At 31.6% G+C, this 50,143-nt stretch carries 49 protein-coding genes; 37 read left to right on the forward strand and 12 right to left on the reverse strand.

Annotation, left to right across the window (positions count from 1 at the left end):
• Window positions 1-106 precede the first annotated feature (106 nt).
• The 22 genes from QZZ11_RS02500 to QZZ11_RS02605 all read left to right on the forward strand — a co-directional run bounded on the left by QZZ11_RS02500 (window position 107) and on the right by QZZ11_RS02605 (window position 15,088).
• On the forward strand, window positions 107-841 hold the full coding sequence (locus tag QZZ11_RS02500) for a metal-dependent hydrolase (protein WP_292473284.1): 735 nt from the start codon (window positions 107-109) through the stop codon (window positions 839-841).
• A 390-nt stretch (window positions 842-1,231) separates the two neighbouring features.
• Window positions 1,232-1,543 (forward strand): Na+/H+ antiporter subunit E, encoded by a 312-nt coding sequence (locus tag QZZ11_RS02505; RefSeq protein ID WP_292473286.1) that lies wholly within the window; start codon window positions 1,232-1,234, stop codon window positions 1,541-1,543.
• Between the two features lie 15 nt (window positions 1,544-1,558).
• Complete coding sequence (locus tag QZZ11_RS02510; protein ID WP_292473289.1) at window positions 1,559-1,825, forward strand: hypothetical protein; 267 nt, start codon at window positions 1,559-1,561, stop codon at window positions 1,823-1,825.
• Window positions 1,825-2,136 carry a cation:proton antiporter gene (locus QZZ11_RS02515; RefSeq protein ID WP_292473291.1) on the forward strand — a complete coding sequence of 104 codons (312 nt, stop codon included), beginning with the start codon at window positions 1,825-1,827 and terminating at the stop codon, window positions 2,134-2,136. Before QZZ11_RS02510 ends, QZZ11_RS02515 begins: the two co-directional genes overlap by 1 nt.
• A gap of 2 nt (window positions 2,137-2,138) precedes the next feature.
• Window positions 2,139-2,426, forward strand: a complete 288-nt coding sequence (locus tag QZZ11_RS02520; RefSeq protein ID WP_292473293.1) for a DUF4040 domain-containing protein — start codon at window positions 2,139-2,141, stop codon at window positions 2,424-2,426.
• 5 nt (window positions 2,427-2,431) lie between these two features.
• Window positions 2,432-2,818, forward strand: a complete 387-nt coding sequence (locus QZZ11_RS02525; RefSeq protein ID WP_292473380.1) for a cation:proton antiporter subunit C — start codon at window positions 2,432-2,434, stop codon at window positions 2,816-2,818.
• A gap of 33 nt (window positions 2,819-2,851) precedes the next feature.
• Window positions 2,852-4,366: an energy conserving hydrogenase EhbF gene (ehbF, locus tag QZZ11_RS02530; RefSeq protein ID WP_292473295.1), complete on the forward strand. Its 1,515-nt coding sequence runs from the start codon at window positions 2,852-2,854 to the stop codon at window positions 4,364-4,366.
• Window positions 4,367-4,378: 12 nt separating this feature from the next.
• Window positions 4,379-4,711, forward strand: coding sequence for a hypothetical protein (locus QZZ11_RS02535; RefSeq protein ID WP_292473297.1), 333 nt, complete (start codon window positions 4,379-4,381; stop codon window positions 4,709-4,711).
• Window positions 4,712-4,999: an EhbH gene (locus tag QZZ11_RS02540; RefSeq protein WP_292473299.1), complete on the forward strand. Its 288-nt coding sequence runs from the start codon at window positions 4,712-4,714 to the stop codon at window positions 4,997-4,999. It abuts the gene before it with no gap.
• The gene (locus tag QZZ11_RS02545; protein ID WP_292473301.1) at window positions 4,992-5,477 is read left to right on the forward strand and encodes an MnhB domain-containing protein; all 486 of its coding nucleotides are present in this window, start codon (window positions 4,992-4,994) and stop codon (window positions 5,475-5,477) included. The genes QZZ11_RS02540 and QZZ11_RS02545 overlap by 8 nt, the downstream gene beginning before the upstream one ends.
• 11 nt (window positions 5,478-5,488) lie before the next feature.
• Complete coding sequence (locus tag QZZ11_RS02550) at window positions 5,489-5,803, forward strand: energy-converting hydrogenase B subunit J (protein ID WP_292473303.1); 315 nt, start codon at window positions 5,489-5,491, stop codon at window positions 5,801-5,803.
• A 15-nt stretch (window positions 5,804-5,818) separates the two neighbouring features.
• Window positions 5,819-7,177: a 4Fe-4S binding protein gene (locus QZZ11_RS02555; RefSeq protein WP_292473305.1), complete on the forward strand. Its 1,359-nt coding sequence runs from the start codon at window positions 5,819-5,821 to the stop codon at window positions 7,175-7,177.
• On the forward strand, window positions 7,174-7,719 hold the full coding sequence (locus QZZ11_RS02560; protein ID WP_292473307.1) for a 4Fe-4S dicluster domain-containing protein: 546 nt from the start codon (window positions 7,174-7,176) through the stop codon (window positions 7,717-7,719). The genes QZZ11_RS02555 and QZZ11_RS02560 overlap by 4 nt, the downstream gene beginning before the upstream one ends.
• A 10-nt stretch (window positions 7,720-7,729) precedes the next feature.
• Window positions 7,730-8,179, forward strand: a complete 450-nt coding sequence (locus tag QZZ11_RS02565; protein WP_292473309.1) for an NADH-quinone oxidoreductase subunit B family protein — start codon at window positions 7,730-7,732, stop codon at window positions 8,177-8,179.
• 23 nt (window positions 8,180-8,202) lie between these two features.
• Window positions 8,203-9,354 (forward strand): nickel-dependent hydrogenase large subunit, encoded by a 1,152-nt coding sequence (locus tag QZZ11_RS02570; protein WP_292473311.1) that lies wholly within the window; start codon window positions 8,203-8,205, stop codon window positions 9,352-9,354.
• A gap of 11 nt (window positions 9,355-9,365) precedes the next feature.
• Window positions 9,366-10,367: an NADH-quinone oxidoreductase subunit H gene (locus tag QZZ11_RS02575; RefSeq protein ID WP_292473313.1), complete on the forward strand. Its 1,002-nt coding sequence runs from the start codon at window positions 9,366-9,368 to the stop codon at window positions 10,365-10,367.
• 12 nt (window positions 10,368-10,379) lie between these two features.
• Entirely contained in the window at window positions 10,380-10,649 is a 270-nt protein-coding gene (gene ehbP, locus QZZ11_RS02580; protein WP_292473315.1) for an energy-converting hydrogenase B subunit EhbP, read from the forward strand.
• 244 nt (window positions 10,650-10,893) lie between these two features.
• Window positions 10,894-11,118, forward strand: coding sequence for a FeoA family protein (locus tag QZZ11_RS02585; RefSeq protein WP_292473317.1), 225 nt, complete (start codon window positions 10,894-10,896; stop codon window positions 11,116-11,118).
• Between the two features lie 120 nt (window positions 11,119-11,238).
• On the forward strand, window positions 11,239-13,257 hold the full coding sequence (feoB, locus tag QZZ11_RS02590; protein WP_292473319.1) for a ferrous iron transport protein B: 2,019 nt from the start codon (window positions 11,239-11,241) through the stop codon (window positions 13,255-13,257).
• Window positions 13,258-13,372: 115 nt separating this feature from the next.
• Window positions 13,373-13,570: a hypothetical protein gene (locus QZZ11_RS02595; RefSeq protein WP_292473321.1), complete on the forward strand. Its 198-nt coding sequence runs from the start codon at window positions 13,373-13,375 to the stop codon at window positions 13,568-13,570.
• A 50-nt stretch (window positions 13,571-13,620) separates the two neighbouring features.
• Window positions 13,621-13,836, forward strand: a complete 216-nt coding sequence (locus QZZ11_RS02600) for a hypothetical protein (RefSeq protein ID WP_292473323.1) — start codon at window positions 13,621-13,623, stop codon at window positions 13,834-13,836.
• 601 nt (window positions 13,837-14,437) lie between these two features.
• Window positions 14,438-15,088 (forward strand): DUF5612 domain-containing protein, encoded by a 651-nt coding sequence (locus QZZ11_RS02605; RefSeq protein ID WP_292473325.1) that lies wholly within the window; start codon window positions 14,438-14,440, stop codon window positions 15,086-15,088.
• Window positions 15,089-15,104: 16 nt separating this feature from the next.
• Here QZZ11_RS02605 and QZZ11_RS02610 read toward each other — a convergent pair whose 3' ends face one another.
• Entirely contained in the window at window positions 15,105-16,139 is a 1,035-nt protein-coding gene (locus tag QZZ11_RS02610) for a nucleotidyltransferase domain-containing protein (protein WP_292473326.1), read from the reverse strand.
• 93 nt (window positions 16,140-16,232) lie between these two features.
• On the opposite strand from QZZ11_RS02610, the gene QZZ11_RS02615 reads away from it, so the two are divergent.
• The 10 genes from QZZ11_RS02615 to coaBC all read left to right on the forward strand — a co-directional run bounded on the left by QZZ11_RS02615 (window position 16,233) and on the right by coaBC (window position 24,181).
• Window positions 16,233-16,799: a DUF366 family protein gene (locus QZZ11_RS02615; RefSeq protein WP_292473328.1), complete on the forward strand. Its 567-nt coding sequence runs from the start codon at window positions 16,233-16,235 to the stop codon at window positions 16,797-16,799.
• Window positions 16,800-16,810: 11 nt separating this feature from the next.
• Window positions 16,811-17,299, forward strand: a complete 489-nt coding sequence (locus QZZ11_RS02620) for a 6-pyruvoyl tetrahydropterin synthase family protein (protein ID WP_292473330.1) — start codon at window positions 16,811-16,813, stop codon at window positions 17,297-17,299.
• A 49-nt stretch (window positions 17,300-17,348) separates the two neighbouring features.
• Window positions 17,349-18,011 carry a 7-carboxy-7-deazaguanine synthase QueE gene (locus tag QZZ11_RS02625; protein ID WP_292473382.1) on the forward strand — a complete coding sequence of 221 codons (663 nt, stop codon included), beginning with the start codon at window positions 17,349-17,351 and terminating at the stop codon, window positions 18,009-18,011.
• Window positions 18,012-18,281: 270 nt separating this feature from the next.
• A complete protein-coding gene (locus tag QZZ11_RS02630; protein ID WP_292473332.1) occupies window positions 18,282-18,860 on the forward strand; it encodes a CBS domain-containing protein in 579 nt (192 codons plus the stop codon).
• A 49-nt stretch (window positions 18,861-18,909) separates the two neighbouring features.
• Complete coding sequence (locus tag QZZ11_RS02635) at window positions 18,910-19,842, forward strand: CBS domain-containing protein (protein ID WP_292473334.1); 933 nt, start codon at window positions 18,910-18,912, stop codon at window positions 19,840-19,842.
• A 109-nt stretch (window positions 19,843-19,951) separates the two neighbouring features.
• Window positions 19,952-20,776, forward strand: coding sequence for a CBS domain-containing protein (locus QZZ11_RS02640; protein WP_292473337.1), 825 nt, complete (start codon window positions 19,952-19,954; stop codon window positions 20,774-20,776).
• Between the two features lie 111 nt (window positions 20,777-20,887).
• Window positions 20,888-21,724 (forward strand): prephenate dehydratase, encoded by an 837-nt coding sequence (gene pheA / locus QZZ11_RS02645; RefSeq protein WP_292473339.1) that lies wholly within the window; start codon window positions 20,888-20,890, stop codon window positions 21,722-21,724.
• Window positions 21,711-22,400 (forward strand): hypothetical protein, encoded by a 690-nt coding sequence (locus tag QZZ11_RS02650; RefSeq protein WP_292473341.1) that lies wholly within the window; start codon window positions 21,711-21,713, stop codon window positions 22,398-22,400. The genes pheA and QZZ11_RS02650 overlap by 14 nt, the downstream gene beginning before the upstream one ends.
• Before the next feature lie 17 nt (window positions 22,401-22,417).
• Window positions 22,418-23,017, forward strand: a complete 600-nt coding sequence (locus QZZ11_RS02655; protein ID WP_292473343.1) for a PsbP-related protein — start codon at window positions 22,418-22,420, stop codon at window positions 23,015-23,017.
• A gap of 9 nt (window positions 23,018-23,026) precedes the next feature.
• Window positions 23,027-24,181, forward strand: a complete 1,155-nt coding sequence (coaBC, locus tag QZZ11_RS02660) for a bifunctional phosphopantothenoylcysteine decarboxylase/phosphopantothenate--cysteine ligase CoaBC (RefSeq protein ID WP_292473345.1) — start codon at window positions 23,027-23,029, stop codon at window positions 24,179-24,181.
• Between the two features lie 20 nt (window positions 24,182-24,201).
• On the opposite strand, the gene QZZ11_RS02665 is transcribed toward coaBC, so the two are convergent.
• Both QZZ11_RS02665 and QZZ11_RS02670 read right to left on the reverse strand, forming a co-directional pair.
• A complete protein-coding gene (locus QZZ11_RS02665) occupies window positions 24,202-24,867 on the reverse strand; it encodes a fibrillarin-like rRNA/tRNA 2'-O-methyltransferase (RefSeq protein ID WP_292473347.1) in 666 nt (221 codons plus the stop codon).
• An 11-nt stretch (window positions 24,868-24,878) separates the two neighbouring features.
• The gene (locus QZZ11_RS02670; protein ID WP_292473349.1) at window positions 24,879-26,102 is read right to left on the reverse strand and encodes an ATP-binding protein; all 1,224 of its coding nucleotides are present in this window, start codon (window positions 26,100-26,102) and stop codon (window positions 24,879-24,881) included.
• A gap of 106 nt (window positions 26,103-26,208) precedes the next feature.
• Between QZZ11_RS02670 and QZZ11_RS02675 the strand changes: the two genes are divergently transcribed.
• On the forward strand, window positions 26,209-27,126 hold the full coding sequence (locus QZZ11_RS02675; RefSeq protein ID WP_292473351.1) for a dihydroorotate dehydrogenase: 918 nt from the start codon (window positions 26,209-26,211) through the stop codon (window positions 27,124-27,126).
• A 12-nt stretch (window positions 27,127-27,138) separates the two neighbouring features.
• Window positions 27,139-27,951 carry a dihydroorotate dehydrogenase electron transfer subunit gene (locus QZZ11_RS02680; RefSeq protein WP_292473353.1) on the forward strand — a complete coding sequence of 271 codons (813 nt, stop codon included), beginning with the start codon at window positions 27,139-27,141 and terminating at the stop codon, window positions 27,949-27,951.
• Between the two features lie 71 nt (window positions 27,952-28,022).
• Here QZZ11_RS02680 and hjc read toward each other — a convergent pair whose 3' ends face one another.
• Both hjc and QZZ11_RS02690 read right to left on the reverse strand, forming a co-directional pair.
• The gene (gene hjc, locus QZZ11_RS02685) at window positions 28,023-28,433 is read right to left on the reverse strand and encodes a Holliday junction resolvase Hjc (RefSeq protein ID WP_292473355.1); all 411 of its coding nucleotides are present in this window, start codon (window positions 28,431-28,433) and stop codon (window positions 28,023-28,025) included.
• A 188-nt stretch (window positions 28,434-28,621) separates the two neighbouring features.
• Entirely contained in the window at window positions 28,622-29,020 is a 399-nt protein-coding gene (locus tag QZZ11_RS02690; protein ID WP_292473358.1) for a PaaI family thioesterase, read from the reverse strand.
• A gap of 278 nt (window positions 29,021-29,298) precedes the next feature.
• On the opposite strand from QZZ11_RS02690, the gene QZZ11_RS02695 reads away from it, so the two are divergent.
• A complete protein-coding gene (locus QZZ11_RS02695; RefSeq protein ID WP_292473360.1) occupies window positions 29,299-31,437 on the forward strand; it encodes a hypothetical protein in 2,139 nt (712 codons plus the stop codon).
• A 187-nt stretch (window positions 31,438-31,624) separates the two neighbouring features.
• Here QZZ11_RS02695 and gdhA read toward each other — a convergent pair whose 3' ends face one another.
• From gdhA to QZZ11_RS02715, 4 genes are all read right to left on the reverse strand, one after another.
• A complete protein-coding gene (gene gdhA / locus QZZ11_RS02700; protein WP_292473362.1) occupies window positions 31,625-32,959 on the reverse strand; it encodes an NADP-specific glutamate dehydrogenase in 1,335 nt (444 codons plus the stop codon).
• Window positions 32,960-33,323: 364 nt separating this feature from the next.
• On the reverse strand, window positions 33,324-34,439 hold the full coding sequence (locus tag QZZ11_RS02705) for an AAA family ATPase (RefSeq protein ID WP_292473364.1): 1,116 nt from the start codon (window positions 34,437-34,439) through the stop codon (window positions 33,324-33,326).
• A gap of 23 nt (window positions 34,440-34,462) precedes the next feature.
• On the reverse strand, window positions 34,463-34,672 hold the full coding sequence (locus QZZ11_RS02710) for a hypothetical protein (RefSeq protein ID WP_292473366.1): 210 nt from the start codon (window positions 34,670-34,672) through the stop codon (window positions 34,463-34,465).
• Between the two features lie 7 nt (window positions 34,673-34,679).
• On the reverse strand, window positions 34,680-35,582 hold the full coding sequence (locus QZZ11_RS02715) for an FAD-dependent oxidoreductase (protein WP_292473368.1): 903 nt from the start codon (window positions 35,580-35,582) through the stop codon (window positions 34,680-34,682).
• Between the two features lie 192 nt (window positions 35,583-35,774).
• On the opposite strand from QZZ11_RS02715, the gene QZZ11_RS02720 reads away from it, so the two are divergent.
• The gene (locus QZZ11_RS02720; protein ID WP_292473370.1) at window positions 35,775-37,199 is read left to right on the forward strand and encodes a Mur ligase family protein; all 1,425 of its coding nucleotides are present in this window, start codon (window positions 35,775-35,777) and stop codon (window positions 37,197-37,199) included.
• Window positions 37,200-37,261: 62 nt separating this feature from the next.
• Here the strand turns inward: QZZ11_RS02720 and gatE are convergent, their stop codons facing one another.
• The 3 genes from gatE to QZZ11_RS02735 form a co-directional block, all read right to left on the reverse strand.
• Window positions 37,262-39,157 carry a Glu-tRNA(Gln) amidotransferase subunit GatE gene (gene gatE / locus QZZ11_RS02725; protein WP_292473372.1) on the reverse strand — a complete coding sequence of 632 codons (1,896 nt, stop codon included), beginning with the start codon at window positions 39,155-39,157 and terminating at the stop codon, window positions 37,262-37,264.
• Window positions 39,158-39,169: 12 nt separating this feature from the next.
• Window positions 39,170-40,486, reverse strand: coding sequence for a Glu-tRNA(Gln) amidotransferase subunit GatD (gene gatD, locus QZZ11_RS02730; protein ID WP_292473374.1), 1,317 nt, complete (start codon window positions 40,484-40,486; stop codon window positions 39,170-39,172).
• A 258-nt stretch (window positions 40,487-40,744) separates the two neighbouring features.
• Complete coding sequence (locus tag QZZ11_RS02735; protein ID WP_292473376.1) at window positions 40,745-41,206, reverse strand: universal stress protein; 462 nt, start codon at window positions 41,204-41,206, stop codon at window positions 40,745-40,747.
• A gap of 892 nt (window positions 41,207-42,098) precedes the next feature.
• Between QZZ11_RS02735 and QZZ11_RS02740 the strand changes: the two genes are divergently transcribed.
• Window positions 42,099-50,143 (forward strand): Cna B-type domain-containing protein (locus QZZ11_RS02740; RefSeq protein WP_292473378.1); only part of this gene is annotated, 8,045 nt, incomplete at its 3' end.

A 50,143-nucleotide genomic window follows, 5' to 3' on the forward strand; every position in this document is an offset into this window, starting at 1 on the left:
CGTGTTGTGAAGAAAAATTAATTATTTATACAACAAAACATATATTAAATTTAAAACAAGATGAAGAATGATTGTTAAATAAATTACAATATAGGGAATAATTACAATGTCATCATATAAAGCACATGCATTGGCGGGTATAATACTTGCATTTCCGTTTATACCTAGCTTTTTTTATTTGTTTTTTGCAGTTATAGGTGCCTCAATACCTGATATGGATCATGATAATAACAAATACAAGGTCAATTCCATGTTTTTGGTGGGTATAATTATTTCACTGTTATTAATTATACTTAAAGGTTCAATGTTGTCTGGTCTGATTATAATTTTGTTGGCCATAACTTTTTATTATTCGAAACATAGGGGATTAACCCATTCGTTAGTGGGAATCACGGTCCTTTGTCTATTGTTATTGTTTATGATGATGGGATTTCTACCGGTTGTAACCAGTTTGGCGGAATATGCTAATTATGTTATGCCGAATAATCTGTCAATATTTGTAATATTATCCTTGTTGGGTTATTTTGTAGTTAGTCGTAAGGTATTGACTTATTATGAAGTGTTGCTGGCAATTTGTCTTTTCCTGGCTCCTGTGAATATTGATGTAATCAATTGGAGGTTAATATTTATAATGTTATTCCTGGGTGCCGTAAGTCATTTGATACTGGATTTATTTACACCTTCAGGTTTGGCAGTATTTTGGCCTTTGTCAGACAGGGAATATCATAAAAGATTGGGAATTATATTCATTGGTATTTGGTTGTTTTTAGCAATTTCTTATCTTTATGCCTTTGGTCATATTGTGTTTACTTATCAACCCTTTTTAAATTATATAATTTAAACTTTTTTTATTGTTTTTTTAATAATCGAACATTTTTTAATAAGCTTATTATTGTATTGTTAATTTATTTATTTATTTAACTCTTTTTTTCAAAAAAATTTACGTATACCTAAAAATAAATTCATAACTATTATATATGTTGTTTTTTAAAAATATTATCATACTATATACTTGAATTGTGAAGTTTTTCTTTTTTAAGTATGGAGTTTTTGTAGCTAATTAATTTAACTTAAGATATTGAGACAACAATTTATGGATAAAGTTCATAAGTTGTCTAAAACCTTTAAGGACAAAAAGGGGTTTGCTTGGAAGTTATATTTTTAAAAATATAATTTTTAAGAAGTTCTAGAAATAGAATAATTGTTCGTATATAAAAACGGAGTTTAATTTATGTTTTTAAATAGAATAATCTACGGAATTGAATTTTTCGTAAGATTAGTAGTCGAAATAATTAAGGCAGTAATAGACACTGCTATGTGCTGTCTCAAGGGCGAAGTAGATCCTGTTGTTGTAGAGATTATGCCTGATTTAAAACGTCCGGTATCTCTTGCAATATTATCTAACACTATTACCTTAACACCTGGTACAATCACAGTTAATATGGACCAAGAAAAAGGTATCTTAACAGTATCTGCTCTTACACCTCGTTCACGTGAGGACATTATACCTCTTGAGTCAACTATTAAGAAAATGTTAGAATAAACATAGGGTGATGAGATGGATTTTTTAACAATATCTGAATTGTTCCTAATGTTATGTCTAGTTATCTACATGTTTGCCGGTTTAAAAATCGCAGCAAGAAGAACCACAGGTTCAGCATTAGCTGGTGTAGGTGCTTTTACAATTGCTTTAGCAGTAGTATTAGCTATGGTATCTGTATTAACTGATGTTTCATTCTGTAGAGATATAGCATTTGCATTAATTGTATTAAGCCCAGTTGGAACAATTGCAGCCGCTACAGTTTTAGGTGGAGGCGAAATATAATGGCAAGTACAGGATTAGATCTTTCCTTAACCTTTGGTGATCCAATTTCAATCATTTTAGGAATAGTCTTTATTATTTTAGGTATTATTGTATTAATTACCGCAAAAGGATTATTATCTAATACAAGTGATGATTTACAATATTCCATTTTCGGAAGATTAGAAATTATGGGTATTGTGGATATGTTAAGTGTATTAATCTTAATTTTGATTGGAGAACCAGCTTTAGGAGTAGTATACTTTATATTAGCACCATTTGCAACACACGCTATAGCTAGTGGACATTACCGTGGAGAACAAGGAGAGCATTAAAAATGATAGATGTAAATATTTTAGTACAAAATGCTGTACCTTTAGCATTATATGTATTTGCAATATTAGGAGCTATTGTAGCTTTAATGCAAAAAGACTTGCTTAAAATGGCAGTTCTTACCAGCGTATCTGGATTTGCAGTAGCAGCAATTTTCCAAGTTTTATTGGCTCCCGACGTTGCATTAACACAAGCTGTAGTAGGAGCAGCAATAATTCCAACATTAGTTGGTCTTTCAGTATTAAAAACAAGAGAACCTCCTGTAACAGAAGATGTGGAAGGTGATTCATAATGGCAATAGAAATAGTCCAATGTGGAGCATTAATTACCGCAGCACTTTTAATGATTATAGGGTTAGTAGCATTAGTCTACTTAGATAACGTTCTTAAGAAAATTATCGGAGCAGCATTTATAGGGGACGGTGTAAACCTCTTAATAATTGCATTAGGTTACAGAGTTAATGGTATTCCATATATTTTCTTACAAAATATGGATGTAAACAGCTTCTTAGGTCAAGCATCATATCCATTACCATTTGCTTTAGTATTAACTAGTATTGTAATTGGTGCAAGTACACTTGCTGTAATGTTAGCACTTGCTGTAGTTTTATACAAAAGAAATGGAACACTTAGTGCAACCGCTCTTTTAAACGATAAAAAATTAGGAGAGGAAAACAATGAATAGTGCTATAAATACAACTCAAGGGGGTAATTACTAATGGATGGAACTATATTTATCCCATTAATGGTAGTTATTCCAATAATATGTGCTGTATTAGTAAACTTATTACATGAGCACAGCGGTGTTACCAAAATTTTCGGTTATATTGGAGCAATTTGTTTACCAATAGTACCTATATTAGCAGTATATGGAAACCACTTCTTTGGTGGATATCAACCATTAGCAAATGGTGGATTAACCGTTGCTTTACCAGAAGCAGCTAACGCAATTATTTCAGGTTCATTCCTCGAATTATTCCACCCAGCAATTACATACGCATTCGGTCCTGGACAACAAGTAATCTTATTTGTTCTCGGTTTAGTCGCAATGTGTGCAGTATTCATTTCAATTGCTGAAACTAAAAAAACATCTGGTGTATACTTATACATGTTATTCATGCTTTCAGCAGCATTAATGGCATTTGTATTAACAGACGATATATTCAACTTATATGTATTCTTTGAAATTGCAGCATTAGTACAAGTTGGTCTTATACTAGTATCAAGAGTAAGAGGAAACTATGAAACTGGTTTAAAATACATGTTACTTGGTGAAGTAGGTGGATCCTTCATGCTTTTAGGTATCGCACTTATATTAGGTTTAACAGGTAACGTAAACATTTCAGACATAGTAATGATGATACACACAGGTTTAGTAAATCCTACAAATCCAGTATTATTATTCGCAGCAGGAATGTTAATTTACGGATGGTTATACGCAACAGGTTTACCACCATTCAACGCAATTAAATCAGAAATTTATTCAAAAGGTTTACCTAGTGGATCTATGTTATTACAATCATTCTCAGTAATTGCTTGTATTTCCATAGGTTTAGTAATAATAAGAATCTTCGGATACTTACCAACAGCTCAAATGGCAATGTTAGCAGTAAGCGTAATTGCTATGATTTTAGGTATCTGTATGGCTATGGTTCAAGATGATTACAAACGTATCATCGCATACTTAGCAGTTGGTGAATTAGGTTACATAGGAGTAGGTCTTGGATTAGCAACACCTCTCAGTATTACAGCAGGATTATTCCAAGCAGTAAACGAATTAGTTGTAACTTCATTCTTATTCATAGGATTCGGATTAGTATTATACAAAACTAGAACCAGTAAAATTAGTAAACTTGGTGGATTAGTAGAATATATGCCAGTAGCAGCATTATTAACAGTACTTGCAGGATTTGCAATGGCTGGAGTACCTCCATTCAATGTATTCCAAAGTAAATACTTATTATGTCAAGCTGCTATCGCAGCAGGAATCCCAGAACTTGCAGTAATTATGATTATATTAAGTATTGTAACTTTCTTAGCATTCCTCAAAATGGCATACGCAATATTCTTAAGACCAAAACCAGACGAATTAGAAGTATCATCTGCATCTGTTCCAAAAACAACAATGGCAGTAATGATAGTATTCTTAATCATTTGTTTAATAATTGGTTTATTCCCTGGTTTAGTAGTGGACAAATTAGGTGTATTAGCACTTACAGCATTTGCATTATAGTAAGGTGATAAGATGAATATGTATGAAAAACTTGTACAAACTTTAAAAAGTACATTTGGGCAAGATCCTGAAAAAACATTAGTCAACGGATCAAAAACTTCATCCATAGTTTCTGCTGAATTAGTGTTAATGGCATCTGTATTAGTAGCTGCTTTAACAATTAGACTTGTAAGTCCAGCATTAATGATTGTTGCAGTAATAGGATTAATGTTATTATTCATGTATGTAACACCAATAATGCCTAAATTGTACAAAGAACACAATGATGATTTTAACAACATGATGTTCTATGCAGTATTAACATTAGCAATATTTGCAATAGTATTCTACTGGGGGGTATTCTAAGTGAAGGCTTCAATTAGAGATGTAGCATTAATAGTTGCTATAGCAGCATTCGCAACAATATTCTTAACCTCTATGGTTCAATTCAGTGGAATGATTTTCCCAGGTATAAACTATGTATACCAAGGTCTTGGTGTATCAATTGCACCTAACTTAGTAACTAACGTTGTATTCGATTTCAGAGGTTTCGATACCCTTGGAGAAGCATTTATTTTAGTAAGTGCTGTAGTAACTACTATGTTAGTATTCGGTAGAGGAAAAGTAAACCTTGGAGGCGACGACGATGAGTGATCTTCTTAAATTAATAGCATATCCTGTATCATTCATTATGATTGGATACGGTGTAATGACAATACTCGGTGGTCACATAACTCCAGGTGGAGGTTTCCAGGGTGGAGCTATGATGGCTTCTGGAGCAATATTATGTATACTTGCTTACGGATTAAAAGATAATCCATTTAACCTTTCACACGAAAGAATGTCCTTAGTAGAAAGTCTCGGAGCATTACTCTACATCTGCTTAGGATTAGTTGGATTATTAGCTGGGGGTTCATTCCTTTACAACGTAGGTACCAACATCTACGGATTAGTCCCAGCAGGTTTACAATCTATGTTAAATTACCCAGATGCATTACATGCTGGAATAATTCCATATCTCAACATAGCTATTGGTGTAAAAGTATTTATTGGATTAACTACTTTAGTAATTCTCTTCTATGCTGTTACCAAATATGCTGGAGATTACATAGATAATGAGGAAATTGATTAGGAGGAGTTTTGATGGTTTTAGAAACAACAGTACCATTTTTACAATCAGTAGGTCCTAATTTATTTGGTCTCTTTTATACAGGACCAACAATTTGTGCTTTAATAATTGGACTTATAGCTGGAGCAATCATGCACAAAACTCCAACTGATGGAATTAAATTAAATACATCCTCTTGGATTGCAATAATTATTGGTGCTATACTTGTAGCATTCTGGTTAGGATCATTCCCATACTATGGCGGATTAAACTTAGGACCAGGATTTGTTGCAGCAGTTATAGGTGCAATAATTGGTAGAGGAATATTAGGAACTAAAGTTAAAGTTTAAGTGGGGTAATAGAGAATGTTTTTATCAAATCCAGGTAAATGTGATGGCTCAGGTAATTGTGTAGATGCTTGCCCTACTGATGCAATAAAATTAGTAGACGGAAAAGTAGTTAGCTGTATAACATGTGGTAAATGTGAAGGAGTATGTCCTAACAAAGCAATTTACGAAAACAAATTTGGCGGTTATGTAGTAGACAGAACAAAATGTAACTTATGCGGAATGTGTATGAACGTTTGTCCTGTGGATGTTATTACAGTTAAAGATGGAAAAATTATGGGTATGTGTTCCAACTGTGGTGTCTGTGTACCTGCATGTCCAAACGATGCAAGAATGCCAGGACCATCCAAAACAGTTCAGCCAGAAAATAAAATGGCTAGCAGAGTTAACGTAGGAACTGTTCACGAAGATTGTATTGAATGTGGAAGATGTGCATACTTCTGTCCTTCAAATTCAATTAAATTCTCATACATAGAACCAGGCGTATGTACAAAATGTGATTTATGTATAGATGTCTGTCCTAGAGATGCAATTGGACCTATTGAAGAAGGTGGAGCATACCAAGTTGACATGGCTAAATGTGCACTCTGTTACAAATGTTTAATAGAATGTCCAAACGATGCAATTACAGCAAAACATTTACAACTGGAAATTAATCAACCAGAATATGATGTAGAAAATGATACAAGAATGATTGCATGTATTGACTGTGAATTATGTGCAGATGCATGTCCTACTGACGCTTTACAAGTAGTAAATAAAAGAGTCAGATTCGATGTTGATTTATGTACCCTATGTGGAAATGAAAATGGCGAAGCAGCATGTGCATCCGACTTTGCACAAGCACCTTGTACAAATGCATGTCCACAAGGCGTATTAGAATTCGTACCAGATTCTAAAATTACACTTGAAGGTGTATGTGTAGTATGTGGTGGATGTATTACTGAATGTAAATACGACGCACGTAAATTCATGAGTTCTACATGGAATGGAGAAATTGGACCGCAGTGTCTTAAATGTGGAATTTGTGCAGAAGTTTGTCCAAAAGATGCTATTACAGTTGATGATAATGGTGTAACAGTAAACTTCGATGAATGTGTACTTTGTGAAAAATGTGCAATGCATTGTCCTGTAAGTGCAATTCCAAAAACAACACCACTAAAAATGAAAATTGCAAGTGGATACTCAATGATAAACAACAAATTATGTATTGGTTGTGGTCGTTGTGTTGATGCATGTATATTCAAAGCTATATCTGCGGATGATGAAGGAAACTTAACAATCAACCACGATACATGTATCTACTGTGGAGCTTGTAAAACTGCATGTCCAGCAAGAGCTATTAAAATACAAAGAGAGTTCGAGGCACAAATATGAGTTTAGGAAAAATTTTTATAAATGGGATTTATACCAACCTCAAAAGATTAATCTTTGCAAGTGACCGTGTAACTGACATGCAATTCCGTAACGATGTTTTAAATGGAAATGTAAAACCAGCACCTTTAGTTGCAGAAGTAGAATGTATTGGTTGTGGTGGATGTTCTAACGTATGTCCTACCAAAGCAATTGTAATGACTCCAATAGAACCTGTAGAAATTGCAGAAGGTATAGTTAAAACAGCAATACCTGAAATCAACGAATTAGAATGTGTACACTGTTATCATTGTCACGATTTCTGCCCTATCTACGCATTATTCGGAGTAGCAGCAACAATACATCCAAATGATGTTGGTAACAAATGTAGTAAAGATGTAAACAGTATGCTTTTGGATCCAACTGAAATCCCAGATGCAAAAATCAAATACATTGCACAATATTTAACTGATGATTCAATTATCCAAAAGAATAAAGAAATGAAAGAAAAGTTACAAGCTCAAGAAGAATCAGCAGCTGATTCAAGTGAAGCTGTAGAAGAATAGGGGGATGAATATGGGACTTAAAGGACATTCACGGTCAAAATCCATCCACGTAATGTTAGTTTATACTGGTGGATGTAACGGTTGTGATATTGAAATAGTTAACGCAGTTTTATCTCCACGGTTCGATCTTGAACAGTACAACGTATACTTAACTTGGAACCCAAGAGAAGCTGATGTTCTTGTAGTAAGTGGTCCTGTAGTTCACTGGACAAAAGAACCATTGCTCAAAATCTACGAAGCAATACCTGATCCAAAATTAGTTGTTGCAGTAGGAGCATGTGCATTAACCGGTGGAGTATATAAAAATATCCACGGAGATATACCTTCCGAGGAAATTGAAGGACCTGTAGAAAACGTAATACCAGTAGATGCTAAAATCCCTGGATGTGCAGTAAGAGCTAAAGATGTAGTAGCTGGTGTAGCATCAGTTATTCCTATCATTAACGGCTTAAAAGATTAAAAATTTGTAAGGAGTATTTATATATGGTTACAAAAATAGATGGAGCAACAACTTGTAACGAAGTAGAAAGACAAGTTTTTGAAACAGAAATCGATATGGGTACAGTACATCCAGCAGCATTAGAACCTTACAGAGTAAGACTCTTCGTTGAAGACGAAATAGTAAAAGATGCTGAGATTACTGTAGGTGTAAATCACAGAGGTATCGAAAGAATTATGGAAGGTTTACCAGTAGAAAAAGCAAATGCTTTAACTGAAAAAGTATGTGGTATCTGTTCAAACGGACACATATTCAACTCATGTCGTGCTGGTGAAGGTGCATTAGGTATAGAAATACCTGAAAGAGCAAGATACTTAAGAGTTCTTGCACAAGAACTTGAAAGACTTCACAGTCACATGCTTTACTTAGGACACGGTTCTGAAGTATTAAACCATGAAACATTTGCTATGAGAATTTTCTACATTAGGGAATCCGTTATGGAATTATTATACATGATGGGTGGAAACAGAGTACAATACGGTATATCCGTACTCGGTGGAGTAAGACCTAGAGCAGACTTAAACCTTAAAGAACAACAAAGAATTCTTGAAGTAATGGATTACATTGATGATAAAGTAGCAGGATTTGCAGAAAGGTTTGTTAACGACCCTATGGTAATGCACCGTATCGTTGGTACTGGTCAATTATCACAAAAACAAGCTTTAGATTTACATGTTACTGGACCAACATTAAGAGCAACAGGTTACGAGTTCGACCAAAGAACTAAAATGCCTGAATATGATGACATTGAATTTGATGTAATCACTCAAGATGGTGGAGACGTAGCTGCTAACATTTTAATGAGAGCTACCGAAATTTTCCAAGCAACAAAAATCATAAGACAAGTAATCAAAAACTTACCTGATGGACCTATCGTAAACAGAGACTGGGAAATGGTTGACTCACCAGTATACAAAAGTTACATAGAAGTACCTCGTGGAGTATGTTACCATTCATATGGTTTAGAAGACGGTAAAGTAAGACACAGTATTATAAGAACACCATCAATGTCAAACATTGGTGCAATGCAAGAATCATGTATTGGTCACCCAGTACAGGATGCTCAACTTGCAATTGTATCTTGTGATCCATGTTTCACTTGTACTGATAGAGCTATACAAATAATCAAATTATAGGAGATCAGACAATGGATTTAGGATATTCAATAATTTATGTGATTGTTACTTTCATAATTGGTGGTTTTGTAGCTTTATGGTTACCAGGTATTGAAAAGAAAGCAGAAGCTAGAGTTCAACAGAGAATTGGACCTCAACTTTCCAGTCCTGGTGTTTACACAACATTAAAGTTCTTCTTTAAGCATGCTTTAAAACCAACAGCAGTTATGCCAAGATTATACAACGCATTACCTATCATAACTTTGATTGTTGTAGCAGCTTTATTTTTAATATTAATCCCACCTGTAATGTTATCATGGGGCCCATTTGCTAGTATCGTAGCAGTAGTAGGTTTATTAAAAGTAGAAGAAGTACTATATTTATTCATGAGTTCATTCTCACAATCACTCATGTCTAAATCTATGCCTTTCCCTGACCAGGCTAAAGGTGCAAAACATAGAGATGCTAAACAATCATTCTTAGAAACAATAAGTGCAAATAGATCATTAAGACTTATCTCATTCGGTAGTTTACCGTTCTATTTAGCATTATTTATACCTGTAATTATGGCTGGTAGTATAGACTTATCTTCAATTGTAAGATATCAACTTGCAAACGGTCCTATATTATTCACACTTCCAGGTATAATTGGAACAATTGTATTCTTTGTAGGATTCTTAATCATATTAAATGCAAACCCATTTGCATTTATGGAAGGACACTCTGATGTAATTCAAGGTCCTATTATGGAATACATGTCAAAATCAAGAGCAGTATATACAATAGCTCACGCATCCTTAATATTTGTTGGATCATGTCTTTATTCAACATTATTCTTAGGAATACCTCCTGCAATGAGTGTTTCCTTCATTGTACCTATTGTATGTTCTATAATCATCACTATGGCAATTGCTGTAACCAGTGCATTTGCACCATTATTCACCAACCGTGAATTCTACCCAACAGTTATTGCAACAAGTATGATTGCAGTAATAGGAATTATAACTGCTTGCTTAACAACTATAATATTATAATAAGGTGATAATATGAAAATAGTGTTACGTGAACATCATATAATAGGTTTAGGAGGATACATTGTTGAACTTAGAACTTCATTCAGAAACTTGATTGTAGTAAATCACAGTGATGAACCAATTAAATTAGAAGTACCTGTACTTAATGATGATTGGATAGAAGAACATGAAGCTTTAGGTTTAGAAGTTATTCCTGTAATGGATGATTCTGACTATTTAGTCACATTCCAAATGGCTAAACATAAATTAGATGAAGAAAGAAAAGCTTTAGAAGGTAATTAATTTTACCTTTCTATTTTTTTTTAGATTATTATTTTTTTTTAGTTTTAGATTATTTTTTGAATTTTACTAATTTTATTTTATAAATTTTTGTTAACCAAACATTTATATACTATGAAAAACTTAGGTATACCTAAGAAACAAAAATTTAGGCATACAAAATATTATGTCAAAATTTGTTTTAAAAACACGTTAAATATTGGTTTATATTTTTTTAAAAGATTTATAATATCAGGAGGACAATAATATGGTGAAAACAGTCGATGATTTACAACCGGGAGAAACTGCAATTATTAAAAAACATTCTGTGTCAGGAACTCTTGGAAAACATCTTAGAGAAATGGGATTAATAAATGGTATTCCCGTAAAATTAGAAAGAAGAGCACCATTAGGATATCCTGTAGAAATTAAAATTCAAGGTTTTTCATTAGCTTTAAGAAAAGAAGAAGCTCAAGCCATTGAATTAGAATAATTTTATTATTTTTTTTATATTATTTCTATAATAATTAATTTATTTTCAGTTATATTTTTTATAGTATAATTGAATAAAACTCAATTTAGGTTAACCTAAAATTATGCTAAGAGGTAAAAGATGGAAAAATTAAAATTTTTACTTGCCGGTAATCCAAATGTTGGTAAAAGTACGGTTTTTAACCAGTTAACTGGTATGAAACAACACGTTGGAAACTGGCCGGGTAAAACAGTCGAATTAAAGTCTGGAAGTTTTACATTTGATAATTATGAAATCGAAATGATAGATCTTCCAGGTAACTATAGTTTAACCCCTTATTCAGTAGAGGAACAAGTTTCCAGAGATGCTATCATACATGAAGAAAATGATGCCGTAATAAACGTAATTGATGCGGAAAATATTCAAAGAAACTTGTATTTAACATTACAAATAATGGAAACTGGTGCAAATACAGTTTTAGCATTAAACATGTTAAATTATGCTGAAGAAGCAGGGTTTAAAATTGATGTTAAAAAATTACAAAAAATTTTAGGAATTCCAATAGTTGTGGTTGATGCTAGAGAAGGTACTGGTTTAGATGAATTGGTCAAAACAGCAATCAAGGCAGCAAAAAATCCTACAGATTATTCTGATAGATTAACATATGGATTTGAATTGGATGATCATATAAACCAGGTAAAAAGTTTATTCCCTAACTTAAAAGTAGGTTCTGCTCCAGATTCATGGGTGGCAGTAAAATTATTGGAAGGTGATGATGAAGTATTGGATTTAGCTGAAGAATCATCTGATAAAAATAATCTACGTAAACTAACAGAAATAAGAAAACACCTGGAAGGAATATTTGATGGAAACCTTGATGAGGCTTTTATCGATGCAAGATACGGTGAAATTGAAAGTATCATGAAACAAGCCGTCAAAAGACCTACTGGTGAAAAAGAATCAATTACCGATAAAATTGACAGAATTGTAACAAATAAATTCTTAGGACTTCCAATATTCTTATTAATTATCTTTTTAATATTCTATCTCACTTACACGGTGGGAGCACCATTCCAAGACTTAATTGACGAAGGATGGACAATTTTAAGTGGATACATATTAGAATATCTTGGTGAAGGAATGGTTTCATCATTACTTGTAGATGGTGTAATCGGTGGAGTAGGTGGAATACTCACTTTCTTACCAATTATCTTCATACTGTTCTTCCTGTTAAGTCTTATAGAGGATATAGGTTACTTAGCAAGAGCAGCATTTGTAATTGACAGAGTGATGTATAAACTTATGGGTTTATCAGGAAAAGCATTTATACCTATGATCTTAGGAATTGGTTGTGGTGTAACTGGAATAATGTCAACAAGAACGTTATCAAATGAAAGTGACAGAATCTCCACAATGATGGCAATTCCATTTATTTCATGTAGTGCAAGGGCTCCGATTTATGCATTGTTTACGGCAGCATTCTTTGATAATCCATTAACACAGGCTATTATAACATTTGGATTGTACATATTTGGTATGATTATAGCAATCATAGTTGCCAAAGTTCTAAAATCTTCAGTATTTGCAGACGAAGCTACTCCATTTATCATGGAACTTCCTCCATACAGAATACCTACACTTAAAAGTGCAGTATTACACATGTGGGAAAGAGGATTTTTATTCATTAAAAAGGCAGGTACTATAATATTAGGTACATCCGTACTTGTATGGATTTTAGCAAACTTACCTCCTGGAGTAGAATACGGTTCGGTTAACAGTTTTGTAGGTATATTAGGTAATATCTTTGCACCAGTATTTGCACCATTAGGATTTGGTTTCTGGCAAGCAGGTGTTGCATTAATATTTGGTATAATGGCAAAAGAAATTGTAGTATCTACATTCGGAACACTGTTCTCCTTAGAGGAAGATGATGAAGAAGGAATAACTGGTGTCGTTGGGGACATGTTTACCCCATTATCTGCAATATCTTTCATGGTATTTACATTATTGTATGTTCCATGTTTTGCAGCACTCGGGGCAATCAAAGAAGAATCCAACTCTTGGAAATGGATGTTAATCTCTGTAGTTCTTTGTTGTGGAATTGCATATGTAACATCATTAATAATATATCAAGGAGGATTACTGTTAGGTTTCACCTAATTCAATCCCCATTATTTTTTTTTAAAAATAAAGGAGGTTATATAATGATTATTGGAGTAAATACTAAAAAATATCCTAACAAAAACAAGAAATAAATATACAGGAGGAGTATAACATGATTCAATGTATGTTATGCGGTTGTAAATTTGATGAAAAAAAAGTGGATAGAGCACAATGTAACTGTGGCTTTGATTGTCATGGAGCAAATGTTCCCTGTCCTAATTGTGGAATTGATGTAGCAGTTCCAAAGGAATTAAGACCAAAAATTGATAAAGAATCTTTTTTATCTAAACTTAAAAAATCCATAATTTAAACTATTATTTTTAAAATTTTATATAATGCTAATTTTATAGAGGAAACATTATGATTCAATGTAAATTATGCGGACATGAATTTGATGAAACTAAAGAAGAATTATTAGAGTGTACTTGTGGTTGTGGTGGGGATAAAGTATTATGTCCTAATTGTGGTTATGAAGTACGATTACCTAATGATGCCAGACCAAAAAAAGTTAAAAAACAAGAAGAAATGGGCTTTCTTGGTAAAATCATAAAAAGATTCCGTATGGACAGTTATTAATATTTTTAAATAATTATTCTCTTTTTTAATATTGTTGTCTTTTATCTATTTTTAAAATTATTTTGAAAACACTTATTTTTTATATATTCAATTATTTGATCTATTGCTATTTCTAGAATTCTTTAAATTATTAATTTTTATAAAAAAAGTTTATTTATTATTAGGAAATTATTTATTGATTTAAAAAAATGTCATTAATTAAATTTTTAATGTATAAATAAATTTTCAAAATTAAAATAAAAAAGTAATAGGTTTAATATTATTTGTGGGATGTGTATAAGGATATTGCTCTTCAAGGATTTTATCAAATGGTGAATTATAATTTAAACATATATTTAGGGGTCTTATTTGTATAAATTTTTTTATCTTTTTAACAATATCCTTCTTTAAAATATTAATTGATGTGGTTTTTTTCCACAATTATTATATAATACAAGGTAGTATATAAAGGTTACTTTATTTTTATTAAATGATTTTTTAATTTTGATATTTTTTCGAGGAAGAAAAATATTAAACTAACTATTATAAATCTTTTTAAACATAGTATAAATTAGAAATTAAATTTTATAATTATCAAACGCTTCAATTTATGTGATAAAAAATGGTAAATGCAATAAATATAAAAACTATAGATAAACCGGGTGTTTTAAGGAAAGTTACTGATTTTTTAGCTAAAAAAAATATTAATATTGTATATACGCATATGTTTCAAGATTCAACCGGTTATGCTCATATGTATATTGAATTAGAGGATGTAATTGATATTGAAAATTTATTAAATGAATTACAAAATTTTGATGAAGTCTTTGAAGTCAATATATCCCCTTCTACGGATCATGTATGGGGAAAAAGAATTATTATTATTGGTGGGGGAGCACAAGTATCACAAGTAGCATTGGGTGCAATTACAGAAGCGGATAGGCATAATATTAGGGGTGAACGTATCAGTGTGGATACATTGCCTTTGGTAGGTGAACAAAAATTAACTGAAGCAGTTCGTGCGGTTGGATGTTTACCTCGTGTCAAGGTACTTGTTTTAGCTGGTTCTTTGATGGGTGGTACTATTGTTGATGCAATTGATGAGATAAGGGAGAATTATGGTGTAAAAATAATAAGCTTGAATATGGTTGGTTCAGTCAGGGATCATGCTGATCTTGTTGTAACTGATCCTGTTCAAGCAGGGGTAATGGCAGTAATGACTGTCGCTAATACTGCTAAATTTGATATTGATCGAGTTAAAGAGACATTATAATTTTTTACTTTTTTTTTTAATTATTCTTGATGGGATTTTTTTCAAGTTTCAAGTATTCTCCCAGGGATTCTCTTGTTGTACCAATGAGTAATTGGTAATATTTTGATGAGTCTTTTTTAGTAACTTCTTCACATACACCAGATGCAATTACCCTTTCATTATTTTTAACAATTCCTGTGTAAGTATGTGTAAACGAGACTATCTTTTCAATATTTACATCACTACCTTCTATAAATTCAACATCTGATACTAAATATATAGCTGGATAGGCATAAGAATTATCATCATCAATTATTTTACACTTAATCTTTATTTTTTCAAGAGGTTTGAAATAAATATCTTCCTCTTCTTCTATTTCATCTTCTTTTAAAGTAAATGATATATCAAATAAAGTTCCTTTAATCAGGCCTCTGTTGTTTTTTCTTGATTCATACCAAATAAATTCTTCCAGAGTCATGGAATTGTCTTTAATACGTTTATCATAAACATGCTTCCAATAATTCTCGTTAATTTTTTCAAGGGGGCTGGATTCGTCCTCTTTTAATTTTGAGTATAAATTTATTGCCCGTTTATGGTTATCTTTTCCAAAAACAATAAAATCAATGTCGCTGGTAGTAGTATTCTGTAGATTAAGTAATGTGGAACCACTAATTCCCATGTCATCATAACTTATACCGGCTTTTTCATGGAATATTTTAGCTAATAATCGTATTTTATTGAATAGTTCATTATTGTCCTTTGAGGCGAGTATTTCATTGAGTCTGTGTATCGGATTTAAAATTTCATCAACATCCTCTTTTAAAACACCCATGGTCTTTTTACCTTCAATATTCCAATTAAATAAATAATTGGGATGGTGTTTCTTTAGGTAGTCATATGCTTCGTTACTGGAAAGTTTTTTATATTTTACTCCATTGAATACACGTTCACCCTTTTCATCAGGAACATATCTTAAAAAAGCAACATAGTGACTTTCAGGATGATGATATGTATTCACGGCAAAAAAGAGATTATCTTTTGTTCTAATAAAAAATCTAGGCATTATTTTCATATTAAAAAATCCATTTTCTTTCTTTATATTTTTCTTCACCATATACTTAAAATTATTAATTTTAAAATATATAAATAGATATAGAGTGATATTATGCAGTACTTAAAATGGAAAGATGGAAATGAATATGATGGTAGTCAAATAAATCCATCATGGGCTTTTCAGGAATTTAAAGTTAAGGATTCAACAATAGTCTCATGGATCGGACCAATGAATATACTCGGTGATAATCTTATAGACTATGAAGATGTTGGATTGGACATTAAAGGGGACAATATGTTAAATTTCATAGTTGAACATTTTGATGAACAACCGGGAAACTTAAAGTTGGCCTATCATAGACAAAGAATATTGGTTATGATTACACGTGACAAACTTTTGAATTACGGTATCAAAACCACTCAGGATGGAGATGACATATTTATAGATAACAAAAAGTTATCTGTATCCATAGCCACGGCATCAATCAGTTCAATGAAAATGCACTTTGCATTGAATATTACAACAGAGGGGACACCTGTTGATGTTGAAACATCAGCATTGGAAGATAATGGCATGACAATCGATGATATTCATAAATTGCAGGATGAAATATCTGAAGCATATATTGAAATGATTGAAACAATAGATAAAGATATTACAAAGACTAAAGTATTCTAGGAGTAATGATTATGAGAGTTAATTTAGATGGAATTCATACAAATTTAAGGTTTTCGGCAGCACATATGGTAATTGGCCATGAATCCTGTGGAAAAATTCATGGACACAGTTATATAGTCGATGTTGAAGTGGATGGGGAACGAAACGGACAATTCGGTTTTGTAATAGATTTTAAAATACTAAAAAATATTACAAGGGAGATATGTAAATCATTGGATCATAGGGTGCTTATTCCAGTAAATAGTCCTGACTTGGAAGTAACTTATGAAGATGACAATTCCATAGAATTTACGGTACTTAATTGTCTTGAATATAAATTGCCTCAACAGGATGTTGTATTGCTTCCTATCACAGCAACTACTGCAGAATCTTTATCTGTTTACATTACAGAAAGTATAGTTGAAAAAATTGATAATAAGGAATTTTTAAATTATATTGAAGTTCAGGTTAACGAAGGAATTGGTCAGGGCGCATCATATCGTTATTATTTTAATGAATAAGAGGGGGTTTATTTAAATTAACTCTAAAATTATTGAAATATTTTCCAGTATCCAGGGTGAAGGATTATTGATTGGGAAACGTCAAATATTCATAAGATTCGCCGGTTGTAATATTGATTGTAAGTACTGTGACACTGAAAATAGTAAATCCGGGGATATTGGTGAATATTATTCAATAGATGAATTAAATGATATTGTTCAATCATTAATGACTCCTGATTTTGATTCATTGGAAATTACAGGTGGTGAACCATTAATTCATAGTGAATATATTAAAGATTTCCTTTTAAAATATAATTACAGGGCAATGCTTGAAACTAATGCCACATTACCTGAGAATTTACTGGATTTGGTGGATGTCATTGACATTGTTTCTATGGATATTAAATTACCCGAGCATTTTGATACAAAAAATGAGTGGTTAACTGTATATGAAAATGAATTAAAATCTATTAGGATAATGGAAGATAATAATTTAAAATATTATGTTAAAATAGTTGTATCTCCAACAACATCTACTAAAATTATTGAAGATATTTTGAATGATCTGAAGACTATTGTTAGTAGTGATGTGGAACTTATTGTTCAACCGGTTAGTCCGATGTCATTATGGGATAGTAAAAAAAATCTGTTTACAATATCCGAATTAATAGGGAAATATTATAATGTGTCAATAATCCCTCAAATTCATAAATACCTGGAAATAGAATAAGTTTCATTCACTTCTTTTTTTTTAATATTATGGTTTCCGACATAATTATCTTTTGTTGTTTTGTATTACTTTTTTGTAATTGGAACAAAGATTATTAGCTATTATTATTTAGTAATACCTTTATTCTGTCAAAAAAAAATATTTTTGTCGGAGACTCGATTAATTTAGTAATATCATTTAATGTTTAAAGAAAAGAATAGTATATAATAAAAAACATAATAGTAATTATGTTATTATAAAAATTTTTAATAACCCGGAGTAGTGATTAACATGGAATTAGAAATGGATAACAATTTTGGTATTAAAGATGCTGTAACATATGATGTTATTACAGCAAGTAGTGATACTGTTATATCGGATATAGCAGATATAATGACTAAAAATGATATTAGTTCCGTGGTTATAGAAGATGAAAAAGTAGAAGGAATAGTTACAACCAATAATATTATTTCTAAGGTTGTATCAAAAAATATTTCGCCACAGGACATATCTGCAGGCATGGTTATGGAAAAATATGTTGGAATAAATTCTGATGCTTCATTAAACGAAGCTTCTTCTGTAATGATAAAGAATAATTGTAAAGTTTTATTGGTCTTTGAAGAAGAAGAATTTAAGGGTATTTTGACTTTAACGGATATTGTTCGTGTATCCCCTGAACTTATTGAAATTTTTGTAGAACAGAAAAATATTGATGATAAAAATTTCCATGATGATGCAAACTATTCAAACGACTATGATGAAAACTTAGACGAAGGTGTTTGTGAAAACTGTGGTGTATATGGTCAATTAGATGAAAGGGATGGCCAATTCCTTTGTTCAGAATGTATCGATGATGACTTAGACAGTTAAATAATAACAGCATTCAATTATTACTTAAACAACTGATGGAGACGAATATATGAAAAATAAATTAATCAAAAAATTAAAAAACTATGATAACTTAAATTTACAAACTAAAAAAGCAGACAATGATGGAGACATAATGGACATAGCATTTAAAGATGTTGTTACAGCTTCACAAAGTTCAACCATAATTGAAATTGCAAATTTAATGAGTCAAAAAGACATCAGAAGAGTTCCAATTACAGATCCTGGAACCGGTAAATTAATTGGAATAGTAACCACAATGGATATCCTCGATTTCTTTGGAGGAGGAAAAAAATACAGTTTAATAACTGATAAACATAAAGGAAACTTCTTATCAGCTATAAACGCACCAATAAAAGAAATTATGACTACCGGCGTAAAAACAATGACTAATAAGGATACAATTCTTGATGCCGTAGATTTAATGTTGGAAGATGATATTGGAGGATTCCCTATTGTAAATTCTGAAAACAAAATTGTAGGTATGGTTACCGAAGGAGACGTTGTAAAAAAATTACAAAAATTAATTTCTGATGTTGAAGTTCAGGATGTCATGGCTACTGATTTAATTACAACAACACCTGGTACAAAAATAGAAGCAATTACAAAAATAATGGTTAGAAATTCATTAAGAAGAATTCCTATAGTGGGAGAAGACATTAAGTCAAATTCCAAAGAAGAAAAATTATTAGGTTTCATTACAGCTTCAGACATACTTAAATACATAGGTGAACATAAATTATTCGCTAAATTGTTCTCAAATGAAGGGGAAGATGTTGTAAATATTCCTGTTGAAGAATTGATGGTAACTGACGTAATATCAGTATCAAAATATGATAACCTGTCTGATGTAGCTGAAGTAATGTTTGATAAAAACATCAGAGGTTTAACAGTAGTGGACGATGAAACAGGAAAATTGATTGGTATAATTACAATAAGAGATTTATTAAAAGCTGTAATATAAAATCAATAATAATACCTCTTTTTAAATATTATTAAAAGGGAAATATTTTATACCAAAAAAGAGTAATAGTATTATTATAAGGTTTAAAAAATTTATGGAGTTGATTTTAATGACAATAGAAAATGTAATGGCTAAAGGGATAGTAACAGTACGCAAAGATCAAACAGTATCTGATGCTTTAAAACTAATGAGTAAACATAAAATCTCAAGATTGCCTGTCATCTCTCCTAAAACTGATGAACTTGTTGGAATAATCACTGAAAAAGATATGGCACTTAAAATTGCTTCAGCAAAATACGAAGATGTACCATTATCTCATATGAGAATTTCTACAATTATGACTGATAATGTTATAACTGCAGACATTTCAGAATCCAAAGTACAAGTTCTTAAAAAAATGGTTGAAAATCATATTGGTGGAATTCCAATTATGGATGGAGACAAAATTGTTGGTATGGTCACCAAAACAGACTTCTTAAAAGAAGCTGATATGGTTCCATTTGAAAATACTCAAATAAAAGATGTCATGACTAAACGTGTAATTACAGTTGGTCCTGATGACAGATTAGTACACGCAAGAAGATTAATGATTGATAATGACATTGCAAGACTGGTAGTAGTTAGCTCTGGTGTTATCATGGGTATTATAACTGCAAAAGATGTTGCAAAAACAGTTATTGATTTCAAAAAACGTGTACCTGAAAAATATCAACATTCTCAAATAAGAAACTTATTTGTACAAGAAGTTATGTCTCAAACTATTGAAACAACCACTAAAGATGCTACAATTCCTGAAGTAGCAAAAATAATGATTGAAAAAGAGTTTAGTGGAATGCCTGTGGCTGATGATAAAAACAAAGTGCAGGGTATAGTTTCAAAAACTGATTTACTAAAACACATATATGATTTCAATAGAAAAAGAGGAAATTACTAATTAATTTCCTTTAAACCTTATTTTTTTAAACACGACTATTTTTTATTTACTTTTAAAATTTTACTAATTCTTCACAATACTTAAAAATTTAGTTATACATAGTAATATATAATGGAAAAAAATAAACAGATAGGTTATCTAGGACCTGAAGGTACATTTTCTCATGAAGCTGTGTTAAACTATGTGGATGAGGATTCTAAAATTGTTCCTTTTGATAATATATTACATATTTTTGAATCAGTGGAACAAGGGGATATCGACGAAGCTGTAGTCCCTATAGAAAATTCAACCGAAGGATCAGTATTGGTAACTTTGGATGCTTTAACATATTTTGATTTAAATATTGTAAAGGAATTGGAATTGCCTATTAAACATAATCTTTTGGCACAAAAGGGTTCTTCAATAGATGACATTACAGTAATATGTTCTCATCAGCAAGCACTGGCACAATGCAGGAAATATCTTAATAAATTAAATAAACAGGTTCATGCAATGTCAAGTACTGCTACTGCAGCACGTTACGTTACGGAATTGTCCTCAGCAGCAGTTATAGGTAATGAAATTTTATCTCAGAAGTATAATCTGGAAATAATAGCCAGTAATATTCAGGATTATGATAATAATCTTACACGTTTTGTTGTTATTTCCAAATCTTTTCAGGAAGAAATTACTGGAAATGACAAAACTTCGATAGTTATCTCTCTTAAAGGAGATAAACCTGGTGGATTGTATGAAATACTGCGTGTTTTTGCTGAAGAAGATATAAATCTTACAAAAATAGAATCAAGACCTTCAAAAAAGGGAATGGGTAACTATTTGTTTTTTATTGATATGCAGGGACATAGAAATGAATCTCATATAAATAAAACATTATCCGTCATTGAATCCGAGGTAAGCATGATAAAAATATTGGGTTCGTATGCAACCATAAATGTTGGGGGGAATTAAAATAGTTAGAGAAAGCTCTCGACACAGCATAGAAAGAAAATTAAAAGAACTGGAAGAAGAAAAAGATAAGGGAAATATTTCTCTTGAAGATTATGATACTTTACGAATTCGTTATGAAAGAAAATTAGGAAACAAAGAAACAGTATCTAAATTACAGGAACAAAAAGGTTTTAAACCATCAATCATTAAAGAAAAAAAGGCTAAAAAACAAGAGTTGTATGATGATTTTGTAGATAAATATTCTAAAAGTGAAGGAAAAGACTATGGAGAAATACAACGTTCAAAAATGTTCAATAAATCTACGAAAAGAGCATTTATAATTCTTTTCATATTATTGGCATTTGCAATTGGTATTTTGGCAGGATTTTCTGCAATCAGTTCTAATCAACAGAATACAACACCGAATGTTACTATATCTGATTCTGCTTTTAGTGCTAATCAGACAATTACACAACAGACTAATATTTCTGCAGATACTTCAAATATAACTTATAACAACACTAAAAAAACAACTAAGAAAAAAACAACCACTAAAAAGTCATCAAGTTCAAATTCATCATCAAGTTCGTCTACATCCGGGTCGGATAGTAGTTCATCATCAAGCAGTAAAAAACAGTCTAGTTCAGGTTCATCAGATACAAGTAAAAAAAGTAGTTATTCTTCAAGGAGTAATTAAAAAATTGGGGTTAAAATATGAAATTAAATAAAACATTGGTATTGGTTCCATTATTAATAATTCTTGTTGTTTCATTAAGCGGTTGTATAACCGATGGTTTAATTAAATCCGGTGAAACATTTGAAGCAAATGGGATAACATTCCAATATCCTGAGAGTTGGCAAGTAGTTAATAGTGTTGCCGAAGGATCTGTAGCTGCAGTTGCATCTAAAGAGAATTCACAAATTTCAACAGTTATTCAACAGGTACCTTCAGAACTTGGAACAGATATTCAATCTGCTTGCAGTAACAATAATAAAAATTTAGTACAATCTCCAAACTATATTAACCTTCAGGAGGTTAAAACATCAGTAAATGGACAACCGGTAATTTTACATAGATATATAGTAAATGAAGCTGATGGTTCACAGAAGGAACATGTTGCTACATGGATTCAGATGAGCGATGGAAAATTATATGTAGTACTCTTTAACACACCTCTTGAATCATATGAGCAAGAAAGATCAAGTTATGATTTAATCGTCGGTACCTTTGCATTACAGGGAGATTCAAACGGTAATGGTAGCTCATTACAAGCACAATTAATGGAACGAATAAATGCGTTTTTCTCAATTTAGGGCGATAAAATGAAAATAATATTATGTATAACTGGTAGTATAGCCGCTACGGAAGATTTGAAATTAGTTCATGAATTACAAAGGCACGGGTTTGATGTTGAATGCTTTATGACTGAAGCAGCAACCGAAATAATCACTCCTTTATCAATGGAATTTGCAACTAAAAAAAGGGTAGTTACTAAGATTACTGGTTATGTTGAACATGTAACAAATGCACAGGCAGATTTAATTCTTGTTGCTCCTGCAACGGCCAATACTATCAGTAAATTTGCTCATAAAGTTGCAGACACTACAGTAACAACATTGTTATTAACGGCTAGTGGGTATGATACTCCGATATTATTTGTTCCTTCCATGCATATTTCAATGTATGATGCTATTAGTGAAAATATACGAAAGATTAGGGAAGATAACAAAAATGTCTATTTCATGGAACCTAATGAAGCTGAACGTAAGGCTAAGTTTCCGTCAAAACATGATATCGTTCTGGAAGTTGAGAGATTAACTTCAGCTAAAAAGCTGTCTGGAAAAAATGTTATGATTGCCACAGGCGCAACTTTTGAAAAAATGGATGCTATGCGTGGTTTAACTAATAGAAGTTCTGGAAGGATGGGTGTTGAAATAGCTAAGGAGTTTTATCGTCAGGGTGCAAATGTTACATTAATATGTGGTTTAATGCATGTTCATGTTCCAAAAGTCTTTGCACGGGTTGATGTAGAATCTACACGAGAAATGGTGGATGCAGTTACTCAAAGAATTAAAGATATGGATATTTATGTTTCAGTAGCAGCAATATCTGATTTTACATTTGAAGATGTATCCCTTGGAAAGATTTCTTCCGATGAGGATATAACTGTTAAATTAACAAGATTGCCTAAGTTATTGGAACAAGTTAAAAAAATTAATCCTGACGTATTTGCAGTGGGTTTTAAAGCTGAAGCAGGTCTCAATGAGGATGAGTTAATACAAAAAGCTAAAAACCGCATGCAAAAATATGATTTGGATATGATTGTTGCAAATGATATTTTGGTTGAAGATGGCGGACCCGGCTCAAATAATAATGAAGTTTACATTATTGATAAAGAGGATTATGAAAAAGTGTCCCTGGATTCTAAAAGCAATGTTTCTAAAAAAATAGTTGAAAAAGTATGTTTATTCTTTTAAACTTTTTTTGCATACTTTTTTTAAAATGATTTTTCGCAAATAAACGCAATATGGTCCTTCTCATAAGGGTCAAGTTTTATTTCTTCAATAACTTTAAGACCACCCTCTTTTAAATTCTTTTTTTCCTGCCTAAAAATATCATTTGGTTTCATTGTCACATCAATACTTCTAGCTTTTATCATTAATATGCCAATGGTATCTTCTTTTGAAAATAGTTTGAAATTATCAAGGAACAATTTTGTCTGAGTAGCTTGAGCAACATCACTATAAATTACATCTACTTTCTCAACCAGGTGTTGGTAATTTGTTGGACGGGTGGCATCATCCAATATCGGAAGAAGATTTTCACGTAAGGCCGAAACGTCAAGGAAGTCACGCATCATTGTAGGGGAAAATTCTACAGAATATATTCTACCTTCAGTACATATGTCCGAAATGTGGGAAGGGGTTGTACCGGCTGAAGCTCCTAAATATAAAACTTTGGAATCTTTTTTAAATGGAAATGTATGCAATCCCTTAATAATGCTTGCAGCTAATTTGGAACGTCTGGGATTCCATAAACGCAATTCCTTGTCTTCATATTCCAGCAATTTTTCCTGATAAACCTGTACGCCGGGAGTTAAATTAACAGTAGCTATATTATTGTCTACCTGATAAACATTTTCACCGATCTTATTAATCTGCATAATTTTTCCTCCTAGTAATTGTATTCTCCTTTACGTAATTTCCTCTTGTTACGTTTCTTTTTCTTTCCCTTTTCTTTTTTAGATTTTTTTCCTTTCTTGGACTTTTTATCATTCTCTTCTTTTTTATTTTTTTTACGTTCAGGGAAAGGATGTGATTTTTTAATTTCTTCAATTCGTTCATCGAGTTCAACTTTTAAGTTCGGATCATATTCATTACTGAAAGCGTCTTTTCTTGCGGCAATAGTAATTTTGCTTGCTACAGCACGTGCCAGTTTACCTCTTACCCACCAGTTAGAACCGCGAATGCTTGGATGTTGGAAGATAAGACCATGTTTAGGGGGATTTTCACCAGTCTTCAAATGTCTAAATATTGCTTTTTCTGCCCCGATAATCTGTATGGTACTGCTTGGAAGTTTTGCAAGATTTTCCAATCCATTAGTGTGTGCAATTAATTTGGCGGCAAGATTGGCACCTGCAACGTCATACATATTGGGTGCAACCTCTTTAATTTTTTCATCAATATATTCTTCCAGTTCATTTTTACTTTCATATAAACTGTAAACGCTGTTTGCAAATGATTTGATAATTTCCAAATCACTTTCACTAATGTCCACATCATAATTTTCGGATAAAGAAACATGTGTATTATCTAAAATTCTGGAGTTTATGATGTTTTCACGGGATGTTTGTGTTGCAATAACTTTGGAATACAATTCATGATTATGTAACTTTTCCATCTCAGGCAAATAAGGAGTACACCATTCACGTAAACGTTCAATTAATTTTCCGGCAGTATCTTCAATTTCTTCAAGTGAATTGATTGTTTCAACAATCATAACGTCATTTGTTTTAATTGATTCCCTAATTTTTTCGGAAGTTATCTCATTGTAAGTTTCATTCATTGTCTTTCTTATGTTCGCATCAGTAAGTTGAGTTAATACTTCATCAAAATGTTCTCTGATATAGTCTCCATGAACGGTAGTCTTTTCAACAGATATTTTTTCTATTTCATCAATTTCATAACTGGACTTTGTTTTAAGTGTTTCAATGATAATTTCATCATATTTTTCGGAAAGTCTTGTTATAAGTTCAAGTTCTTCTTCGATGATCTGTTTCTGTTGAATTTTCTCTAAAATTTCAATCTGTTTTTTCTCAAACAAGAATTTATCAACAACATTAAATTCTTCATCTGTAGCAATAAATCCAAAACTAGTTGTGGTAATAAAAGCTTTCATGTATAATATTTTTAGTATTATTAATTAATATTAATTAAGTTTGAAAGACAAAAATTATAATGATAAAAAATTTACTCTATAAATCAAAAGATAGGAAAATAGTATTATGTTAAAATCTGACATTTTGGGAATGAAACTTAAAAATCCATTATTTTTAGCAGCAGGTATTCTTGGTACAACTGCAAGTGGTATGAAAATGGTTGCAAATGCAGGTGCTGGTGGAATTGTAACAAAATCATTTAGTTTGGAGGCAAATGATGGTTATGATAATCCAACAATTGTTAAAATAGAAGGTGGAGTAATAAACTCGGTGGGTCTGGCAAGTCCGGGAGTTGAAGCAAAAAAGGAAGAACTTAAAGAACTGCAGGAAATGAGAAAGGAAACGCCGGTTATAGCTTCAATTTATGGTGATAGTGAAGAGGTATTTTGTGAAGTTGCAGAACGTACAAAAGATCTTGTGGATGCATTCGAACTAAATGTGTCCTGTCCACATGCAAAATGTGGTTTTGGTTCAAACATTGGTGAAAATCCTGAGATGACTTATGACATTGTCAGCAGTGTTAAAGATGCTATTAAAGATGTGCCAATAGTTGTTAAATTAACGCCAAACGTCACGGACATTACTGAAATTGCTAAGGCAAGTCAGGATGCCGGAGCCGATGCATTAACATTGATAAACAGTGTTGGTCCTGGTTTAAGGATTGATTATCAAACTGCAAGACCAATATTGAATAATGTTCTTGGTGGAATAGCAGGGCCAATGATAAAACCTATAGCATTAAAGTGTGTATACAATACTTACAAAACAGTGGATATACCAATATTTGGTGTTGGTGGAATAAAAGATTATAAGGATGTTCTTGAATTCATGTATGCAGGAGCAAGTTTACTGCAGATTGGAACATCAATTATGTATTCCGGACCGGAAATATTCCAGACAATTTCCGATGATTTAAGTAATTTCTTGGAAGAGAATGGATACAAGAATGTGACAGAGATAATAGGATTATCACATGAGTTATAAGGAGTGTTTATATTGATAAAAAATGTTTACGATGATGAAGTGCCAAAAGTTGTTACAATTCAGGAAACAATAATTGAAACACCGACCGTTAAAACTTTTGTATTTCCCTTTGAAATTACGGAGGATATACATCCGGGACAGTTTGTAATGGTATGGGATTTGACTAATGAAAAACCTATGACAATTTCTATTATTGACAGAGAAAACAATCTTATGGGAATAACAGTACGTAAAGCCGGGCCTTTCACAAACAATATGTATGATAATATTGATGTAGGCGATAAAATAGGTATCCGCGGACCTTATGGTCATGGATATGACTTATCTGATTATAAGAAAGTGTTGGCTGTAGGTGGAGGTTCAGGTATTGCTTCGTTAGCTCCATTATTATCCTTCTATGATAATGTTGAATTAATATCTGCAGCTTCCACAAAAGATGAATTGGTATTTGTGGATAGGTTTAAAAAAGAGGGCATTTCTGTACATGAATGTACCGATGATGGTAGTTGTGGTTTCTGTGGTTTCAGTACTCAATTGGCCGAAGAAATGTTAGCTGAAGGAGATTACGATATAATTGTTGGATGCGGACCCGAAATTATGTCTTACAAACTTCTGGAATTAAGTGAAAAATATGATGTTGACTGTCAATTGGCCTTGGACAGATATATGAAATGCGGATTAGGAATCTGTGGACAATGCTGTATAGATGATACGGGTTATAGGGTATGTGTTGAAGGACCTGTATTTGATAAAGAACAGTTAAGTCAGTTATCCGAGTTTGGTAAGTATCGTAGGGATGCTGCGGGAAGTATTGTTAAGTATTGATACTTCTCTTTTATTTTTTAAACAATTATATTATAACTTAATAAGTTATAACTAATAAGTTATAAAAAAAATTAGATTAATTTGGTTTGTTTTGTTCCACCAATAATCTCTTCAAAATCCAATCCTTTACTAAAAGCAAGATCTGTATTAACACGATAATTGTTGCTACGGGTTACGTGCAAATCTTCTAATTTTATGAATCTCCAAGGTTTTCTAATAAATTTGGCGCCGACATACGGTTTTGCACCAAAAATTTCAGAAAATTCTATTAAATTAGTAATCTTTTCATTATCTATATAAATATGGTCTTGTTTAGTAGATTTAACTTCAATTGCAAGATATAACTTACTATTTCCTGCAAGAACATCAGGTAATGGTCTTTTAGTAGCACCACCACTTGCAGGTGCACGCATAGCTGCAAAACCTGCTTCCCATAATTTGTTTACCAAATCTCTTTCTTCAACAGAACCCGTTTTACTCATATTATTAATTCCAAAAAATTATAATTATATCTTTATTAAACATTCCTTATTAATTTTGAATTTTCTTTTAAACTTTAACTTCTATTATTATAAGTAATTATTAAATAAGTTATAACTTATAACTTAGTTACTTATATGATTATTATCATCAAAAAAAAAATATCTTTAAAAAGAGGAAGATTTAAAAATTATAATTTAAATCCTGTTCCAATAAATTGAGCAACATCACGTCCTGTGTCATCACTTACATCCACATTAATGATGGATGTTGTTCGGCCATTTTTTCTGCACGTTGCTTTTGCAATCAGTTTATCGCCTTTGGGTGCACTGAGGTATAATATATTTACATTCTGAGCTACAGTTAATGAATGTATATTGTTTGATAATATAGCAAACGCAAAGTCAGCAAGTGTAAATATGGCTCCACCCATTACTCCGCCATATGCATTTCTATGATTGTCATTAAGTTCCATGCTACAGATACAATATTCTTCAGTAAGTTCATCTAAAGTAACTCCTGCATTTGTAGCAAATTTATCATTTTTAAAATTTTTTCGAGCTTCCTCAAGTGTTTTATATGTTCCCATTATATCACATGTATTCTATTTAACTAAATTTAATTAATATTTTATATGTATATTATCATTAAAAAAATGTTTCATCGATATATCAATTTTTATAATATATGGTTCCTTTTTTTTCAATTTTATTAATTTTTACTCTTGATTGAAATTTCATTGTAAAACCATGGGGGTATTATGAAATTTATGAAAAATACTTTTAATAATAAAAACAGATATAGAATTAACGATATTACTAATATCGTTTTTAGATTTTTTATTAATTGATTTAAAGGGAGGTAACTATGAAAACGAAGTATTTGTTCTCATTTATCGCATTAATTATATTATTTTTTTCAGTAAGTTGTGTTTTTGCAGTAGATGATTTTACTACATTGGATCAATCTGCTTCTGTAAGTCAGGAATCTGATATTACTCTTGAAAAAATTAATCAAGTAAATGTAGATAATCATGTATCGATTAAGGGTAACGTAACGGATAATAATGGTCAAGCCATTAAAAATACTGATGTTAATGTTTCATTAACAAGATTAGGTTATGGTGATAATGAATATTTGCCTGTAGCTTCAGAAATTATAAAAACTGATGAAAATGGTGTTTATAATTATTCTTATAAATCCGATATTGGTGGACAATTAAATATCACTGTATTTAATAAAGATATTAACAAAGGGGTTAATGCATCAGTATTTATCGCACCAAAATCTACAAATGTTTCAATGACTGATCTTGAAGATATTGATTTGGGAGATGCTGTTAATATTACCGGAAAATTAACGGATTGTGACGGTAATGTTCTTAGATATACTGGAGTTGGTGTATTGATTTCAGGTAAAGGATACGGTGAAAAAAATATAACCCAATATGTTAAGGAATACGTCAAAACGGATAAAGATGGTAATTACAATTATCTTTACAAACCAGTTGTTGGTGGAAGTTTAGATGTATGCGTTTATTATGGGGGATATCATTATTACCGATTTAATCAATCAACTTCACATTTATGGGTCATGCCAAAATCAACCAAGGTTTCATTAAATGAAATACAAAAAACTGGTGATGAAATTTTCACGATAAGTGGTAGATTAACTGATGTGAATGATAAACCTTTGAGAAATACTAGTGTTGGATTATTATTCAATGGCGGTGAGAAAGTATATGTTAAAACGGATCTGTCCGGAAATTTCACCTATGATTACATTCCTAAGTATACTGGAATAACAAGAGTTACAGCATACTATCCGGGATATCAAGTTTACAGATTCAACAAAACAGAAACTGTACTTGATGTTGATGCAAAAGAATTAATTGTTACTATAGAGCCTATTAAAGATGTTTTTGTAGGGGATAATATTATAGTATATGGTAAAGTGACAGATGAAAATGGAGTTTCAATAAGTAATATGGATGTTGAAGTGGTATTACCAAAAGAGTATACTCGAGATAAAAAAGATGTTACAAGGAAAGATAGGACATATAATGGTTTATTCTCGGCTAATTTTGAATATTACCGTACTCATCCGGTTGATGGAAATATAACTTTATTAATAAATATAATTGGAAATAAAAAGCCAGTAAATATAAATACATATACTTTCGAGTATCCTAAACCAGTTACTAAAATAGGTAGGGTGATTTTGGATCCTATAAAAAATATTACATTTGGTGAAAATTTAACAATATCTGGTAAAGTCATTGATGAAAATAATATGCCAATTAAACATAGAAAAATGACGATTTTCATTGATGATTCTAGAAAATTTGTTACAACAGATGAAAATGGATTATTTGCTCTATCAACTAGTTATTTGGATCCTAGTGGTCATGATATAGGTCAACATCATGTGTATGTATTATTTGATCATCAAAATAATTTTTTCGAGGATAAAGTAGTTCAATCATCAGAATTTTCAATTAAAGATTTAACTGACTATTCAAATTTTCCAATGTATACTTTTGATATCTTAAGTTCATATAATAGGAATGCATTTTTATCATTCGATATAGTATGGGCAGCTCGCTATAGAGATGATTATCAATCAACTGTTGTAGCCGCTTTTATTTTTGATGATTCAGGTAACACTGATGGAATTAATGGTTTTGGTACTTCTCGTAAATATCATCCAATAAGTTTTTCAAGTGCGGGTTGTGATTTTTCAAAACAGTCAGCAACATATACGTTATATGCAAGAAAAATTTATTATTCGACTGTTACTACTGTTAAATATTTAGTAAGGATAGGAACTCCAAATTCTTTAAGATATTATTATTATAACTCTTCTAAATTCACTGAAAGCAATCAATATGTGCAAAATAATGACTATAAATGGTTGAGAATTGCGAAAGTCACTGTGGATAATGGAGAATTCAAATCAATTGAACATCTTCTTCCAGTGGATGAGGAATATGTAACATATTATTAAAAATCCTTTTTTTTCTTTTTTTTGAAAATTATTTTTTAAATTTATTTTGTAAAGATTTATTGTTTATATAAATCCAATGAGTAATCTCTTTTTAAAATTAGCATATTATAATTGATGATTTTTAAAATTTTATTAGAATAGTTAGAAAGGTGGTTAAAAAAAAGAAATGTATTGATTCTAAACGAATCTATACGATTCCTTGAGCTTGCATAGCTTCTGCTACTTTTTCGAATCCTGCTATGTTTGCACCAGCAACGTAGTCGTTACCTTGTTCGTATTTGTTACAGCTGTCTTCAATTTGTTTGAAGATGTTTTGCATAATGTTTGCGAGTTTGTTGTCAACTTCTTCAAAGGTCCAGTGTAATCTTTCTGAGTTTTGACTCATTTCAAGAGCTGATACAGCTACTCCACCAGCATTTGCTGCTTTTGCAGGACCGAATACTACGCCGTTGTCTTGTAAGTATTTTGTTGCTTCAAGAGTTGTAGGCATGTTTGCTCCTTCTACTAAAGCAAAGTAGTTGTTGGATACGATGTTTTTAGCGTCGTCGATGTCAACTTCGTTTTGTGTTGCACAAGGTAGTGCTACATCTGCTTCAACAGACCATACACCTTTACCTTCGTGGTATTCTGCGGATGGTTTTTCTGCTGCGTAGTCACTCATTCTGAGTCTTCTTACTTCTTTGATATCTTTGAGTAATGCTACATCAATTCCTTCTGGGTCGTATACCCATCCGGTTGAATCGGATGCTGTTACTACATTTGCACCTAATTGTTGTGCTTTTTCAATTGCGTAAGTAGCTACGTTTCCTGAACCGGATACTGTTACGGTTTTACCATCTAATGATTCGCCGTTTGCTTTTAATACTTCTCTTGTGAAGTATAATAATCCGTATCCTGTTGCTTCGGTTCTTGCTAATGATCCACCATAGGTTAATCCTTTACCAGTTAATACTCCTTCGTATTGTTTGGTTAATCTTTTGTATTGTCCGTATAAGTAACCTATTTCACGACCACCTACACCTATATCTCCTGCAGGTACGTCCTGGTCTTGTCCTATGTGTCTGTATAATTCATTCATGAAACTTTGACAGAATGCCATTACTTCACGGTCTGATTTACCTTTAGGATCAAAGTTGGATCCTCCTTTTCCTCCACCAATTGGAAGTCCGGTTAATGAGTTTTTGAATATTTGTTCAAATCCTAAGAATTTTATAATACCTATGTTAACGGAAGGGTGGAATCTTAATCCTCCTTTGTAAGGACCAATTGCACTGTTAAATTGTACACGGTATCCGGTGTTAACTTGTACTTGTCCTTCATCATCTACCCAAGGAACTCTGAATTTGATTTGTCTTTCAGGGTTTGCTAATCTTTCTAGAAGTGCATCTTTTCTGTATTGTTCTTCATTTGCATCTACTACTACTTCTATAGATTTGTATACTTCGTTTAATGTTTGGTGAAATTCTGGTTCACCTGGGTTTTCTTTTGTAATTTGTTCAATTACTTCATCAACATATGACATGATGTTTTTTCTCCTCTATAATAATTTTATTATTTCTTAGTATCGTTTGGTATTAAGAACATAGGAAACATATTTCCGTTTCCTCTACACTTATATATGGTTTTCATAGTATTTATAATTATTTTTTATAGTGTTTAAAAAAGCTATTTTGTTTAATTTTATAGTTATTTAAATTAATTTTTCTAAAAATTTTTTAAACCTTGTCCTTTTTTCTTTATTTTGTTTAATTCTGTGATTCTATTTTTATGTTTTTGTTTTATCAAATTCTTTGTTATAACTACTATCTTATTAACTTATATCTTATTTCTTATAACTAAAAAGTTATAACTTATAACTTATAATAATAATATTTAAAAAAAATAAATTAGGAAAACATGGCATCGGATTTTACAAACTCTTTATGACTTTCACTGATTGCATAATCAATATCTTCATCAGTTATCACTTCTTTAGACTCAGATATTGCCTTATGAAGTGCTGTCTTTAAAACTTTTTGTTTAATGTCCCTACCAGAAAAACCTTTGGTTTTTTCAACACAATCATTTAAATTAAACATACATTCCAAAGGTAAAGTTTTCATATTTTTCTCTAAAATTTTTAACCTATCCTCTTCATCAGGTAATGTAAATTCAATCTCTTCCTCGAACCTGCTTCTAATAGCATAATCAAGCAATGATGGATTATTGGTAGCACAAATTGTTATAACGCTATCATTATCGTCCATACCATCCATTTCAGTAAGAAGAGCATTTACTATTTCTGTAACGTCTCCTCTCAGTGATTGGTATTTTCTCTCCAGGGCAATAGCATCAATCTCATCAATAAATATGACTGTAGGTTTTTTAAGTCTGGCTTGAGCATACAGCTCATGGATTTGACTGGAACCATCACCTACATGATTACCTATTAAACTTGTTGCTTTAATCATTTGAATATTAACATTTAATTCATTTGCCAAAGCTTGAGCAAGCATGGTTTTACCGGTACCCGGCATACCATAAAATAATATGTTTTTAGGGGCCCATCCATTAAATTTTTCAGGTTCCTCCAGATACTTTGTAATAATTTTTGTTTTTGATTTAGCCTTTTCCTGACCTATAACGTCATCAAAGCAAATGTCTCTTTGAGTTTTTAAAAGGTTCACATTACTTTCCGGAGCAATTACTAATATGGATGTATTGTTGGTAATATATGAATTGTCCGGTCTTGCTTCTGCAACCTGGAAAGCAAAATCAGGCATTAATTTCTGATCAAAGATGTACTGATTTTTATGTACTCTATAGCCATTCCATTGTTCCTTTGCATATATCTCAAATAATTCTTTATTACTTACTTCAATTTGAGGAGATTCAATGAAATTACTTTCAACCGGGTAACCAACCGGTTCCAATACTAACAATTTTGTTTCTATTCTGTTTTGGACGATTTGTTGTCTAATCTGTTGATCAGTCATGTATCTATTATCATTTCTATTTTTCATTGTATCACCCCTTTTAATTTGGATTATATTTTGATAATTATATGATTTTCTTCATCTTTATCCATATTAAACTCAACGTCATCTAATCCTTTATAAAGAATATCAAATATTTCCCATAACGTATCATCATCGGCTTTAATCACTATGGAAGTTTCCTCTTTTTCAACAATAATGTTGGGAAAATCGTTTTTTAAATCATTAATTATCTGGTTTTGTAATTTTTCTTTTGACATAACAATCCTAGATTAATAAATATTGGATTTTTTCTGCAGCTATGGCTCCTTGTCCTTCTGCCACCACAATCTGTTTTATTCCACCGGTAACATCACCAACAGCATAGATTCCATCACCATTGGTTTTCATGTTTTTATCTGTGACGATATATCCTAAATCATCACATTCAACACCTAACTCCAATGCTAACTGATTATTTGGAATATTTCCTATGGCAATGAATATGCCGCTTACCTTGACAGTTATTTCTTCGCCTGTCATTCTGTTGGAAATTACAGCTTCTTCTACTCGCATATCTCCCTTGACTTCTTTCAATTCACTGTTCCAATAAACGGGGATTTTATTTTTTGCAAGATCTTCCTGTAGTTTAATATCACATCTTAATGTGTCACGTCTGTGTACAATGCTACATTTCACGCCGATACGTTTCAGGTATAAAGCTTCGGTAGCTGCACTGTTTCCTCCACCGATAACAAGAACTTCTTTGTCAACGAAGAAATTTCCATCACATACGGCACAGTATGATACACCTCTGCCCGTAAATTCTTCAACACCAGGAGCATCCAATGTTTGATGGGTGGATCCTGTTGCAAGTATTAAAAATTGTGAACTGAAATTACCCTTATTTGTTTCAAGGTTATAACTTAAACCAATTGCCTTTTCAATTTTTGTGATATTTACAAATTCAATTATTTCACAGTACTGTTTTGCCTGTTCGGAAGTACTTTTCATTAAGTCCATACCAGGTACTTTGTCAATACCTGGGAAATTTTCCACTAGGGGGGCAGTATTTGCAGTACCTCCACACTGGGCTTTATCCAAGATTAAGGTATTGAGTCCTGCACGTCCTGCATAAATGCCTGCAGTAAGACCGGCAGGTCCTGCTCCTATTATAATAAGATCATACATATAATTTCACTTTTATTCTTTTTTTAATAAATAATAATTATATATGTATTATTCTTTTAGTTAAAATTTTACATATTTGATTTTTTCTATTCAAAAGATTGATTTTTAAATTTTATATACTATTCTTATCATATAAAATATTGGAAGAATATTTTTAAATAAAAATATATTAAATGCTTCGAGGTTTTTCAATTGGTTAATAATTTTAAGTTTTTTGTAGCTAAAACATTAGGTAAATTATCATTTCCTATTTTAAAGGTTTTACCTACGGGAGGAAAAAGTTTTCCCGGTTTGGTTTATTTAAACATTGCAGGAAAAGAAGCATTGGGTGATTTATCTAATCATCAGATAGATGACGGTTCTATATTAATCACTGGGACAAATGGTAAGACAACCACAACCACCATGATAATAAAAATATTGTCTAATGATTATAAATTAGCCACGTCTGTGGGAAACAACACAATTTATGCTTTAGCAACAGGTTTACTTCATGATAAAGGACAAATGGGTGTGTTTGAGTATGGAATAAGGGATATTGCACACGGAACACCTGATCTGATTTGTGATCAGATTCAACCAATATGTGTTGTTTATACTAATATTTCAAGAGAACATACTCAGGTTGCCGGAGTAAAAAATCCATTTAAGGATTATGTAAAAGCTAAAACCTTATTGTCCGAATCAATGCATGATGGAATATTGATTACAAATGCGGATGATCCAAATACAACATTCATAGGATTAAATAAAGAAAAAGATAATCATGTTATTTATTATGGATTGGAATTGGAGGATTATGAAGATATTTTTGTAGAAGAAGATGTTTTATGTCCAAACTGTAATAATAATTTGGAATATACCAATCATTATTTTAATCAAAGAGGAATTTACCATTGCAGTTGTGGTTTCAAAAGACCGGAACCTGATGTCAAATTAACAAGATTGCTACAAGAGAATAACAAATATTATATTACAATTGATGTGGATGCATATAACTATCGTAAAAAGAATAATATCCAGTACACATTGGAAATGGAATTGCCTGTTGTGGGAATACATAATTTATACAACTGTTTGGCAACAATAGCAACATACACGGCATTCACGGATAAAGAAAATATTAAAGATAATGTAATTAATTTCTTTGAAAACTATGAGTTTGTAATACCTCCCGGACGATTTGAAATTATTAAAATAGGTGGAAAAACTATCGGAGTAGGTCAGGGAGATAATGGGGATGCACTAAAAGTCAATTCCCTGTTGATGAAGAATTATGTTGATGATGAATTGGAATTTATTTATACAACGCCTGATGTAAATGAGGAAGAAATATTTGAAGATCACTGTTTATCAATTAAGGGATTAAATCCTGATAAACTTGTTGTAATGCCCGGACGGGTTTCAACTGAAATTTCAGAGGAATATTATAATCAAATTAAGGATCAATTCAATTCGGAATATTGTCCTGTAGAATTTGACTTTGAGAAAAGAATCAATAAAGTATTGGAATTGATTAAAAATTCAGAATATAATTATATTATTATCTCAGGTTGTGGTGAAGAAATAATCTTTTGGGATGAATTAAAGAAAAAAATCAGACAATTGAATTTATAAATGGTATTTTTACCAATTACTTTTTTTTATAAAATAAAAGGAGTTTAGTATGGAATATAATTTTAGTTAATTATATTCTGTATCTCTTTTGTTAATATTTTACTAACTATTTTACCGTCAGCTTTTCCTTGGAATTTTGCCATAGCTTTACCCATTAGTGGACCCATAGCACCCATCTTACGTTCTTCTATCATTGACTTATTTTCTTCAACGATTTCTTTAATACCCTGGGCAACGGTATCTTCTGATAGTTTTTCCAGGTTGTTCTTTTTAACAGAATCCATTGGACTAATGTCTTCACAAGCATCCTTGAATATAACTTCTGTTTTTGCTGCAGGAATAACGTCATTATCTACAAGTGCAAATATTTCAACCAAAACGTCCTTGTTGAGTTTTTTAACATCATAACCGTCACGTTTCAAGTCTCTTATTGTTGACACAATATCTGAAGCAATCTTTGTAGCATCCATATTCGGTAGTTCTGCTTTAATTTCTTCGAATAAGCCTGCATTGTTACGTTGTACTAACTGTTCAGCCAGTTCATCACTAAGGGAATATTCTTTTTGGATACGTTCTTTTTTAACTGCCGGTAACTCCGGAAGATTTGATGCAATTCTTGCTACTCTTTCAGGGTCTATGATTTCTGTAGGAATGTCTGTTTCCACATACATTCTACTTGCAGTAGGTAACGGTCTCATGTACTCGGTATTTCCATTGTCCTGTGCACGACGAGTTTCCTCAGGAACTCCAATAATCGCATCCTTTGCCCTTTCAATAACTTCATTCAATGCGTTATGTGCCTTGTCTTTTGGTCCTGCAACAAGGATGAATGCGTCATCATCTTCCAATAATAAATCATTTCTGATACTGTCAACTTCTTCCTGTGTAATACCGTAATTTGGCAATTCGTCGGTATGGAATAATCCGGATACTCCCATTTTCTTTCCATGTTCGGAAAACTCTGTACCTAAACGTTTTCCAGGTTGTACTTCACGACCGATTAAACCGGCAAAGTGTTTGAGTTTAATAGCTAATACTCCACTGTTATCTGCTTCAAGAATACCTTTTACGACTTTGGAGTTGGTGTTTTCAAGTAATCCTGTAACATCATAGATGCATGTTTCTACTTTAGCATCACGTTTTTGAAGCTCTTTTGCTATGTCAATAAGGTTTAATTGTCTTTGAACTTCATTTTCCACAATGGTTGGCATAAGTTCCAGGTCCTGTACACCTTTAACTTCTATTCTTGCACCTTCCCTAATGGATATGTTAAGGTCTTGTCTAATGGTTCCAAGTCCCCTTTTAACTTTGGTACTTCTTAAGATTTGACCAAGCTGGTAGGCTACCTGTTGAACCTGTTGTGGGTGATGCATATCAGGGGAAGTTGTAATTTCTGCCAGAGGAATACCAAGTCGGTCAAGTCGGAATACTATTTTTCCTTCTTCTTCACCAATACGTCTAGCAGCATCTTCTTCAAGACCTAAAGTTTCAATTGTAACGTTACCGAATTCTGTTTCAACATAACCGTCTGTTGCAAGGATACCTGTCCTTTGGAAACCGCTGGTGTTACTTCCGTCAATTACCTGTTTACGCATTGTGTGGAATTCATCGACAACGGTCATGTTCATAAGACTTGCAAGGATGATTGAAATATCAACGGCTTCCTGGTTAAGTTTTGCAGGAGGTTCTTCATCAGCTTCAACAAGACATGTGTGATGGTTATATGCTTCATAAACAAATTGCAGATTTCTTTGTGATTCCTCGTATGCTGCCCTGTCTATTTCACCAAGTTCACTTTGGGTAGGTCTAAGTCTACGATATATTCTACGTTCCGGTTTTTTGTCTGTTAAGGAATTTGGACATCTGCAGAATAGTTTTGTTTTGCTGTCTAATTGTTGGTGAATTTCAAGACCCATCATCAATCCTAATTCTTCATAATTAAATTTATCTTCGGACATATTATCTTTCCCCTAGTTTTTTATAAAGTAGTTTTGAGATAATGTGGTATCCATTTCTCCTTTAAGATTAGTCTGCATAATCTTACGAATTTCATCTACATTATCGCTTTGGCCTGCAGCCCATAACAGTTTGGTATAAGCAGTTTCAGGTAGCATATCACTGACTGGTATAACATTACTGTTTAGAAGTCTACGTCCACTACTATAGACGTTCATGTTTGTTCTACCGAATATGCACTGGGATGTCATTACTACAGGGATTCCTTCTCCGGTAGCACGTGAAACACTGTCAATTACCTCATCGCTGCAATGTCCAAGACCGGTTCCTTCGAGTACAATTCCATCATATCCCTTGTCTGTGTATATGTCAATCAATTCTGCATCCATACCAGGATACATTTTCACAAGAGCAACTTTATCTGCTAAATTATTGTTTAATGATAATTCAACGTCGCCTCTTTTAGTGTAGCTTACTTCTTCATCATTAATTTTCAGGGTATTGTTTTCAATAGTTGCCAATGGATCCATGTTTATGCTTGTGAATGTGTCACGACGTGAAGTGTGCATTTTACGTGCTCTTGTTCCTCTGTGAAGTGCACAAGTTGGATCGTCTTCTGATGAATGCATACAGATAGTTACTTCTGCAACATCTGATTTTGCTGATACAACGGAAGCCATAAGGTTGGTGAATGCGTCACTTGATGGTCTGTCAGAACTACGTTGTGCCCCCGTTAAGACTATAGGTACTGGTGTGTCTATCATAAAGCTTAGTGCTGAAGCAGTGTAATGCATGGTATCGGTTCCATGTGCTATGATAACTCCGTCTGCACCATCATTTATTTCATCATATACTGCTTCTGCCGTTTCTTTCCAGTATTGTGGGGTCATGTTTTCACTAAGTATGTTGAATATTGCCTTAGCGGTTATGTTTGCATGGTCCACTAGTTCGGGTGTTGCTCTTAATAAATCGTCTGCAGTAAATGCCGGATGTACTGCTCCAGTTTTATAATCAATTACACTTGCTACTGTACCACCGGTTGATAATATGGAAAGATTATCTTTTTCATCACTTATTTGTTTGTCAACAGGGTCAAGTTCGATTTTCGGTTTTTTTCCTTCCTTTATTTTTTCAATTTTTGCGTCTTTAACATCAATTCCGATGTTATATCCACTACTGAGTTTGATTATTATTGTATTTTTGTTTGTATAATCTGGTTTTTCAAGTAACATTCCTTCATGTTCAATGTTTGGTTTTGTTACTCGTACTGTGTCTCCAACGTCTATGTCAGATAATTCCAGAAATTCTTTGAGATATCCTTCATAAGCCAAAGTATTTCCTCCAAATTTTTAGTTAGTATAAGTTAATCGTGATAATTATCTTTTTTATTTCAATAATTAGCAATATATAATTATATTGCTTTCATAGTTTTTATTTTTTCTTAATGATTCGTTGCTTATTTCTTATAACTTTTAACTAATAACTAAAAATTACATTAATTATAACTTTTTAAGTTATAACTTATAACTATATGAATCATTTTAATTAATGGAAGTGGTATTATTTATAAAAAGATAAAAAAAGAGAATTTATTCCTCGTTAGGAATAACAAGAATAGGTACTTTGGTATGTCTGACGGTTTTTTCTGTTACACTGCCTAAAAGGAATCTGTCAAGCATGTGTTTACCACTACTTGCAATAACAATCAAGTCGATGTCGTCGCTTTCAGATATTTTAAGAATAACATCTGCAGCATTTCCTTCAATGGTTTTTGTAGTAATTTTTATATCTTTACCTTCAGAACCTTTTTCTTCTTCAATTTCTTTAATGATTGATTCGACTCTGGAAGTAACTTTTTTACTTTCTTCTTCAAGAATCATTTCGGATTTGGTAATCAAGTCTTCTTCAGGAAGTCCTGTTAGGTAAACACTATCAACAACATTTAGAACCACAATTTCAGCATCTTCAAATTCTGCTATTGTTAATGCATGGGCAATAGCCCTTTCAGAATTTTTTGATCCATCGGTAGGTAATAATATTTTATTATACATAATTTAACCTCCAGTTTCTTTTACATTTTTTTATGGATATTTAAAATTATATTACTAACATTTAATATTATTATTGTTTAAGTGACGATATTTATTTAGAGTATGATTCTTTTGTTTTGTCTTTCTTTTTTGTATTTAAAAATAAAATAAGGTATATATTTCATGTATATGTATATCATAAAAATGTAAGATTTTATTAATAAAGTAGGTTATTTAATATTTTAACTGGAATAAAATGGCATGTAATTAGAAAATAACTAAAATTATGTTGGTTGTATTTTATTATTTTTAATTGTAATTTACTTTGTAAATGCGTTATTTTATTATGATGTTTTGTCTTTAAAAAATTGATTGTTAGTATTTTATTTTTAATTTATCTTGAGTATATTGTTTTGATATTGAATATATTAATTAATTGTTTTTAATTAATAAAATTATTATTTTTTTTATTAATAATTATCTTGTTAATCATTTTAAAATAGTTTTTTTTTATTAAAAATTGAACATGTTTCAAATATTTTTTTTCATATTAACTAATTTTCATCAGGATTTCTATTTTTTAAAAATTTTTCATAAATCTTTAATATAATCAATTTGTTTTTAAAATAATTAATTATATGAGTTAATTTTATGGTATAATAAAATAATATAATTATATATAGCAATTTATTCTATAAAATAACTTCAAATTAAAAATTATTAAAGGATTTATTAAAAAATAAGTTCTAATGTAATTTTTTTGGATATTTCAAATAGTAAAAAATGTATTTGGCAATATCCTATATAAAAAATTTAGTTATATCTATAAATTGACTATATATTTTATCTTTTACTTTTGTACCGGAAGTAGGATAAAATTATTTATTAAAACAATGTTTTTTAAGGAGTCAACATGAAATTTAATAAGAAATATTGTCTTTTATTTCTTATGACAGTTCTTGTTCTACTCTTGGGTGCGGGAATGGTTTCTGCATCCGAAGCAGGCAGTGATGTCCAAGTAATAAAAGACAATCAAGTTTTATCCACACCCGACAATTATGATGTGGATAAAGTGGTACAATCCGATAGGATTCTAACCAAATCGGAGGCAAACGTAGAAAAGACAAGCACAAAAGATGACACAAAAAATAACATCAAATCCAATATAGACACATTTGTTAACACATCTAAAACAAATGGAGACAATCAAACAATTGCTAATGATAAAAGTCATGGTGCAAAAATTAGTGTTAATGAAATTAGTGGAAGAACATTAAACATTGCAGGCCTGGAAAATTCCGGACTATTGCAAGAAACAATAGATGTTAAAAAAATATCTGTTAGCGACACAAACAGTATGTCCCTAAATGAAGATATGACTCCTATCTTCAAGGATAATGCTGAAGTTTCTTCAAATGATGGAATTGACATTAATACAAAGTCAAATAATCAATTACAAGAAACAGACAAAACCATAGTTAAAGAAAATCTTAACCAAAATGTCAAAACAGCTGATGGTGAAGACTCTGATGAAAGATATAGTGTTATAGTATTTGATGAGCAATATCAAAGAGTTATATATCAGAAACCATGGTTGATGAATGATACTACATGGGTATTTTCATTAGGTGCTGGTGAAAACCAAGGCTCTGGTGCAAACCAAAACCTTACTCCGGCATATCAATACTCTTCTAAACCTGTGGGAATATATAAAAGGATTAAACTGACTGATGATTATGAGATTATTCATCCAATAACAGGTGAAAATATCTTGCCTTATGTTAGAACATTAATCTACAATAATTTTGATATTGGGGTTATTGGTTCACACAGCAATGATTTACAAATAGTTGTCAGTAAATTTTCAAATCCTAAAATCAATTACACAAATATCACTTCTATTCCTACTCAATCAGTATATAATGGAACTATCCGAGATTATGTAAACAGGACCATTAATCAGGTTCAATCTGGAAATGCCGTGAGCAGTTCTGGTAAATACAAGGATTCAGATTTCTTGACTTATCAGTTTTATTTATATAAGGCTGATGAAGAGTTGAATGAATATCATCATTTTGATGCTATTGGATTCCAAATATTATCTAACATTAATGTTAAAAAAATATGGAATGATACAAATCATACTAGTGAAAGACCGGATAATGTTACCGTAAAATTATATGCTGATGGTAATAATATTAAAAATATTACTCTAAATGAATCAAATGATTGGAAAGGTAACTTTACAGATTTACCAGTATATGCTATAGATGAAAATCCAAATCCATTAAATTCAAGTAATTGTCGAATTACTGTAGAACCTATTGAACTTGTTGATTTAAATATCAGAAGAACAAGTACTGGAACATGGTATTATAATATCACTGCGAATGGTGAATCTATTATGGGGGTTTTTACTCTATCTTATAGTTCTAAATCTGTATTTTATAGAAATTTACCAAAATATGATTCAAATGGAAACGAAATTGTCTATGGTGCAATCAGGACTAATAGTGCTGGTAAAATATATTCAGCAACTCAAAACTATTTCACAGTTACTACAACAGATAAAACCGGTCAAAATATAACAATACAGGTATATAATAAATCCGAAAATGAAACCATGCATCTTGGATTGTATCGAAATGGTTCTTTGTGTAATGAGTTCAATGCTTCAGGGGATAATTATACCTTTGCATTTTTAAGAGCTGATTCAACATCAAGTTATGAATTAGTCAGATACGATATCATGCACGTGGTTAATTATACCATTGGTGAAGTAGCGGATCCTGATGTTTATGACCAAATTATTAATGTTACTACTGTGGATATTGGCCCATTGCATAATTCATTAAGAACTTCCATAATATCTAATGATTTTCTTGTTTACAAGGATAATTTAAATCCACTAATTAAAGACATAACAATCACTAATACTTATCCTAATAGACCAAAAATATGGGATAATATTGGATTAAAATATATTACAAGTGAAGATTCTATAGTTTCTGATGGAAATTACAGTACTTTGTCCTACTGGTATAAATATAATGTTTATTATTATTGGGATTCTTATGCATTGCCATTTTTAATGAATGATACTACCTGGGCTTACTGTATAGAACCAAGCAATCGAGCACAACCAAATGGTTTATATGGAGAAGGATTATTACCTGGAAGTTTCAAACGATTGACTTTAACGAATGAAAAGATTATTCACCCAGTAACTGGTGAGGACATATTACCTTATCTAAGAACTGCATTATATTATCACTTTAATGATACAGAAAACTTCACTACTCAAAGTGGAGGAAAACCACAAATAAGGTGGTTATTATATGCATTTACTGGTGGTTACAATTATACTGATCCAAATGCTCCTGAAAGTATGGAAACTTATAGGGCGGATGGACCTACCAGAATGGAATTTGTTAGAGAAATTATGGATCTAGTTAAATCTGGTAAAGGAATAAACAACACAGGTTCATTCTATGGTTCTGATTATTTAACATATCAATTCTATATTTATTATACTGAAACTGACAATATTGAAGATCATTACCAAAATACCATTGGTTTCAATATTTTAACTAAAATAAATGTCACCAAAGACTGGAAAGATTTTGACAATATTGATAATACCAGGCCAGAGAATATAACTGTGGACTTATTGGCTGATAATGTTGTTGTCGCTAATGCTACATTAAATTCAACAAATGGTTGGAAGTATAATTTTACAGATTTACCAGTTTATAAAATATATAATGAAGAAGTTAAAGAACCAGACTTTACAGTTACAACTACAACTGCAGAGGCATGGAATGTAACAGTTAAATTGAACTGGGTTGATGGTACACCTACAGCAGATCATGTTATTGTTTATCCAATAAAAGGATCACAATATCTTCAACCATATCTTTATTTATCCGAAGATAATGATTGGACTGGTAACATAATCTTACCTGTGTATAATTATAGAACCGGTGCTGAAATAACAAACTATAATTTCAGATCCAGTAATGGAAATGCAACTTTGGTACTAACTAATGTAACTATTTCTGATGGAGTTAAAAATATTAAGGTAGTACTTAATAATGAAGCTTTAAAAGAAGAATGGGTTACAGTAGCATTAACAGAAGACGGTTATGAATTCAGGGGAGAACTATTAAATACAGAGAATCCTGAATGTACTTTCGCTGATTTAATCAATTATAATGAGGAAGGTAATGAAATTAATTACAATTTAACCATGAGAAGATATGGATGTATTAATGTAATTAATTACACTATCAATGAAACAGGTATTCCTGGTGAATACACAGTTAAAATAACAAATCATAGTGAAGAAATTAATCCTTTAATGCCAACAAGGGAACAAAATTCAGAAAAATATGTCCATGAATTAATTAATCCTTTAAATAATCTTTCAACAAGTTTCGAAATTGTAAACACATATGAATTAACCAACTTGACAGTTAAAAAAGTCTGGGATGATTCTGATGATAAAGATGGTCTAAGACCAAAAAGTATTCAAGTACACATTTATTCTGAAGAAACAGGATATGATGAGGTTATAGTTTTAAACAAAAACAATAACTGGACCAAGACCATAACAAAATTACAAAAATATGGTAAAGACTCTTCATTAATACAATATAATGTAGAAGAATTGGAAGTTCCAAATGAATATGCTGTCAGTGTAAAAGAAGATTCATATAACTTTACAATAACAAATACTCACATACCCGAAATGTTAAGTATATCCGTTGAAAAAGTCTGGAACGATTCTGATGATATTGAAGGCTTCAGACCATCAAATGTCACAATTAAAGTTTTAGCTAATGGAGAACAATACGGTGATGAAATCATTCTAACCAATGAAACAAATTGGTCTTATAATGTAACAGGTCTTCCAAAATACTTAAATGGAAAATTAATGAACTACACTATTGAAGAAATAGTTCCAGAACATTATAATGTTTCTTATAACATATCAAATGTGGATGAAAATAAGAAAATACCTACAAAAGCACGTGTGGAACTTGTTTCATTTGATACTAATGCTATTACATATCGTATATTTGTTACAAATTTAACAAATGATCTTGTTAAATCTGGAAATATCGAGGTTATTGATAAAGAGGGCAATGTTAATGCTACTGGTGAATTATCCGAGGGTTATGTTGATATTCTATGGTCATTAAGTAAAGATTTTGAAGTTACAGTTAACTATCTAGGAAATGATGAATATCTTGAAAGTAATACTACTATCAAGGAATCAGAAGTACTTGTTGAATATATGGGTCCGGGAGTATTGCCATATCTAATGACTGACGGTATTTGGGGATATTGTATTCAGAGAGGAGCACAAGATCCAAACAATGAAATAGGTTCTGATGGTGATACTCCAGTTTGGATGCCATATAAAAAAATTGCAATGACTAATGAAACCATAATGAATCCAAGAACTCATGAAGATGTACTACCATATATTCGTACATTACTGTTCTATCATGCTAAAGATGGTGAAAATTTCACATTAATGGATAATGGTTTGGCAGCTAATATTAATGATCCTAGTATATATATATTTTTAGAGGGCAACAGAACTCATTCTGATGGTAGGTATGTAGGCACCCATTATGAGGATCGTAGTACTTATAGTGGTCCTGGGGGGACTGCAGAACTTAATCAAAAAGAAGGTGATGCAGTTTATGAAGTTTACCAAATGGTTCAAAATGGTAATGCTATTGGAAATAAAGGTGTAGTTAATTATACAGAAAATGGAAAATGGATGTATCAATTTTATTTATACAAACCTTTATTACACAGTGCTTGGCAGAGTCTAATTGGTCTAGAATATTATTTTGTTCCTCTAGAACCTAATTACGAAGTAGAAATTATCAATACTCACATTCCTGAAAATGTTACTATAAATGTAACCAAAGTATGGAATGACACTGATAATCAGGATGGTATGCGTCCAGTAAACGTTACAGTTGCTTTATTTAAGGATGGTATTTTAAATGATACTATTGTATTAAATGAATCTAACGGTTGGATGGGTAATTTTACAGATTTACCAAAATATGCTAATGCCCATTTAATTAATTATACTGTTAATGAAACGAAAGTTCCTGTAAATTATACTCAAGAAGTTTCAAATTCAGGTAACAATTATACAATTACCAATACTCACATTCCATTAGTAACAAGTTTAAATGTTACAAAAAAATGGGATGATAAAAATAATACTGATGGAAAAAGACCTGATGTTATATTAGTTCAGTTATATGCTAATAATGTAACAAAAGGTGAACCGATATCATTATATAGTGGTAATAATTGGACTTATGTATTTGAAAACTTGGATAAATACAGCAATGGTGTTTTAATCAATTATACTGTTGATGAGATAACGGTTCCTGAAGGTTATACTAAAACCATTACAAACAAATCCAATAACTTTACTATAAAGAACACTCATGTTCCTGAAAAAACTACTGTTAACGTGACTAAGGTATGGAATGATGTTAACAATACTGATGGTTTAAGACCTGTCAGTGTAAACATCACTTTGGTTATTGATGGTAAAAAATCAGATCAGACTGTTCAGATTAATGCTACTAATTGGACGTATACTTTTGAAAACTTACCAAAATATCGTGACAATGGTACATTAATTAAATATAATGTAACAGAAGAAAAAGTAGAGAACTATGAAACTACTATTGTATTCTGTGAAGGTATTTTCAAAGTAATCAACTCACATATTCCTGAAAATACTTCAGTAAATGTGACTAAAGTTTGGAATGACAATAATAACCAGGATGGTGTTCGTCCTGCTAACGTAACAGTGCAGTTATTACGTGATGGTAAAGAATACAATTCCACAGTATTATCCGAGAATAATAATTGGTATGCTGTATTCAACAATTTACCTAAATATCATGATGAAGGTAAAGAGTACAAATATACTATTATAGAAGTTGCTATTCCTGGTTACTCTGGCGTTGTTACAAATGTTTCAACAGAATTCACAGTAAACAACACTCACATTCCTGAAAATACTTCAGTAAATGTAAGTAAAGTTTGGAATGATGCAGATAACAATGATGCTCTTCGTCCAAACAATGTAACTATAACTTTGGTTATAGATGGTGTTGTAAGTGACAATAAAGTACAAATTAACAGTACAAACTGGAACTACACATTTGAAAACCTTCCTAAGTATCGTGATGGTGGAATTTTAATAGTGTATAATGTTACCGAGGATGCTGTTGAGGATTACACTACTGATATTGTCTTCTGTGAAGGTAGATTCAAGGTTATCAACACTCATGTTCCTGAAGTTGTTAACAAAACAGTTAACAAGGTTTGGGATGATGCTGATAACAGGGATAATATGAGACCTTCTAAAGTTACCATTAAATTGAAATCAAATGATGGTAATGAGTATGTTGCAGTTATTGAGGAAGTTAACGGAAAATGGAATTACACATTCACTGATTTACCAAAATATGCAAATGGTAAATTAATTGAATATACAGTAGAGGAAAGTGTTGTTCCTGATGGTTATGATGTTGAATATGATCAGGATACATTAACAATAACCAACATTCATGAATTCTTAACTAAGGAAATAAATGTTGTTAAAGTATGGGATGATGCTGATACAGCTAAAGATCGTCCTGAAAATATTACAGTCTTCTTAGTTGCTGATGACGAAGTTGTTGCCAATCTTACTTTAACTGGTGATAAATGGACTGATAAGTTCGCAGACTTGCCAGTATATAAAGAAGGAGAAGTTGGTGTGGAAATTGTTTACTCAATTAAAGAGTTAACAGTTGCTAACTACACAACTGTAATAACAAACATTAGCGATGATTGGACCATTACCAACACTCACATTCCAGAACTTGTAGATATTACAATCAACAAAGTATGGAACGATAACAATAATCAGGACGCTTTAAGAACTAATGTTACCATAATTCTTAAGGCCGAGGGTGTAAACGTTCAAAATGGAACAGTTCAAGTCAACAGTACTGATGACTGGACATACACATTCAGTAATTTACCTAAGTATGCAAATGGTAAAGAAATAGTTTACACAATTGAAGAGGTTGTACCTTATGGTTACACCGTAACAATTGAAGGTTATACTATTACCAACACCCATGAAGTATACACCAAGGAAATTAACGTGACAAAAGTTTGGAATGATAACAATGATAATGACAATGCCAGAATGGATGTTGTTGTTGAATTACTGGCTGATGGTGAAAAGGTAGATGAAACCACTCTTAATGAAGGTAATTCTTGGAAAGACACTTTCAAAGATTTACCTGTAAATAAGGATGGTAAATCAATTGTTTACACCATTAAAGAAGTAAATGTTGAACATTACATAACAAACATCACAGAATGTAACGGTAACTTTATTATCACAAACACTCTTGTTCCAGAGCTTGTGAACGTAACAGTTTACAAAGTTTGGAATGACAGTAACAATCAGGATGGTATCAGACCTGAAGAGGTTACTCTTAAACTTAAGGCTGACGGTCAGGAATATACTGTAAAAGTTGTTAAATCAACTGGTGGAAAATGGAATTACACATTCACAGACTTACCTAAATATAATGCAGGTAAAGAAATTGTTTACAGTGTTGAGGAAGTGAACATTGCAAATGGTTACACAGTAACTTATAGTGAAGACACATTATCTATTGTTAACACTCACATTCCTGAAACTACAAATGTAAATGTTGTTAAAGATTGGGATGATAATAACAATAATGATGGTAAACGTCCTGGTAGTGTGACAGTTGAATTGCTTGCTGATGGTGTAGTGGTTGATACTGCTGTTCTTGATGAGTCCAATGATTGGGAGTATACTTTCAGTGCTTTGGATAAATTTGCTAATGGTAAGGAAATTGTTTATAACATTACTGAAAG

The sequence above is a fragment of the Methanosphaera sp. genome (assembly GCF_016282985.1).
GTDB lineage: Archaea > Methanobacteriota > Methanobacteria > Methanobacteriales > Methanobacteriaceae > Methanosphaera.

What these genes read in the sequence shown, in the direction of transcription:
- QZZ11_RS02715 (WP_292473368.1), bottom strand. Translation starts at nt 35,582, where the DNA reads ATGTATGATCTTATTATAATAGGAGCAGGACCTGCCGGTCTTACTGCA.
- QZZ11_RS02575 (WP_292473313.1), top strand. Translation starts at nt 9,366, where the DNA reads ATGGATTTAGGATATTCAATAATTTATGTGATTGTTACTTTCATAATT.
- QZZ11_RS02695 (WP_292473360.1), top strand. Translation starts at nt 29,299, where the DNA reads ATGAAAACGAAGTATTTGTTCTCATTTATCGCATTAATTATATTATTT.
- QZZ11_RS02635 (WP_292473334.1), top strand. Translation starts at nt 18,910, where the DNA reads ATGAAAAATAAATTAATCAAAAAATTAAAAAACTATGATAACTTAAAT.
- QZZ11_RS02565 (WP_292473309.1), top strand. Translation starts at nt 7,730, where the DNA reads ATGGGACTTAAAGGACATTCACGGTCAAAATCCATCCACGTAATGTTA.
- QZZ11_RS02510 (WP_292473289.1), top strand. Translation starts at nt 1,559, where the DNA reads ATGGATTTTTTAACAATATCTGAATTGTTCCTAATGTTATGTCTAGTT.
- QZZ11_RS02615 (WP_292473328.1), top strand. Translation starts at nt 16,233, where the DNA reads ATGCAGTACTTAAAATGGAAAGATGGAAATGAATATGATGGTAGTCAA.
- QZZ11_RS02560 (WP_292473307.1), top strand. Translation starts at nt 7,174, where the DNA reads ATGAGTTTAGGAAAAATTTTTATAAATGGGATTTATACCAACCTCAAA.
- QZZ11_RS02665 (WP_292473347.1), bottom strand. Translation starts at nt 24,867, where the DNA reads ATGCAGATTAATAAGATCGGTGAAAATGTTTATCAGGTAGACAATAAT.
- QZZ11_RS02550 (WP_292473303.1), top strand. Translation starts at nt 5,489, where the DNA reads ATGGTTTTAGAAACAACAGTACCATTTTTACAATCAGTAGGTCCTAAT.
- hjc (WP_292473355.1), bottom strand. Translation starts at nt 28,433, where the DNA reads ATGAGTAAAACGGGTTCTGTTGAAGAAAGAGATTTGGTAAACAAATTA.
- QZZ11_RS02640 (WP_292473337.1), top strand. Translation starts at nt 19,952, where the DNA reads ATGACAATAGAAAATGTAATGGCTAAAGGGATAGTAACAGTACGCAAA.
- QZZ11_RS02675 (WP_292473351.1), top strand. Translation starts at nt 26,209, where the DNA reads ATGTTAAAATCTGACATTTTGGGAATGAAACTTAAAAATCCATTATTT.
- feoB (WP_292473319.1), top strand. Translation starts at nt 11,239, where the DNA reads ATGGAAAAATTAAAATTTTTACTTGCCGGTAATCCAAATGTTGGTAAA.
- ehbF (WP_292473295.1), top strand. Translation starts at nt 2,852, where the DNA reads ATGGATGGAACTATATTTATCCCATTAATGGTAGTTATTCCAATAATA.
- QZZ11_RS02710 (WP_292473366.1), bottom strand. Translation starts at nt 34,672, where the DNA reads ATGTCAAAAGAAAAATTACAAAACCAGATAATTAATGATTTAAAAAAC.
- QZZ11_RS02555 (WP_292473305.1), top strand. Translation starts at nt 5,819, where the DNA reads ATGTTTTTATCAAATCCAGGTAAATGTGATGGCTCAGGTAATTGTGTA.
- QZZ11_RS02500 (WP_292473284.1), top strand. Translation starts at nt 107, where the DNA reads ATGTCATCATATAAAGCACATGCATTGGCGGGTATAATACTTGCATTT.
- QZZ11_RS02735 (WP_292473376.1), bottom strand. Translation starts at nt 41,206, where the DNA reads ATGTATAATAAAATATTATTACCTACCGATGGATCAAAAAATTCTGAA.
- gatE (WP_292473372.1), bottom strand. Translation starts at nt 39,157, where the DNA reads ATGTCCGAAGATAAATTTAATTATGAAGAATTAGGATTGATGATGGGT.
- ehbP (WP_292473315.1), top strand. Translation starts at nt 10,380, where the DNA reads ATGAAAATAGTGTTACGTGAACATCATATAATAGGTTTAGGAGGATAC.
- QZZ11_RS02655 (WP_292473343.1), top strand. Translation starts at nt 22,418, where the DNA reads ATGAAATTAAATAAAACATTGGTATTGGTTCCATTATTAATAATTCTT.
- QZZ11_RS02600 (WP_292473323.1), top strand. Translation starts at nt 13,621, where the DNA reads ATGATTCAATGTAAATTATGCGGACATGAATTTGATGAAACTAAAGAA.
- gdhA (WP_292473362.1), bottom strand. Translation starts at nt 32,959, where the DNA reads ATGTCATATGTTGATGAAGTAATTGAACAAATTACAAAAGAAAACCCA.
- QZZ11_RS02605 (WP_292473325.1), top strand. Translation starts at nt 14,438, where the DNA reads ATGGTAAATGCAATAAATATAAAAACTATAGATAAACCGGGTGTTTTA.
- QZZ11_RS02570 (WP_292473311.1), top strand. Translation starts at nt 8,203, where the DNA reads ATGGTTACAAAAATAGATGGAGCAACAACTTGTAACGAAGTAGAAAGA.
- QZZ11_RS02585 (WP_292473317.1), top strand. Translation starts at nt 10,894, where the DNA reads ATGGTGAAAACAGTCGATGATTTACAACCGGGAGAAACTGCAATTATT.
- QZZ11_RS02505 (WP_292473286.1), top strand. Translation starts at nt 1,232, where the DNA reads ATGTTTTTAAATAGAATAATCTACGGAATTGAATTTTTCGTAAGATTA.
- QZZ11_RS02520 (WP_292473293.1), top strand. Translation starts at nt 2,139, where the DNA reads ATGATAGATGTAAATATTTTAGTACAAAATGCTGTACCTTTAGCATTA.
- QZZ11_RS02620 (WP_292473330.1), top strand. Translation starts at nt 16,811, where the DNA reads ATGAGAGTTAATTTAGATGGAATTCATACAAATTTAAGGTTTTCGGCA.
- QZZ11_RS02670 (WP_292473349.1), bottom strand. Translation starts at nt 26,102, where the DNA reads ATGAAAGCTTTTATTACCACAACTAGTTTTGGATTTATTGCTACAGAT.
- QZZ11_RS02610 (WP_292473326.1), bottom strand. Translation starts at nt 16,139, where the DNA reads ATGAAAATAATGCCTAGATTTTTTATTAGAACAAAAGATAATCTCTTT.
- QZZ11_RS02690 (WP_292473358.1), bottom strand. Translation starts at nt 29,020, where the DNA reads ATGGGAACATATAAAACACTTGAGGAAGCTCGAAAAAATTTTAAAAAT.
- QZZ11_RS02535 (WP_292473297.1), top strand. Translation starts at nt 4,379, where the DNA reads ATGAATATGTATGAAAAACTTGTACAAACTTTAAAAAGTACATTTGGG.
- coaBC (WP_292473345.1), top strand. Translation starts at nt 23,027, where the DNA reads ATGAAAATAATATTATGTATAACTGGTAGTATAGCCGCTACGGAAGAT.
- QZZ11_RS02545 (WP_292473301.1), top strand. Translation starts at nt 4,992, where the DNA reads ATGAGTGATCTTCTTAAATTAATAGCATATCCTGTATCATTCATTATG.
- QZZ11_RS02595 (WP_292473321.1), top strand. Translation starts at nt 13,373, where the DNA reads ATGATTCAATGTATGTTATGCGGTTGTAAATTTGATGAAAAAAAAGTG.
- pheA (WP_292473339.1), top strand. Translation starts at nt 20,888, where the DNA reads ATGGAAAAAAATAAACAGATAGGTTATCTAGGACCTGAAGGTACATTT.
- QZZ11_RS02630 (WP_292473332.1), top strand. Translation starts at nt 18,282, where the DNA reads ATGGAATTAGAAATGGATAACAATTTTGGTATTAAAGATGCTGTAACA.
- QZZ11_RS02515 (WP_292473291.1), top strand. Translation starts at nt 1,825, where the DNA reads ATGGCAAGTACAGGATTAGATCTTTCCTTAACCTTTGGTGATCCAATT.
- QZZ11_RS02705 (WP_292473364.1), bottom strand. Translation starts at nt 34,439, where the DNA reads ATGAAAAATAGAAATGATAATAGATACATGACTGATCAACAGATTAGA.